This window comes from Terrabacter sp. MAHUQ-38, from assembly GCF_014518425.1.
In the GTDB taxonomy this organism is placed as follows: domain Bacteria; phylum Actinomycetota; class Actinomycetes; order Actinomycetales; family Dermatophilaceae; genus Terrabacter.
On sequence record NZ_JACVCU010000005.1, the window covers coordinates 173691 to 230115 of the forward strand.

The 56425-nt window shown below is 70.6% G+C and carries 57 protein-coding genes (2 of these 57 only partly in view); 31 read left to right on the forward strand and 26 right to left on the reverse strand.

Annotation, left to right across the window (positions count from 1 at the left end; all coding sequences use genetic code 11):
* Positions 1 to 621: the start of a transketolase gene (tkt, locus tag H9I49_RS18805; RefSeq protein WP_188031924.1), read on the reverse strand. Its footprint begins 1734 nt before the window's first position; 621 of the gene's 2355 nt are visible here — the first part of the coding sequence; the start codon lies at positions 619 to 621; its stop codon lies off the left edge, out of view.
* 189 nt (positions 622 to 810) lie between these two features.
* On the opposite strand from tkt, the gene H9I49_RS18810 reads away from it, so the two are divergent.
* Complete coding sequence (locus H9I49_RS18810; protein ID WP_188031925.1) at positions 811 to 1785, forward strand: heme o synthase; 975 nt, start codon at positions 811 to 813, stop codon at positions 1783 to 1785.
* A gap of 51 nt (positions 1786 to 1836) precedes the next feature.
* Here the strand turns inward: H9I49_RS18810 and H9I49_RS18815 are convergent, their stop codons facing one another.
* The 7 genes from H9I49_RS18815 to H9I49_RS18845 form a co-directional block, all read right to left on the reverse strand.
* The gene (locus H9I49_RS18815) at positions 1837 to 2853 is read right to left on the reverse strand and encodes an NUDIX hydrolase (RefSeq protein ID WP_188031926.1); all 1017 of its coding nucleotides are present in this window, start codon (positions 2851 to 2853) and stop codon (positions 1837 to 1839) included.
* A 9-nt stretch (positions 2854 to 2862) separates the two neighbouring features.
* Positions 2863 to 3882: a HAMP domain-containing sensor histidine kinase gene (locus H9I49_RS18820; RefSeq protein ID WP_188031927.1), complete on the reverse strand. Its 1020-nt coding sequence runs from the start codon at positions 3880 to 3882 to the stop codon at positions 2863 to 2865.
* Positions 3879 to 4568: a response regulator transcription factor gene (locus H9I49_RS18825; RefSeq protein ID WP_188031928.1), complete on the reverse strand. Its 690-nt coding sequence runs from the start codon at positions 4566 to 4568 to the stop codon at positions 3879 to 3881. Before H9I49_RS18825 ends, H9I49_RS18820 begins: the two co-directional genes overlap by 4 nt.
* 73 nt (positions 4569 to 4641) lie before the next feature.
* Positions 4642 to 5607, reverse strand: a complete 966-nt coding sequence (locus H9I49_RS18830; RefSeq protein WP_370587656.1) for a heme A synthase — start codon at positions 5605 to 5607, stop codon at positions 4642 to 4644.
* A gap of 93 nt (positions 5608 to 5700) precedes the next feature.
* On the reverse strand, positions 5701 to 6183 hold the full coding sequence (locus H9I49_RS18835) for a DUF2231 domain-containing protein (protein ID WP_188031929.1): 483 nt from the start codon (positions 6181 to 6183) through the stop codon (positions 5701 to 5703).
* A 53-nt stretch (positions 6184 to 6236) separates the two neighbouring features.
* Positions 6237 to 7007, reverse strand: a complete 771-nt coding sequence (locus tag H9I49_RS18840; protein ID WP_370587657.1) for an ABC transporter permease — start codon at positions 7005 to 7007, stop codon at positions 6237 to 6239.
* Positions 7004 to 7714, reverse strand: coding sequence for an ABC transporter ATP-binding protein (locus tag H9I49_RS18845; protein WP_188031930.1), 711 nt, complete (start codon positions 7712 to 7714; stop codon positions 7004 to 7006). The genes H9I49_RS18840 and H9I49_RS18845 overlap by 4 nt, the downstream gene beginning before the upstream one ends.
* Before the next feature lie 96 nt (positions 7715 to 7810).
* On the opposite strand from H9I49_RS18845, the gene H9I49_RS18850 reads away from it, so the two are divergent.
* Genes H9I49_RS18850 through H9I49_RS18895 form a run of 10 tightly spaced genes read left to right on the forward strand, consistent with a single transcriptional unit; the run spans position 7811 to position 16733 of the window.
* Positions 7811 to 8476: a phosphatidylserine decarboxylase gene (locus H9I49_RS18850; protein ID WP_188031931.1), complete on the forward strand. Its 666-nt coding sequence runs from the start codon at positions 7811 to 7813 to the stop codon at positions 8474 to 8476.
* Positions 8473 to 9504, forward strand: coding sequence for a phosphatidylcholine/phosphatidylserine synthase (locus H9I49_RS18855; protein ID WP_188031932.1), 1032 nt, complete (start codon positions 8473 to 8475; stop codon positions 9502 to 9504). Before H9I49_RS18850 ends, H9I49_RS18855 begins: the two co-directional genes overlap by 4 nt.
* A gap of 48 nt (positions 9505 to 9552) precedes the next feature.
* Positions 9553 to 10398, forward strand: a complete 846-nt coding sequence (locus tag H9I49_RS18860; RefSeq protein ID WP_370587658.1) for a helix-turn-helix transcriptional regulator — start codon at positions 9553 to 9555, stop codon at positions 10396 to 10398.
* A complete protein-coding gene (gene sufB / locus H9I49_RS18865) occupies positions 10395 to 11816 on the forward strand; it encodes a Fe-S cluster assembly protein SufB (RefSeq protein ID WP_188031934.1) in 1422 nt (473 codons plus the stop codon). The genes H9I49_RS18860 and sufB overlap by 4 nt, the downstream gene beginning before the upstream one ends.
* Positions 11816 to 13111 (forward strand): Fe-S cluster assembly protein SufD, encoded by a 1296-nt coding sequence (sufD, locus tag H9I49_RS18870; RefSeq protein WP_370587659.1) that lies wholly within the window; start codon positions 11816 to 11818, stop codon positions 13109 to 13111. The genes sufB and sufD overlap by 1 nt, the downstream gene beginning before the upstream one ends.
* 5 nt (positions 13112 to 13116) lie before the next feature.
* Positions 13117 to 13890 (forward strand): Fe-S cluster assembly ATPase SufC, encoded by a 774-nt coding sequence (sufC, locus tag H9I49_RS18875; protein ID WP_188031935.1) that lies wholly within the window; start codon positions 13117 to 13119, stop codon positions 13888 to 13890.
* Between the two features lie 5 nt (positions 13891 to 13895).
* The gene (locus tag H9I49_RS18880; protein WP_255524102.1) at positions 13896 to 15287 is read left to right on the forward strand and encodes a SufS family cysteine desulfurase; all 1392 of its coding nucleotides are present in this window, start codon (positions 13896 to 13898) and stop codon (positions 15285 to 15287) included.
* A complete protein-coding gene (gene sufU, locus H9I49_RS18885; RefSeq protein WP_188031936.1) occupies positions 15287 to 15769 on the forward strand; it encodes a Fe-S cluster assembly sulfur transfer protein SufU in 483 nt (160 codons plus the stop codon). Before H9I49_RS18880 ends, sufU begins: the two co-directional genes overlap by 1 nt.
* On the forward strand, positions 15766 to 16092 hold the full coding sequence (locus tag H9I49_RS18890) for a metal-sulfur cluster assembly factor (RefSeq protein ID WP_188031937.1): 327 nt from the start codon (positions 15766 to 15768) through the stop codon (positions 16090 to 16092). Before sufU ends, H9I49_RS18890 begins: the two co-directional genes overlap by 4 nt.
* A 26-nt stretch (positions 16093 to 16118) precedes the next feature.
* Positions 16119 to 16733 carry an acVLRF1 family peptidyl-tRNA hydrolase gene (locus tag H9I49_RS18895; protein WP_188031938.1) on the forward strand — a complete coding sequence of 205 codons (615 nt, stop codon included), beginning with the start codon at positions 16119 to 16121 and terminating at the stop codon, positions 16731 to 16733.
* Here H9I49_RS18895 and H9I49_RS18900 read toward each other — a convergent pair.
* The 3 genes from H9I49_RS18900 to H9I49_RS18910 all read right to left on the reverse strand — a co-directional run bounded on the left by H9I49_RS18900 (position 16726) and on the right by H9I49_RS18910 (position 19383).
* The gene (locus H9I49_RS18900; protein ID WP_188031939.1) at positions 16726 to 17688 is read right to left on the reverse strand and encodes a neutral zinc metallopeptidase; all 963 of its coding nucleotides are present in this window, start codon (positions 17686 to 17688) and stop codon (positions 16726 to 16728) included. The genes H9I49_RS18895 and H9I49_RS18900 overlap by 8 nt on opposite strands.
* 105 nt (positions 17689 to 17793) lie before the next feature.
* Complete coding sequence (locus H9I49_RS18905; RefSeq protein WP_188031940.1) at positions 17794 to 18786, reverse strand: YafY family protein; 993 nt, start codon at positions 18784 to 18786, stop codon at positions 17794 to 17796.
* Positions 18787 to 19101: 315 nt separating this feature from the next.
* The gene (locus H9I49_RS18910) at positions 19102 to 19383 is read right to left on the reverse strand and encodes a hypothetical protein (RefSeq protein WP_188031941.1); all 282 of its coding nucleotides are present in this window, start codon (positions 19381 to 19383) and stop codon (positions 19102 to 19104) included.
* Positions 19384 to 19606: 223 nt separating this feature from the next.
* Here H9I49_RS18910 and H9I49_RS18915 point away from each other — a divergent pair, with 223 nt between their 5' ends.
* From H9I49_RS18915 to H9I49_RS18935, 5 genes are all read left to right on the forward strand, one after another.
* Positions 19607 to 20179, forward strand: a complete 573-nt coding sequence (locus tag H9I49_RS18915; RefSeq protein WP_223128920.1) for an RNA polymerase sigma factor — start codon at positions 19607 to 19609, stop codon at positions 20177 to 20179.
* 1 nt (position 20180) lies between these two features.
* A complete protein-coding gene (locus H9I49_RS18920; protein WP_188031942.1) occupies positions 20181 to 21077 on the forward strand; it encodes a hypothetical protein in 897 nt (298 codons plus the stop codon).
* A gap of 83 nt (positions 21078 to 21160) precedes the next feature.
* Complete coding sequence (locus tag H9I49_RS18925; protein WP_188031943.1) at positions 21161 to 21511, forward strand: VOC family protein; 351 nt, start codon at positions 21161 to 21163, stop codon at positions 21509 to 21511.
* Between the two features lie 68 nt (positions 21512 to 21579).
* Positions 21580 to 22761, forward strand: a complete 1182-nt coding sequence (locus H9I49_RS18930) for a flavohemoglobin expression-modulating QEGLA motif protein (protein WP_370587660.1) — start codon at positions 21580 to 21582, stop codon at positions 22759 to 22761.
* Positions 22758 to 23756: a glutathione synthase gene (locus H9I49_RS18935; protein WP_188031944.1), complete on the forward strand. Its 999-nt coding sequence runs from the start codon at positions 22758 to 22760 to the stop codon at positions 23754 to 23756. Before H9I49_RS18930 ends, H9I49_RS18935 begins: the two co-directional genes overlap by 4 nt.
* A 34-nt stretch (positions 23757 to 23790) precedes the next feature.
* Here the strand turns inward: H9I49_RS18935 and H9I49_RS18940 are convergent, their stop codons facing one another.
* The 4 genes from H9I49_RS18940 to H9I49_RS18955 form a co-directional block, all read right to left on the reverse strand.
* Positions 23791 to 24324, reverse strand: a complete 534-nt coding sequence (locus tag H9I49_RS18940) for a DinB family protein (protein WP_188031945.1) — start codon at positions 24322 to 24324, stop codon at positions 23791 to 23793.
* 144 nt (positions 24325 to 24468) lie between these two features.
* Positions 24469 to 25485 carry an alanine racemase gene (locus H9I49_RS18945; protein ID WP_188031946.1) on the reverse strand — a complete coding sequence of 339 codons (1017 nt, stop codon included), beginning with the start codon at positions 25483 to 25485 and terminating at the stop codon, positions 24469 to 24471.
* A 6-nt stretch (positions 25486 to 25491) separates the two neighbouring features.
* Positions 25492 to 26610 carry a peptidoglycan bridge formation glycyltransferase FemA/FemB family protein gene (locus tag H9I49_RS18950; RefSeq protein ID WP_188031947.1) on the reverse strand — a complete coding sequence of 373 codons (1119 nt, stop codon included), beginning with the start codon at positions 26608 to 26610 and terminating at the stop codon, positions 25492 to 25494.
* 103 nt (positions 26611 to 26713) lie between these two features.
* A complete protein-coding gene (locus H9I49_RS18955) occupies positions 26714 to 29407 on the reverse strand; it encodes a glucosidase (protein ID WP_188031948.1) in 2694 nt (897 codons plus the stop codon).
* 157 nt (positions 29408 to 29564) lie between these two features.
* Between H9I49_RS18955 and H9I49_RS18960 the strand changes: the two genes are divergently transcribed.
* The 4 genes from H9I49_RS18960 to H9I49_RS18975 all read left to right on the forward strand — a co-directional run bounded on the left by H9I49_RS18960 (position 29565) and on the right by H9I49_RS18975 (position 34328).
* Entirely contained in the window at positions 29565 to 31163 is a 1599-nt protein-coding gene (locus tag H9I49_RS18960; RefSeq protein WP_188031949.1) for an ABC-F family ATP-binding cassette domain-containing protein, read from the forward strand.
* Between the two features lie 97 nt (positions 31164 to 31260).
* Complete coding sequence (locus H9I49_RS18965) at positions 31261 to 31455, forward strand: hypothetical protein (protein ID WP_188031950.1); 195 nt, start codon at positions 31261 to 31263, stop codon at positions 31453 to 31455.
* A 26-nt stretch (positions 31456 to 31481) separates the two neighbouring features.
* Positions 31482 to 32255 carry an enoyl-CoA hydratase/isomerase family protein gene (locus H9I49_RS18970; RefSeq protein ID WP_188031951.1) on the forward strand — a complete coding sequence of 258 codons (774 nt, stop codon included), beginning with the start codon at positions 31482 to 31484 and terminating at the stop codon, positions 32253 to 32255.
* A 123-nt stretch (positions 32256 to 32378) separates the two neighbouring features.
* On the forward strand, positions 32379 to 34328 hold the full coding sequence (locus tag H9I49_RS18975; protein ID WP_255524103.1) for an ABC transporter ATP-binding protein: 1950 nt from the start codon (positions 32379 to 32381) through the stop codon (positions 34326 to 34328).
* 42 nt (positions 34329 to 34370) lie between these two features.
* Here H9I49_RS18975 and H9I49_RS18980 read toward each other — a convergent pair whose 3' ends face one another.
* On the reverse strand, positions 34371 to 35165 hold the full coding sequence (locus tag H9I49_RS18980; RefSeq protein ID WP_188031952.1) for an SURF1 family protein: 795 nt from the start codon (positions 35163 to 35165) through the stop codon (positions 34371 to 34373).
* A 32-nt stretch (positions 35166 to 35197) separates the two neighbouring features.
* Here H9I49_RS18980 and moaA point away from each other — a divergent pair, with 32 nt between their 5' ends.
* Positions 35198 to 36220 carry a GTP 3',8-cyclase MoaA gene (gene moaA / locus H9I49_RS18985; RefSeq protein ID WP_188031953.1) on the forward strand — a complete coding sequence of 341 codons (1023 nt, stop codon included), beginning with the start codon at positions 35198 to 35200 and terminating at the stop codon, positions 36218 to 36220.
* A 22-nt stretch (positions 36221 to 36242) separates the two neighbouring features.
* Here moaA and H9I49_RS18990 read toward each other — a convergent pair whose 3' ends face one another.
* Together H9I49_RS18990 and H9I49_RS18995 are read right to left on the reverse strand one after the other, a co-directional pair.
* Complete coding sequence (locus tag H9I49_RS18990) at positions 36243 to 36473, reverse strand: hypothetical protein (RefSeq protein WP_188031954.1); 231 nt, start codon at positions 36471 to 36473, stop codon at positions 36243 to 36245.
* Entirely contained in the window at positions 36470 to 36763 is a 294-nt protein-coding gene (locus H9I49_RS18995) for a DUF3099 domain-containing protein (protein ID WP_188031955.1), read from the reverse strand. Before H9I49_RS18995 ends, H9I49_RS18990 begins: the two co-directional genes overlap by 4 nt.
* Positions 36764 to 36922: 159 nt before the next feature.
* Here H9I49_RS18995 and H9I49_RS19000 point away from each other — a divergent pair, with 159 nt between their 5' ends.
* From H9I49_RS19000 to H9I49_RS19010, 3 genes are all read left to right on the forward strand, one after another.
* Positions 36923 to 37657: a beta-ketoacyl-ACP reductase gene (locus tag H9I49_RS19000; RefSeq protein ID WP_188031956.1), complete on the forward strand. Its 735-nt coding sequence runs from the start codon at positions 36923 to 36925 to the stop codon at positions 37655 to 37657.
* An 80-nt stretch (positions 37658 to 37737) separates the two neighbouring features.
* Entirely contained in the window at positions 37738 to 38499 is a 762-nt protein-coding gene (fabI, locus tag H9I49_RS19005) for an enoyl-ACP reductase FabI (protein WP_188031957.1), read from the forward strand.
* A gap of 40 nt (positions 38500 to 38539) precedes the next feature.
* Positions 38540 to 40789, forward strand: a complete 2250-nt coding sequence (locus H9I49_RS19010) for a tetratricopeptide repeat protein (RefSeq protein WP_188031958.1) — start codon at positions 38540 to 38542, stop codon at positions 40787 to 40789.
* 98 nt (positions 40790 to 40887) lie between these two features.
* On the opposite strand, the gene cphA is transcribed toward H9I49_RS19010, so the two are convergent.
* The 6 genes from cphA to glgC form a co-directional block, all read right to left on the reverse strand.
* Positions 40888 to 43779: a cyanophycin synthetase gene (gene cphA / locus H9I49_RS19015; RefSeq protein ID WP_188031959.1), complete on the reverse strand. Its 2892-nt coding sequence runs from the start codon at positions 43777 to 43779 to the stop codon at positions 40888 to 40890.
* Between the two features lie 83 nt (positions 43780 to 43862).
* Positions 43863 to 44783: a cyanophycinase gene (locus H9I49_RS19020; RefSeq protein ID WP_188031960.1), complete on the reverse strand. Its 921-nt coding sequence runs from the start codon at positions 44781 to 44783 to the stop codon at positions 43863 to 43865.
* A 9-nt stretch (positions 44784 to 44792) separates the two neighbouring features.
* Positions 44793 to 46040 carry a phosphoserine phosphatase SerB gene (serB, locus tag H9I49_RS19025; protein WP_188031961.1) on the reverse strand — a complete coding sequence of 416 codons (1248 nt, stop codon included), beginning with the start codon at positions 46038 to 46040 and terminating at the stop codon, positions 44793 to 44795.
* Between the two features lie 79 nt (positions 46041 to 46119).
* Positions 46120 to 47004, reverse strand: a complete 885-nt coding sequence (locus tag H9I49_RS19030; RefSeq protein WP_188031962.1) for an LLM class F420-dependent oxidoreductase — start codon at positions 47002 to 47004, stop codon at positions 46120 to 46122.
* A gap of 27 nt (positions 47005 to 47031) precedes the next feature.
* A complete protein-coding gene (locus H9I49_RS19035; protein ID WP_188031963.1) occupies positions 47032 to 47685 on the reverse strand; it encodes a methyltransferase domain-containing protein in 654 nt (217 codons plus the stop codon).
* Between the two features lie 12 nt (positions 47686 to 47697).
* Positions 47698 to 48954, reverse strand: coding sequence for a glucose-1-phosphate adenylyltransferase (gene glgC / locus H9I49_RS19040; protein ID WP_188031964.1), 1257 nt, complete (start codon positions 48952 to 48954; stop codon positions 47698 to 47700).
* 110 nt (positions 48955 to 49064) lie between these two features.
* Here glgC and glgA point away from each other — a divergent pair, with 110 nt between their 5' ends.
* Positions 49065 to 50267 carry a glycogen synthase gene (glgA, locus tag H9I49_RS19045; protein ID WP_188031965.1) on the forward strand — a complete coding sequence of 401 codons (1203 nt, stop codon included), beginning with the start codon at positions 49065 to 49067 and terminating at the stop codon, positions 50265 to 50267.
* Positions 50267 to 51193, forward strand: a complete 927-nt coding sequence (locus H9I49_RS19050) for a hypothetical protein (RefSeq protein ID WP_188031966.1) — start codon at positions 50267 to 50269, stop codon at positions 51191 to 51193. The genes glgA and H9I49_RS19050 overlap by 1 nt, the downstream gene beginning before the upstream one ends.
* Here H9I49_RS19050 and H9I49_RS19055 read toward each other — a convergent pair.
* Positions 51183 to 51911, reverse strand: a complete 729-nt coding sequence (locus H9I49_RS19055; protein WP_188031967.1) for a PIG-L deacetylase family protein — start codon at positions 51909 to 51911, stop codon at positions 51183 to 51185. The two genes, H9I49_RS19050 and H9I49_RS19055, sit on opposite strands and share 11 nt — an antisense overlap.
* A 53-nt stretch (positions 51912 to 51964) precedes the next feature.
* On the opposite strand from H9I49_RS19055, the gene H9I49_RS19060 reads away from it, so the two are divergent.
* Positions 51965 to 52393 carry a pilus assembly protein CpaE gene (locus tag H9I49_RS19060; RefSeq protein WP_188031968.1) on the forward strand — a complete coding sequence of 143 codons (429 nt, stop codon included), beginning with the start codon at positions 51965 to 51967 and terminating at the stop codon, positions 52391 to 52393.
* Between the two features lie 16 nt (positions 52394 to 52409).
* On the opposite strand, the gene H9I49_RS19065 is transcribed toward H9I49_RS19060, so the two are convergent.
* Positions 52410 to 53174: a hypothetical protein gene (locus H9I49_RS19065; RefSeq protein WP_188031969.1), complete on the reverse strand. Its 765-nt coding sequence runs from the start codon at positions 53172 to 53174 to the stop codon at positions 52410 to 52412.
* A gap of 59 nt (positions 53175 to 53233) precedes the next feature.
* Here H9I49_RS19065 and H9I49_RS19070 point away from each other — a divergent pair, with 59 nt between their 5' ends.
* The 4 genes from H9I49_RS19070 to H9I49_RS19085 all read left to right on the forward strand — a co-directional run.
* Positions 53234 to 54019, forward strand: coding sequence for an ABC transporter ATP-binding protein (locus H9I49_RS19070; RefSeq protein WP_188031970.1), 786 nt, complete (start codon positions 53234 to 53236; stop codon positions 54017 to 54019).
* A 126-nt stretch (positions 54020 to 54145) separates the two neighbouring features.
* Positions 54146 to 54598: an NfeD family protein gene (locus H9I49_RS19075; protein ID WP_188031971.1), complete on the forward strand. Its 453-nt coding sequence runs from the start codon at positions 54146 to 54148 to the stop codon at positions 54596 to 54598.
* 78 nt (positions 54599 to 54676) lie between these two features.
* Complete coding sequence (locus H9I49_RS19080; protein ID WP_188031972.1) at positions 54677 to 55834, forward strand: SPFH domain-containing protein; 1158 nt, start codon at positions 54677 to 54679, stop codon at positions 55832 to 55834.
* Between the two features lie 73 nt (positions 55835 to 55907).
* A protein-coding gene (locus H9I49_RS19085; RefSeq protein ID WP_188031973.1) for a sulfite exporter TauE/SafE family protein crosses the window boundary here: on the forward strand, positions 55908 to 56425 show its 5' portion. 253 nt of this gene lie beyond the right edge of the window; the window shows 518 of its 771 coding nt (coding positions 1-518); it begins with the start codon at positions 55908 to 55910; the stop codon falls past the right edge of the window.

The window sequence follows — 56425 nt, forward strand, 5'->3', positions numbered from 1 at the left end:
GTCGCCGTCGGACGCGATGACGTACACGTTGTGGTCGAACGGGCTCGTGCCCGGCTTGGCGTCGGGGTCGAAGAGGCCGCGCTGGCGACGTTGCGCCATGGCCATGCCGACGGCGGAGGCCAGGCCCGAGCCGAGCGGCCCGGTGGTGATCTCGACGCCGGGTGTGTGGTGGACCTCGGGGTGGCCCGGGGTCAGCGACCCCCAGGTGCGCAGCGACTTGAGGTCGTCGAGGGAGAGGCCGTAGCCGGAGAGGTAGAGCTGGATGTACTGGGTGAGGCTCGAGTGGCCGCAGGAGAGCACGAAGCGGTCACGACCGAGCCACGTCGGGTCGGAGGGGTCGTGCGTCATGACGTTCTGGTAGAGCAGGTACGCGAGGGGTGCGAGCGACATCGCGGTGCCGGGGTGGCCGTTGCCGACCTTCTGCACGGCGTCTGCGGCGAGCAGGCGCGTCGTGTCGACCGCACGGACGTCGAGGTCGTTCCATCCGGCCTTCTTCGCGACGGGCAGCGGCAGACCCGGGTCGCGCTGTGCCAGCTGGCCCTTCGTCTTCGCCGTCCTCGTGCTGCTGGATCGGGTGGGCTTCTTCGCCTTGACGGCGGTGCTGGAAGCAGCGGTGGGCACGGAACGGGTCTCCTTCGGAAAACGTGGATCGCGTACGGGCACGAGCCTAGACCGTGGTTTGTGACCGATGACACCTCGCCCGAGGAGCGGTACGTACGTCGGGCCGGTGCGGTCCCGAGCGCTGTCGGCGACGGTCTAGACTTGCGTCGCAATGCTCCGTACCCAGCGGGCCGGAGCGACGTACCAGCGATGAGGATCTCAGTGACAACGGTGGACCCCCGCGCCGACCTCTCGGCGCTGCACGGTCCGGACGGCAGTGGGCTGAAGTTCCTCGTCGGACAGTACGTCTCGCTGATGAAGCCGCGGATCATCGAGCTGCTCCTCATCACGACGATCCCCGTCATGTTCCTGGCCGAGCAGGGTGTGCCGGACCTCTGGCTCGTCGTCGCGACCGTCGTCGGCGGCACGCTGTCGGCGGGAGCCGCCAACACCCTCAACTGCTACATCGACCGCGACATCGACGCGGTCATGCACCGCACGAGCCGACGCCCGCTCGTGACCGGGACGGTCACCCCCCGCGGGGCGCTGGTGTTCGGTGTCGCGCTGGCCGTCGGCTCCACGGCCTGGCTCGGCCTGCTCGTCAACTGGCTGAGCGCCTGGCTCGCCCTCGGTGCGCTGCTCTTCTACGTCTTCGGCTACACGCTGCTGCTCAAGCGCCGCACGCGCCAGAACATCGTCTGGGGCGGCGCGGCCGGTTGCATGCCGGTCCTCATCGGGTGGTCGGCCGTCACCGACACGCTGTCGTGGTCGGCGTTCATCCTCTTCATGGTGATCTTCTTCTGGACGCCGCCGCACTACTGGCCGCTCTCGATGCGCTACAAGGACGACTACGCCACGGCCCACGTGCCGATGCTTCCCGTCGTCGAACGCTTCGTCGTCGTGGCGAAGCAGGTCGTCGCCTACTCGTGGGCCATGGTCCTGACGTCGCTCGCGCTCATCCCGGTCCAGCAGGTCGGCTGGGTCTACTCCGTCGCGGCGCTCGTCTCGGGTGCGCTCTTCCTCACCGAGGCCCACCGCCTCCTCGCCCGTGCCAACGCCGGTGCTGCAGAGGACGTGCTCAAGCCGATGCGGCTCTTCCACTTCTCCATCACCTACCTGACGATCCTGTTCGTCGGCGTCGCGCTCGACCCGATCTGGCACCTGCCCCTGCCCGTCTTCTCCTGAGGGGTTGCGGGCGCAATCCGCGGGGCTCTCCCGAGGCTCAGACTTGCGAGCTCACGCGAGCGGCGCGCCGTCCTCCAGGTAGAGGGTGGTGGCGCCGGGGTGGCCGTCCAGCACCGTGAGCAGCCGCTCGTTGTACGGGGCGACCTGCCCGGCCCAGTCGTTCGGTCCCGTCCAGTGGAGGTCGCGGATCTCCCGCTGCTGCAGGTGCGCCCGCTCGACGATGCGGTCATCGACGGTGCCGAGGTCGAAGACGAAGACGGTCGCGTCGGTCCACCCGTGCAGTGACGGCAGCCAGTTGACGGCGAGGAGCCGGCCGGCGGTGACGGTGAGGTCGAGCTCCTCCCGCAGCTCGCGGACGACGCACGCGGCCGGCGACTCGTTGCGGTCGACGACCCCTCCCGGCAGGTCCCACTCGCGTTTGTAGACGAGCTCGCACAGCAGCACCTGCCCGCTCGTCGACCGGATGACGCCCTGTGCGATGGCTCGCTTGGTCGGCAGGGCCGAGTCGAGCATCGCGGTGAAGCCCTCGCGGGTGTCGGGGTGGGCGTCGTCGCGGCGGCGGCCGAGGACGACGGTGTCCTGCCGTATGCCGCCGAGCGTGGCGTTGCCACGCAACAGCCCTTCGCGCCTCAGGCCCGCGCGCAGGGCCGTCCGGACGGCGGCCCGGTTGTCCGGGTTGACGTGCGCCTCGACGCGTTCGAGCCCGAGCGCGTCGAAGGCCCACTCGACGAGCAGGCGCACGGAGCGCCAGGTGAGCCCCTGACCCCGGAAGGGCGCGAAGACGGCCCAGGACAGCAGCCCGACACCAGGGTCCTGCACGCGTACGTCGACCGTGCCGGCGGCGCGGCCGCGCCACTCGACCAGGAAGGTGACCTTCGAGCGTTCCGCCCACCCGGCGGCGGTCCGCGTGATCCAGTCGCGGTGCTGCTCAGCGAGCGGCTCGACGGCGGCGAAGTCGAACCAGTGGGCGATCTCCGCGTCGTGCAGGCCGCGTGTGGGCTCGCTGTCATCGAGGCTCCACGGCCGCAGCACCAGCTCGCCGTCGCGCAGGGTCGGCTGGTCGGTCACCGCACCAGCCTAGGGACGGCCGTCCGCGAGGAGAGGCAGGGTCAGCTCGAAGCGGCAGCCGGTCCCGGCGTTGGCGACGGTGACCTCGCCGCCATGGGCGCGGGCGATGCCCCGGGCCACGGCGAGGCCGAGCCCGGCGCCGACACCCGCGGCCGGCGTCCGGGCGCTCGTGCCGCGCCATCCCGGCTCGAAGAGCCGGTCGAGCTCGTCGGCCGGGATGCCGCCGCAGCCGTCGGCGACGGCGATGCGGGCGACGTCGCTGCCCGCCGTGAGGGAGATGTCGACGGTCCCGCCGGCGTCGGTGTGCGTCAACGCGTTCGTCACGAGGTTGGCCAGGGCGCGCGACACCTCCCCTGCATCCACGGGGGCGGTGACGGCCTCGTCGGGGGCGGCCCCCTCGACCCGGACGCCGCGCCGGTCGGCGAGGACACGCGCGGACGCGAGCGCGTCGGACACCAGGTCACCGAGGTCGACGGGCATCCGGTCGAGGCGCAGGGTGCCCGACTGGAGACGGGACAGGGCCAGCAGTCCACCGACCATGTCGGACATGCGGTCGGCCTCGGCACGGATCCGCGCCGGGTAGGAGTCGTCGGCGGGTGCGTGCCCGTCCTCGAGGGCCTCGGCCATGGCCCGGATGCCGGCGAGCGGAGTACGCAGGTCGTGCGAGACCCAGGCCACGAGCTCGCGCCGGTTCTCCTCGACCTGCCGGTCGCGCTCGCGCTCGGCTGCCTGCTCCGCGGCACGGCGCATGAGCTGTTGGACACGTCTGGCGATGAGCCAGCCGAAGACGGCCGCGATGGGCAGCGAGGTGGCGGTGACGACGAGCACCACGCCCTGGTCGTGCTCGTTGATGAACATCGCGCGCGTGGTGACCACGACCCCTGCCGCGACACTGAGGATGACGACGAGGGGCGCGACGACTGCGGCTGCGACCAGCGAACGCGCGGCGATGGCCCGCACCGCGACCGCTCCGACAGCCCCGACCGCGACGGCGGTCCCCGCGGCCAGGAGCGCGGCCTCGACGATCACGGCACGCCGTCCCAGCGGTATCCGACACCCCACACGGTGGCGAGGCGGACCGGCTTCGCCGGGTCCGCCTCGACCTTCTCGCGAAGGCGCCGCACGTGGACGGTCACGGTCGACTCGTCGCCGTACTCCCAGCCCCACACCTGCTCCATGAGCTCACGCCGGGAGAACGCCGTGCCCGGATGGGTCATCAGGTGCGCCAGGAGGTCGAACTCCCGGCTCGTGAGGTTCAGTGGCTCTTCGCCGATCCACGCCTGGTGCCGCCGCACGTCGACGCGCAGGTCGCCGTCGACGAGCGGGCCGGTCTGGGGAGCGGCCGGGGTCGGCGCCGAGCGGCGCAGGATGGACTGGATCCGCAGGACGAGCTCACGGCTGCTGAACGGCTTGGTCACGTAGTCGTCGGCACCGATCTCCAGGCCGAGCACTCGGTCGGACTCCTCGCCCCGCGCCGTCAGCATGACGACGGGCAGGTCGCCGCGCTCGGACCGCATCCGACGGAAGACCTCCAGCCCGTCGAGACCGGGCAGGGTCAGGTCGAGGACGACGAGGTCGGGGGACCGGTCGCGTGCGGTGTCGACCGCGGCCAGCCCGTCACCCGCCAGGACGACCTCGAGCCCAGCGCGCTCGAGGTAGCCCGCGACGACCTCGCGGACCGTGGGGTCGTCGTCGACGACGAGGACGGTGGGCACGCCTCCAGCCTAGGCAGGCCGCACGCAGCGCGTACCGCGAAACTCCTTGCGATCCGGTGACGTCGGATGACGCTCAGACCGGGTGCCGACGGGTTGCGAGGACGCCGAAGGCCAGGACGACGACGAGCAGGCTGGCGCCGAGCATGTGGACGAGCACGAGCACCTCGGGCAGGTGCGTGAAGTACTGCACGTAGCCGACGAGGCCCTGCGCGACCGTGACGACGAGGACCATGTCCCAGGCTCGTCGGGCCTCGTCCGTGGTGGCGGTGATGCGCACCGCGACGAGGGTCGCGATGACGAGGCCGCAGAAGAGCATGACGGCGTCGGCGTGCATCCATGACACGAAGCGAGGGTCGAAGCCCGTCCGGGCCGGCGTGTCCGCGTCGCCCGAATGGGGGCCCGACCCGGTGACGACGGTGCCGAGCAGCAGGACGACGCCGCCGACGCCCGCCGTGCCCAGAGCCAGCCGCCGCGCAAGGGGGTGGACGACGAGCTCGCCCGGCCCGGACGCGTCGTCGCGCGCGCCGCGGACGAGAGCCGTCGAGAGGGCGACGAGGACCATCGACATGAGGAAGTGGAACATGACGGTCCACGGGTTGAGGCCCGTGCGCACCGTGATGCCGCCGACGACGGCCTGCGCCGCGACGCCGCCGAGGACGGCGAGCGCCAGACGGTGCAGCCGTGGACGCGACGGCCAACGCAGGAGGACGACCAGGAGCGAGGCCACGGCGAGCAGGCCGACGACGCCGGTCAACGTGCGGTTCCCGAACTCCACGAGGTCGTGGTAGCTGCTCTCCGCGGTGCGCACCGGCGTGAACGAGCCGGGCTGGCACTCCGGCCACGTGCTGCAGCCCAGTCCGCTGCCGGTCAGGCGCACGATGCCTCCGGTGACGACGATCCCGACCTCGCCGACGAGGTTGGCGACGAGCAGCGGACGGGCCCAACGGGCGAGCGGGGCGGGCAGGTGGCTCGCGACGCGCGGAAGCACGCCCACGGCGGCTCCCCGGTCGGGGTCGGTCACGGATGGCGTGGAGGACACCCCGCAAGGGTATGCCGCGAGGTCGCGGCGTCCCGCATCGCCTCGGGTCGTGGGCTGCCGCACCTCCCGGCGCGTCGGAGAGGTCCGTGACCGTCAGCCCAGGCCGTCCCAGACCACGGCCGAACCAGCGTGGCCGGCCAGGACGACGGTGATGGTCGCGGCCAGTGCGGACAGCACGACGAGGGTGCCCACGAGCACGTCCATGGCGTGGCCGCGAGGCGACTCCTCCTGCGGCGGGCGCGCGAACCAGAGCGCGACGAGGGTCAGCACCATGAACGCGAGGCAGAAGAGCTTCGCCCGGTCGCCCCAGTCGGTGTGCTCCGCGAGCAGGTCGAAGTTCGTCGTGTCCGGCCGACCCGCGTTGATGCGACGCTCGAGCGCCTCACCGCTCTCGGCGGCCACGAACGCGGAGGCGCCCGAGACGACCGCGCCGAGGGCCGTCGGCCAGCGCAGGAGACGTCGCCACCCCGGCCGCACGGCGTACGCGATGGCGGCGAGCGCTGACAGGGGCACGAGCACGACCACGGCGTGGATCACGAGGGCGTGCATCGGAAGACCGAGGATGTAGTCGAACACGTCGCCTCCAGGCCGGGTCGGGGTGGTCGGATGGTGCGGTCAGGGTGCTCGAGTCAGTCGTCGAACCGGAACAGGCGCGCCGCGAGGGCGCTGGCCACCGCTCCCCACGCGAGGACGACGCCGAGGGCGAGAAGGTTCAGGCTGCCGTCGACGAAGGCCGACCGGAGCCCGTCGGCGAGGCCCGCCGACGGGAGGTACGCGGCCACCGCACCCAGACCTCCCGGCAGCTCGGTGCGCGGCACCACCACCCCGCCGAGGGCGAGCAGCAGCACCCACACGAGGTTGGCGATCGCGAGCACCGCCTCGGCCCGGAGCGTCCCGGCGAGCAGGAGGGCGAGCGCCACGAAGGCCCACGTGCCCGCGACGAGGAAGAGGACGGCATACGCCGTGCCCGCCAGGAGGGGCTCCCACCCCAGCGCCAGACCGAGACCCGCGATGACGACGACCTGGACCAGCTCGACGGCCAGCGTCGCGAGGACCTTCGCTGCGACGAGACCGCCGCGACCGAGCGGCGTGACGCCCAGGTAGCGCAGAACCGCGTACCGCCGGTCGAAGCCGGTGGCGATGGCCTGGGCGGTGAAGGCCGCCGAGATGACGCAGAGGGCGACGACACCCGGCGTCGCCACGTCGAGGCGCTCACCTGGTCCGAGTGACGGCGAAGACGTGACGCTGAGGCCGAAGAGCGCGAGGGCGGGCAGCACGAGCGAGACCAGCAGCTGCTCGCCGTTGCGCAGGAGGCTGCCCATCTCGAACCCGGCTTGCGCGAGCACGCGTCGGCGTGGCGACGCCGCCCGTGGGGTCGTGGAGGTGGCGGCGGTGCTCACGCGGCTCCCTTGCGGGTCAGGCTGAAGTAGACGTCCTCGAGCGACCGTCCCTGCGTCACGGCATCGGGCGAGCCCTCGGCCACCGTGCGCCCGGCGTTCATGATGACGAGGTGGTCGCCGAGCCGCTCGGCCTCCTCGAAGGAGTGGGTCGTGACGACGACGGTCGCACCGGCGTCGCGCTGCTCGATGACGAGGTCCCACACGTCGAGGCGGCCGTGGGGGTCGAGCCCGGCGGCAGGCTCGTCGAGGAAGAGGACCTCCGGGCGTCCCAGCAGGGCCGCCGCGAGCGCGAGGCGCTGCTTCTGCCCACCCGAGAGGCGGCGCACGGTCGTCGCCGCGAAGTCCGTCACACCCAGCCGCGCGGCGACCACGTCGGCGTCGACCGGGTCGGCGTAGAGGCGGGCGAGGTGGTGCAGGAGCCGCAGCGGCTTCGTGCCGTTGGGCAGCCCGCCGGACTGGAGCATGACCCCGACGCGGGCCCGGTGGTCGGCGCCCGCATGCCACGGGTCGGTGCCGAGGACGCGCACCGTCCCGCCGTCGGGGCGCCCGAGCCCGACCGCGCACTCGACCGCCGTGGTCTTGCCGGCGCCGTTCGGGCCGAGGACGGCAGTGATGCGGCCCGCGGGGGCCGACCACGTCAGTCCGTCGAGCGCCGTGACGGGACCGAACGCGCGGTGAAGGCCGGACAGTGTCACCGCTGCGGTCATGGCCCATGAGTCTAGGCTCGGTCCCGACGACATCGACCGCGACCTCCACGTGGCGGTCGGACCTGCCCCGCCTCGACCCTGACGGAGACCACACCCGTGAAGATCGACCCAGCCGCCAAGCCCTTCACAGCGCTGGCCGCCGTTCCCACGGTGATCGCCGCGCTGGCCCGCCGACCGCGCACGACCGCCGCCCTCGGCCTGCTCACCGCCGGGGTGACCCTCTTCTTCCGCGACCCCGACCGCACACCGGACCACACCCCCGTCACCGACCCCGACGTCGTCCTCGCGCCGGCCGACGGCATCGTCATGCACGTCGGAGAGCCGCAGCGCGGCATCGCGCCGCCGGGGGAGTGGCAACAGGTCAGCATCTTCCTGTCACTGCTCGACGTCCACATGAACCGCTCGCCCTACGGCGGCCGGGTCATCGACGTGACGCACACTCCCGGCCGCTTCCTGGCCGCCTACCGCGCCGAGAGCGCGACCAAGAACGAGCGCAGCGAGATCATCGTCGAGCGGGTCGTCGGCGGGCAGGCGCGTCGCGTGATCTACCGCCAGCTCGTCGGTCAGCTCGCGCGCCGCATCGTGACCCGCATCCAGCCCGGCGACGAGATCGCCACGGGCGGGCGCATGGGGCTGATGAAGTTCGGCTCCCGCATGGACGTCTTCGTGCCGCCGGAGGTGCAGCTCGAGGTGACGAAGGGCAAACGGGCCATCGGGGGAGAGACGGTGCTGGGTCGCTTCCCGGCGACGGACCCGTCGTGAGCGGCGAGCCGGCGTCCGAGCGAGGCAGGCGGGGCGTCGACCCCGACTCCGACGCGGAACGACCTCGTCGCCGCGACCGGGTGACGCGGCGCATCAGGCTCGTCTCGGCGACCGGCGCGCGGGTCATCCCGTTCGACCGGCTCAACCCGCGGGTGCGCGCGCGCGCGACGCTGCCCAGCCTCTTCACGCTCGGCAACATGCTGTGCGGCTTCTCGGCCGTGCTGCTGTCGTTCCAGGGCCAGTTCCGCGCCGCCGCCGTGCTCATCGGCATCTCGATCGTGCTCGACATCTGTGACGGTGCGGTGGCCCGTGCGGTGGGGGCCATCACCCCGTTCGGCCTGCAGTTCGACTCGCTCGCCGACCTCATCTCCTTCGGCATCGCCCCCGCTGTGCTCGTCTACACCTGGGCGCTACCGGCGTACCCCGTGTGGGCGTGGGCCGGGGCCATGTTCTGGCTCGCCTGCGCGGCGTACCGCCTCGCCCGGTTCAACGTGACGATCGACCCGCTCGCCGACAAGCGGTACTTCGTCGGGCTGGCGAGCCCCGGTGCGGCGGGCGTCGTCATCGCCACGGTGATGGCGATCGGCGAGCCGCTCCTCGACTGGGACCCGCTCCTGCCGATCGTGGCCGGGGTGCTGCCGGCCGCGCTGATGGCGTCGTCGTTCCGCTTCCGGTCCTTCCGTGACCTGCTGTCACCACGGCACCTCCGGATCAGCGTGCCGCTCGCGGTCCTCGTCCTGCTCGGGCTCGTCCTCGTCCCGGGCCCGACCGGCCTGGCGCTCGCGTACGGCTACGTCCTCACGAGCCCGCTCGGGTGGCTCACCGCGCCGCTACGACGTCGGTGGTTCGGGCCTGATGCCGTCGCGCCGCCGCGCACGAGGCTGCCGTCGGTGATCATGCCGCCACAGCCCGACGGGCAGGCGGACGAGGATGCCGACGATGCCGACGTCGACGACGAGGACGCATTCGAGGTCGACGACCCGGACGACGACTGTGCCGCGGGTCCGGAGGACCTGCCGAGCCGGTAAGGCGTACCTAACTGGAACTCTCGCGGGTAATTACGTCACAATGGTGTGGTGTTTATCGGAGAGCACGCCCAGCGTGAGACGAAGGACGGCGAGCACGTCTCGCCGCTCGAGTCGCGCACGCGCTCGCGGGTGCTCCACATGGTCTCCGCAGACGGCCCCATCACGGCCGCCGAGCTCGGCCGTCACCTCGACCTGACCCCGGCCGCGGTCCGCCGCCACCTCGACGCGCTCGTCGAGCAGGGCGCGGTCGTCCCGCACGAGCCCACGAGCGGCCGCCGGGGCCGCGGTCGTCCGGCCCGCGCCTACGTCGTCTCCGACGCCGGGCACAACTCCCTCGAGGCCGACTACGACTCGCTGGCCGTCGAGGTCCTGCGCTACCTCGAGACCAACGCGGGTGCCGACGCGGTCAGCGACTTCGCCCGCACCCGGGTCGCGGCGCTCGAGGAGCGGTATGCCGCCCGGCTCGAGGCCGCCGGCGACGACCCCGCCGCTCGCACCGAGGCCCTCGTCGAGGCGCTCAGTGAGGACGGCTTCGCCGCCACGGCCCGCCCCGTCGGTGCCGGGGGCCTGACCGGCGTCCAGCTGTGCCAGGGACACTGCCCGGTGCAGCACGTCGCCACCGAGTTCCCGGCCTTCTGCGAGGCCGAGACCGACGCGTTCTCCCGGCTCCTCGGGGTCCACGTCCAGCGACTGGCGACCCTCGCGGGCGGGCACCACGTCTGCACCACCTTCGTCCCGACCGGTGGGATCACCGCCCGCACCCGGAAGACCCCGCCCACCCCGGGTGTTGTCGCCGACGACGACTCGACCCAGATCACGCCGGACCCGACCGCCGGCACGCCCACGACCGCACGGACCGACACGCTCACGCACGTCAAGGAAGGTTCCTCATGACCACCCACATCGAAGAGCTGAACCCCGGCCTCAAGGGCATCGGCACCTATGAGTACGGCTGGGCCGACAGCGACGTGGCCGGCTCGTCAGCGCGCCGTGGACTCAACGAGGACGTCGTGCGAGACATCTCAGCCCGCAAGAACGAGCCCGAGTGGATGACGAAGCTGCGGCTCAAGAGCCTCAGCCTCTTCGGCAAGAAGCCGATGCCCTCCTGGGGCTCGGACCTGACCGGCATCGACTTCCAGAACATCAAGTACTTCGTGAAGTCCACCGAGAAGCAGGCGGCCACGTGGGACGACCTGCCCGAGGACATCAAGAACACCTACGACCGCCTGGGCATCCCGGAGGCCGAGAAGCAGCGCCTCGTCTCCGGCGTCGCCGCGCAGTACGAGTCCGAGGTCGTCTACCACCAGATCCGTGAGGACCTCGAGCAGCAGGGTGTCATCTTCCTCGACACCGACACCGCCCTCAAGGAGCACGAGGACATCTTCCGCGAGCACTTCGCGACGGTGATCCCCGCCGGCGACAACAAGTTCGCCGCCCTCAACACCGCGGTCTGGTCCGGTGGCTCGTTCATCTACGTGCCCAAGGGCGTCCACGTCGACATCCCGCTCCAGGCGTACTTCCGGATCAACACCGAGAACATGGGCCAGTTCGAGCGGACGCTGATCATCGCCGACGAGGGCTCCTACGTGCACTACGTCGAGGGCTGCACCGCCCCGATCTACAAGTCGGACTCGCTGCACTCGGCCGTTGTCGAGATCATCGTCAAGAAGAACGCCCGCGTGCGCTACACGACCATCCAGAACTGGTCCAACAACGTGTACAACCTCGTCACGAAGCGCGCCACCTGCGAGGAGGGCGCGACCATGGAGTGGATCGACGGCAACATCGGCTCCAAGGTGACGATGAAGTACCCGGCGGTCTTCCTCATGGGTGAGCACGCCAAGGGCGAGACGCTCTCGATCGCGTTCGCCGGCGAGGGCCAGCACCAGGACACCGGCTCCAAGATGGTTCACTGCGCTCCCAACACGAAGAGCTCGATCATCAGCAAGTCGGTCGCCCGCGGTGGCGGTCGCGCCTCCTACCGCGGTCTCGTGCAGGTCCTCGAGGGCGCCTCGCACTCGGCTTCGACCGTGCGCTGTGACGCCCTGCTCGTCGACACGATCAGCCGCTCCGACACCTACCCGTACGTCGACATCCGCGAGGACGACGTGTCGATGGGTCACGAGGCCACGGTCTCGAAGGTGTCCGAGGACCAGCTCTTCTACCTCATGTCCCGCGGTATGGCCGAGGACGAGGCGATGGCGATGATCGTGCGCGGCTTCATCGAGCCGATCGCGCGCGAGCTGCCCATGGAGTACGCCCTCGAGCTCAACCGACTCATCGAACTGCAGATGGAAGGAGCCGTCGGCTGATGAGCCTTCTGGCTGACACGACCACCGACACCCCCGACACCCAGCAGAGCGAGACCACGGTGCACGACGCCGCCACGACCACCGCCGTCCCCGGTTCCACGGCGCACACCGACTCCGCCGCGGCCTTCGTGCCGAGCCAGTCGCGTGCCGAGCGCACGGCGTCCTTCGACGTCGCTGCCTTCCCGCTGCCATCGGGTCGCGAGGAGGACTGGCGCTTCACGCCGGTCAAGAAGCTCGCCCGCCTGCTCGCCGAGGGTGCGACGGGCCGCCTCGACGTGCGCAGCCTGCTGCCCGAAGGGGTCACGACGTCGACGATCACGGCCGAGCAGGCCCAGGGCCTCGGCATCCTCCCGCCCCAGGACCGTGCCGCGGTCGTCGCGGGCGCGGCTGACGGCGCGCTGCTGCTCGACATCCCGGCGGAGGCCGAGCTCGACGCGCCGGTGCGCCTCTCGCTGGTCGGCACGGGCGGGGAGCCCGTGCACGGCCACCTGGTCGTGCGCACCGGGCGCTTCTCGAAGGCGACCGTCGTCGTCGAGCACACGGGCTCGGCCCGCTACTCACAGCTCGTGTCCGTCGTCACCGGCGACGGGTCCGACCTCACTCTCGTGTCCGTGCAGCGCTGGGACGACGACGCCCAGCACCTGGCTCAGCACGACGCCCTCGTCGGGCGCGACGCCCGCTACAAGCACCTGGCGGTGTCGTTGGGCGGCCAGGTCGTCCGCGTCAACGCCAACGTGCGCTACGCCGGTCCCGGCGGTGACGCGACCCTGCTCGGTGTGTACTTCGCCGACGCCGGTCAGCATCTCGAGCACCGCTCGTACATCGACCACAACACGGCACACTGCAAGAGCAGGGCCACCTACAAGGGCGCCCTCCAGGGCGAGACGGCCCGCACCGTGTGGGTCGGCGACGTGCTCATCCGCGCCGCGGCCGAGGGCACCGACACCTACGAGCTCAACCGCAACCTCGTGCTCACCGACGGCGCGCGCGCCGACTCGGTGCCGAACCTCGAGATCGAGACGGGCGAGATCGAGGGCGCCGGGCACGCTTCTGCCACGGGCCGTTTCGACGACCTGCAGCTGTTCTACCTGCAGTCGCGCGGCATCAACGAGGACGAGGCCAAGCGTCTCGTCGTGCGCGGCTTCTTCGCCGACATCATCCGTGAGATCCCGCTCGGAGACCTCCGCGACGAGATCACCGCGGCCATCGAGGAGGAGCTCGCGTCGACGGCATACGCCGCTCCCACCCAGCAGACCCCCAGCACTGTCACCCCCAGCACGAACAAGGAGAACTGACCCACATGAGCACGCTCGAGATCAAGGGACTGACGGTCTCGGTCGAGACCGAGGACGGCCCCAAGGAGATCCTGCGCGGGGTCGACCTCACCGTGAAGTCGGGGGAGACCCACGCCATCATGGGGCCCAACGGCTCCGGCAAGTCGACGCTCGCCTACAGCATCGCCGGCCACCCGAAGTACACCATCACCGGCGGCACCGTCTCGCTGGACGGCGAGGACGTCCTCGCCATGACCGTCGACGAACGCGCCCGCGCCGGCCTCTTCCTCGCGATGCAGTACCCCGTCGAGGTCCCCGGCGTCACGGTGAGCAACTTTCTGCGCACCGCCAAGACCGCGATCGACGGTGAGGCCCCCAAGCTGCGCACCTGGGTCAAGGACGTGAAGGAGGCCATGGGCAACCTGCGCATGGACCCCGCGTTCGCCGAGCGCAACGTCAACGAGGGCTTCTCCGGTGGCGAGAAGAAGCGCCACGAGATCCTCCAGATGGAGCTGCTGAAGCCGAAGGTGGCCATCCTCGACGAGACCGACTCCGGCCTCGACGTCGACGCGCTCAAGATCGTCTCCGAGGGCGTCAACCGGGCCAAGGAGGCGAGCGACCTCGGCGTCCTGCTCATCACGCACTACACGCGGATCCTGCGCTACATCAAGCCGGACTTCGTCCACGTGTTCGTCGAGGGCAAGATCGTCGAGGAGGGTGGCCCCGAGCTGGCCGACCGCCTCGAGGACGAGGGCTACGACCGCTACCTCACCGCGGCTCCCGCGGTGGTGGAGGCCTGAGCCGGATGACTGAGGTCCTGCCGTTCACGGGTGGGGAGCTCGCCGCGATCCGCGGCGACTTCCCGATCCTTGCGCGCACGGTGCGCGACGGCAGGCAGCTCGTCTACCTCGACTCGGGGGCGACGTCGCACAAGCCGAGCGCCGTCCTCGACGCCGAGCGTGCGTTCTACGAGCAGCGCAACGCCGCCGTGCACCGGGGCGCGCACCAGCTCGCCGAGGAGGCGACCGACGACTTCGAGTCCGCCCGCGCGACCGTCGCGTCGTTCATCGGTGCACCGTCCGACGAGGTGGTCTTCACGAAGAACGCCACCGAGGCGCTCAACCTCGTCGCCTACGCGTTCTCCAACGCGGGACCGACCGACGACCCCAAGGACGAACGCTTCGTGCTCGGTGCCGGCGACGAGATCCTGGTCACCGAGATGGAGCACCACGCCAACCTCGTCCCCTGGCAGGAGCTCGCCCGTCGTACGGGCGCGACCCTGCGTTGGGTGCCGGTTGGCGAGGACGGCGCGCTCGACCTCGACGGTCTGGACGACCTGCTGACCGAGCGCACCAAGGTCTTCGCCTTCACGCACGTGTCCAACGTGCTCGGCACGGTCAACCCGGTTGGCGAGCTCGCGCAGCGCGCCCGTGCCGTCGGAGCCCTGGTCGTCGTCGACGCGTGCCAGTCGGTGCCACACCTGCCCGTTGACGTCGCGACGCTCGGCGCCGACTTCATCGCCTTCAGCGGCCACAAGATGTACGGACCGATGGGAGTCGGCGTCCTCTGGGGTCGCGGTGAGCTGCTCGACGTCATGCCGCCGTTCCTCACGGGTGGCTCGATGATCGAGCTCGTGACGATGGAGCGCTCGACGTACGCGCCTGCGCCGCAGAAGTTCGAGGCGGGGGTGCCCAACGCCGCACAGGCCGTCGGGCTCGCCGCGGCCGTGCGCTGGATCGAGGCCATCGGCGTCGACCGTGTCCATGCGCACGAGGCCGCTCTCGTCGACCTGCTCCAGCGCGGGCTAGCCGAGCGCCCATGGGTACGCGTCGTCGGCCCCGCCGTCGGCACGCCCCGCGGCGGCGCCGTGGCCTTCGTCGTCGACGGTGTCCACGCGCACGACGTCGGCCAGGTGCTCGACGACGCGGGTGTGGCCGTCCGCGTGGGGCACCACTGCGCGTGGCCGCTCCACCGGGCGCTCGGGGCCACCGCCACCACGCGTGCGTCGTTCGCCGTGCACAACACGGTCGCCGACGTTGAGACGCTCCTCGCCGCGCTCGACCGCGTGCCCGAGATCTTCGGCATCGACGTGGACGACACCGACCCCGACGCCGAGCTCGAGACCCGCCACGACGCGCGCGCCCTGCGCGGCGAGCACAGTGGCCAGCCCGACGAGAGCGAGAGGGCGGCAAGCTGATGGACCTCTACCAAGAGCTCATCCTCGAGCACTCCAAGCGCCCGCACCACGCCGGGCTGCGTGAGCCGTTCGACGCCGAGGTGCACCACATCAACCCGACCTGCGGCGACGAGGTGACCCTCCGCGTCGACGTGTCGGGGACCGGCCCCGACGCCGTCGTCACCGACGTGTCCTACCAGGCGCAGGGCTGCTCCATCTCGGTCGCCAGCTCGTCGGTGCTCGCCGAGGAGGTCATCGGCCGCCCCGTCGGCGAGGCCCTCGAGACGTTCGAGGCCATGCGTGCGATGCTCACCTCCAAGGGCGCCGTCAAGGGCGACGAGGAGCTCATCGGAGACGGCGTCGCCTTCGCCGGCGTCTCGAAGTACCCGGCGCGCGTCAAGTGCGCGCTGCTCGGCTGGACCGCGTTCACCGATGCCCTCGCCCGTGCCGGCGTCGACATCTCCACCACGAGTTCCGCCTCCCCGCAAGGAGTTTCGCCATGACCCAGACCACGACCCCGCCCAACGTCGCTGACGTCGAGGAAGCGCTGCGCGACGTCGTCGACCCCGAGCTCGGGATCAACGTCGTCGACCTCGGCCTCGTCTACGGCATCACCGTCGACGCGCAGTCCCACGCCGTCATCGACATGACGCTGACGTCGGCGGCGTGCCCGCTCACCGACGTGATCGAGGACCAGACCGCGCAGGCCCTGGAGGGCCTGGTCACCACGCACCGCATCAACTGGGTGTGGATGCCGCCGTGGGGTCCCGACAAGATCACGGAGGACGGCCGCGAACAGCTGCGCGCCCTCGGGTTCAACCTCTGAGCCCGATCCCGCACTCCGGCCCGCCCATGACAACGCGCGTCATCGAGGTCGACCCCGAGCGGTTCGACCGCTGGATGGCCGGGTTCGCCGAGCGCCATGGCCTCTACGACGCCATCGAGGAGATCACTCCCGGTGGCGTCGTCGTGTCAGCATGTGCTGCGGACGGATCCACTGTGGTGGCAACGCCTTTCACCTTCGACCCCCTCGGCGTCGTCCTCGTGAGGCGAGGCGGGTATGCCGTCGGGCTCGCGCGCGCCGGCGCGTTCACCGACTCGAAGGTCGGCACCCGGCACGTGCAGTCGCGCACGGCCGCGGGCGGGTGGTCGCAGCAGCGGTTCGCCCGGAGACGAGGCAAGCAGGCGGACGAGCTCGTCGACGCCGTCGTGGCCCATGCCCGGCGGGTGCTCCTCGGGGGCGACGAGTCGCCGCGGGCGGCGGACGGCATACCCCGGGGGCTGGTCGTCGGTGGTGACCGCGCGCTCGTGCGCGAGGTGCTCGCCGCCGGTGCGCTGCGCGCGCTGTCGGGGGCGGCGACGCGCGAGCTCTATGACCTGCCGGACCCCAGGCGCGACGTGCTCGAGACCGCCCTACGGCGCGGCCGCGCCGTGCGCATCGAGCTCGACGAGGCCGCCGTCAGCTGACGGTGTCGACCCCGAAGGTGTTGCACTGGTTGATGTCACCGGTGCGGTAGCCCTGGGTGAACCAGTTCATGCGCGCCTCGGCCGAGCCGTGCGTCCAGCTCTCGGGCGTGACCCGACCCTGCATCTTCTCCTGGATGCGGTCGTCGCCCACGGCGGCCGCAGCCGAGAGGGCGGACCGGATGTCGTCCTCGGTGATCTGCTTGAGCAGGGGCGTGCCGCTCGCGTCGGTCGTCTCCGTCGCGTGCTTGACCCACGTGCCGGCGAGGCAGTCGGCCATCAGCTCGATGCGGACGGCGCCGGAGTTGGGTCCCTGCGGGTCCTGCTGCGCGCGGTTCAGGACGCCGAGGAGGTTCTGGATGTGGTGCCCGTACTCGTGCGCGATGACGTACTCCTTGGCCAGCTGGCCGCCGTCAGCACCGAACTTGCTCTGGAGCTCCTGGAAGAAGCTCGCGTCGACGTAGACCTTGGAGTCCAGCGGGCAGTAGAACGGGCCGACCTGCGAGTTGGCCGTGCCGCAGCCGGACTGGGTCTGGCCCTGGTAGACGACCGTCTTGGCCATCTCGTAGTTCATCTGGTACTTCGGCAGCGTCTTCTCCCAGTAGTCCTGGACGCTGTTGACCGTGGCGATGACGAGGCACACGTCGTTCTTGTTGGCGTCGGCGCCGGTCTTGCACTGGGAGAAGTCGCCCTGGTCCACCTGACCGGCCGCACCGACCTGGTCGGGCTCGAGCTGCTGCGACGGCAGGCCGCCGCTCGAGCTGCCTGAGTCTCCGCCGCCGAGGATGTTCCCGCCACCGAAGATGAGCATGAGCACGAGCAGGATGAGGCCTCCGATCCCGCCGCCGACCTGGATGCCGCCGGGGAAGCCACCGCCGCCGCCCCCACCGCCGAAGCCGCCGCTGCCACCGCTCTCGACCTGGGAGGTGTCGAGCTGGGCATTGTCGTTGAAGCTCATGTCACCGCTCCTGGGACTCGGGGCCGGGAACGCCCCGGTCCGGTGTGGTCAGCCTAGTGCGCGGGACCGCGTGGCCGGCTGCTGCCCGGTGCGGCAGCGTCGGTGTCATACCCGTTCGAGCGCGCGTGTCCCGCGCCGTGTCGTGGAGGTGGGATGGGCGGCATCGAGCAGTCGGTGGCCCTGCTCAGCCACTGCCTCGCGCAGCTCGTCCGAGCCGAGGACCTCGAACGGGAGCGGCGAGGACGCGAGCTGTCGGGCGTACCACTCCGGGTTGTCGGTGGTAGCCCGCAGCCGTATGCCGCCCGGGACCTCCTCGAGGTGGCCGAGGCTGCGCGGCAGCCAGCGTTGCGCGTCCTCGAGTTCGGTGCGGATCATGACGTCGACGTCGTGCCGCCACCCCTGCGAGAGGTGGTCCTCGAGCACGCGCAGGGCGTCGAGGTCGGCCTGAGGAGTGAACGTCGCCGACGAGGTGAAGACGGAGACGACGCGGTCGACGCGGAGGGCCCGCACGGCCTGACTGCGGTGCGACCAGCACAGCAGGTACCAGCGGCTGTGCCGGAGCACCACGGCCCACGGGTCGACCTCCATCGGGCGCTCCGTGTCGGGGCCGCGCCGGTAGACGAGGTGGACGCGGCGCGTCGCCGTGCAGGCCTCGACGAGCTGCGCCGTCACCGACGGGTCGACGCGGCGGCTCTCCTGAGGCGGCAGTCCTGAGGTCCGGCGGACCCTGCGCACCGGCTCGGCGACCGGTTGCGGCAGAACCCTCAGGATCTTCGACAGTGCCGCGCCGACGAGCTCGGTCGGGTCGGCCGCGTCGCGGTGCCCCTCGAGCACGGCCATGACGAGACCGAGCGCCTCGGCAGCCGTGAACATCAGGGGAGGGAGGCGCAGCCCGCGCCCGACCCGGTAGCCGCCCTGGGGTCCGGTCATCGAGTCGATGGGGAGGTCGGCCTCGCGGAGGATCGCGACGTAGCGTCGCGCGGCCCGCTCGGTCACGCCGAGGTGCTCGCCGAGTCGTTGGGCCGTGATGCCGGGACTGGCCTGGATCGCCTCGAGCGCGAGGAGCGCTCGCGCTGTGGGGCTAGTGTCGTGCCGCATGCAGTTGCCCATCCCTCCCGGACGTGGATCGTCCGCAACGACCGTAGCGCGGCCCGGATGCTGGCGGGCCGGACTACTCGGGAGCGACCTCGAGCAAGGCACCGTGGCCCGACACGAAGAGCAACGATCCAGCCTGGGTGGCCGGCACCTACGAGCCGGCCGGCACCTTCGGCGTCGGTAGACAGGTCCGAGCCGGACCACAGCAGCCTCGGCAGCCATCCTCGACAGCCTCGAAGGCCGCGTCCGGTCGCCCGTCGGCGAGAAACGTTGCGGGCTGGACCTACTCCGAGAATGCGCCCAGCCCGCACCGCGTCGCTAGCAGTTCGTCGCAGGGTTGTCGTCCACGGACGCCAGAACCTGACCGAGCTCTCCGGGACCGGAGAGCCCGAAGAGCCGGGCGACGTTGCCGATGCCCAGCCGGGGCTCGTCGAAAGAGCTCGCGTGGGAACCGAGCCCACCTTCGGTGGTGGCTGCCTGGGACGAGACGACGCCCCAGCAGTTGCTCCCGCTCGAGGCCGAGGCCTGGGCGGGGGACGTGAGGGCCATGGTGGCTGCCATGGCCAGGGCGCCGGCAATGCTGACCGTTCGGATTCGCATGTGAACCTCCTGAGGGACGGCGGTCGAGGTGGCCGCCATCTGGGTGTTCGAGACCAGCACCAGATCGGATGCCTCAGCTGGTGCACGTCCTCGGACCCACGCTACGGCGGTCCACCTGATGGCGACTGAGCTTTGGACGACGCGTGGGGCCGCATCGCCGCCGGAGCTGCAAGAAAGACGCAAGTCGGTCACACGCGGGACACGGCAGGTCCACACTGAACCCGTGATCGGCGCGGAGTTCGACATCGTCCTCGCTGGCGCACGAAAAGGGGACGAGGTCGCGTTCGCACGGTTGTGGCGCGACCTCAACCCGTCATTGCTGCGCTACCTGGGTCTTGGGGGAGACGCCGCTGAGGAGGTGGCCGCGGAGACGTGGCTGACCGTAGTCAGGGGACTGGGCACCTTCCGGGGTGACGAGTCTGCTTGGCGTGCCTGGGTTTTCACGACCGCTCGTCGCCGTGCCGTCGACGCGGCGAGACGCCGGAACCGCGATGTGAGGTTCGGCATTCGGTCGGCCGAGTGGGTGATACAAGTGGCACCCGACTGCGCCGACCTGGTCGTCGACGCCGACACCACGGAGGCCGCGATCCAGGTCGTGCGGCGGCTACCTCCGCTGCAAGCCGAGGTCGTGCTCCTGCGCGTGGTTGCCGGGCTGTCGGTCCACGAGGTCGCCGACGTGCTCGGTCGTACGCCGGGTGCCGTCCGTGTCGCCGCACACCGCGGGCTGCGCGGGCTCGCGGCGCTGGTGGCCGAGACGGGTGTAACGCCGGGCGACGCCCGAGCGCTTCGTCACTGACATGAGCAGACTCTGGCCGAACGACTGGAACCGGTGGCGCGCGGGTGACGCCGGCCGGCCCCTATCGGGCACGCACCCGGGCGAGCCGGGGAGCGACCCGATGCTCAGCCCCGCGATCGCCCAGGTGATCGGGCAGCTGACCGCCGGGCCGACGGACCACGAGCTCGACGGTCTCGCAGCTGCACTGGCGGCGTTCCGCGCCCATGTCGTGCCCAGCCCAACACCACCCCGGAGGCGCACGATGTTCTCGATGCTCGCAGGCGCAAAGATCGGAGCGACCCTCGGCGGAGTTGCCGCCGGGCTCGGCGGTGTCGCCACTGTGGTGCTCATCTCGGCCAACGTGCCCAGTGGAACCGAGCCGCCCACGGCTCCCGCGCAGTCCCGCCCCGCCGTCGTCGGCACGTCGACGGCCGGCACGCCCCAGGGACCAGACGCGAACGGGCCGGCCAAGCACGGACTGTGCACGGCTTGGAAGGCGAGGGCCGGCGGCCCCGGCAACTCGGAGAAGTCCGTCGCCTTCACGAACCTCGCCAAGGCGGCCGGGGGCGCGAGCAAGATCGCCGCCTTCTGCGCCGACGTTGCGGCGCCGGGAGCCAAGGGCGGGTCAGCTGGTCAGGGCAACGGCAAGGCTGGGGACAAGCAGACCGGCAAACCCACCGGCAAGCCGACCGACAAGCCCACGGGGAAACCGACCGGCAAGGCCACTCAGAAGCCGGATGACGAAGACTCCGCCAAGCCCACGGTAAAGCCCACGGTCACGCCTACCGTCAAGCCGACCGAAGAGCCCACCGGCAAGCCTTCGGTCACCTCCCAGGCCACGCCGTCCCTTCCTGCGACCGGGACGCCCACGCCCACCGTCACCGGGTCGACCGGGCCGAGCTCGTCAAGCACGAGCTGACGCGACCACGAGAAAGCTGCCGCCATGGCCGGTATGCCATCCGTCCCCGCCCACGTAGCGCCGGTGGAGACGAGAATGGTCGGGTGCGGATCGAGCTCACCCTGGACTGTTGTGACCTGGAACGAACTGCAACGTTCTGGCGGGCCGCCCTCGCCCTCGATGTCGACGGTGAGTTCGACGGGCGCTTCATCGCGTTGAGTGGTCAGGGCGTCACTCTCACCCTGCAGCGCGTCCCCGAGGGCAAGACGGTGAAGAACCGCATGCATCTCGACCTGCTCGTCGACCACCTTCTCGAGGAGGTCCATCGCCTGGAACAGCTCGGGGCGACACGTGTCACCCCGGTCGCCCGTGAGGAGTTCGGTCAGGCGTGGTTCGTGCTCGCGGACCCCGACGGGAACGAGTTCTGTGTCGCGCGAGAACCGACTCGGACCTGACTGGTCGGGGACGTTCGGGCGCACAGAGACAGGAAGGCTTCTCGAGGGCGGCTGGGTATGTCCCACGCGTGCCATCACCAACCGAGCAGCTCGCGCCCGCGCTGAGTGTCGATGCCCGGCTGACCGAGATCGAGCGCAGCGTCGACCTGCTGCTCAACCTCACGCCGGTCAACGCAGCAGAGGCCTGGACGGACTTCGAACGCAGTGACTTCGGGACGGCCCCCACGCTGCGGCTGAGACCGCTGGAGTTCGAGCCGGACCTGGTGCGACGTGAGCTCTACAGCCTCGAGATCGAGAACGTCACCGACCCAGCGCTGCACACCCTCTTCCGGGCGAAGCGCGACGAGATAGCGCGACAGGTGACCGCGTTGGAGGATCGCGACACGTCACGGTTCGTGTACGGGTCGCTGCAGCTCTACGGAGGGATCACCCCGTCCCTGTCGTCCGCTGCGGAGGACCTGCTCTCGACCATCCCCGCCAGAGCACCCAGCACCCAGAGCGTCACGGCCGGGGCATTCGCGGAGGCGGCCCGTGGGGAGTTCGATCGCTACCGTGCCGTGTATCGAGACTTCCCGGTTCACATCGAGGTGCGCGACGACATCTCCGACCTCATGGTGTCGTTCGGCCGGCTGCTCATCCCCGAAGCCGCTGCTTTCAGGGCGGACCGCGTCGAGCCCCTGCTGCATCACGAGATCGGCACCCACGTCGTCACCTACCAGAACGGCGCCCGACAACCACTGTCGTTGCTGACGATCGGACTGCCCGGCTACGACGAGACCCAGGAGGGCCTTGCCGTGCTCGCCGAGTACCTGACCGGTGGGTTGGACCCGCGGCGTCTGCGAGTCCTCGCGGCAAGGGTCGTCGCCATTCGCAAGATGCTCGACGGCGCCGAGTTCCGGGAGATCTTCGAGTCGTTGCGGGGCGACTACGGGATGCCGACGAGGACCGCATGGTCCATCACCATCCGGGTCGTCGTCGGGGGCGGGTCCGTGAAGGACGCGATCTACCTCCGCGGCATCACGCACCTGCTCGAAGCCCTCGCTGAGGGCAGCAGTCTCGACGTCCTCTTCGTCGGCAAGCTCGCGTTGGACCACGTCCCGCTGATCCAGGATCTCCTCGAGCGCGGGGTGCTCGAAGCGCCGTGGGTCCGGCCACGCTGGCTGGACGTGCCCGGAGCCCAGGAACGCCTGGACAGGCTGCGCGCGGGCGCGGCTGTCACGGACCTGTACGACGGGGCTGTGTCGCCATGAGGCTTGCCTTCTTCGTCAACGACGTCGCCACCGAGGTGGACGAGTACACGACGACGCGCCTGGCGAGGGCCGCGGCCCAGGCCGGACATGAGGTCTGGTACGTCGGGGTCGGAGACGTCGAGCTCGGCGAGAGCGATGGGCAGCTCGTGGCCCGGGCTCGTGCCGCAGAGCTCGACAGGGACGACACGCTCGAGGGCTTCATGGAGCGCATCAAGGCGCGCGACGTCGAACGGATCGTCATGGACGACCTCGATGCCCTGTTCCTGCGAAACGACTCGATCGAGGACCTGCAGCAGCGGCCGTGGGCAAGTCCACTGGGTGTGGTCTGCGGCCAGATGCTCAAGGCGAGAGGCGTCGTGGTGGTGAACGACCCCATGTCCCTCATCCGCGCCACGAGCAAGCTCTACCTGGAGGAGTTTCCCGAGAAGATCCGGCCGCGGTCGCTCGTGACGCGCGACCCGGAAGCCATCGAGGAGTTCGTGGGCAAGGTCGGCCACTCCGTCGTCAAGCCGCTGTACGGCGCCAAGGGTCGGAACGTCTTCATGATCGAGGGCGAGGAGGAGACGAACCTTCCGCAGATCACCGAGGCGGTGCTGCAGGACGGCTATGCGATCGTCCAGGAGTTCGTCGACGGCGGTGAGGACGGTGATGCCCGGATCTTCCTGCTCGAGGGACAGATCCTCGAGCGGGATGGGAAGCTGGCCGCCTTCCGGCGCGTGCCCACGGGCAACGACCCTCGGGCCAACATCAGCACGGGCGGTCGCTCGGTTCCTCTCGACATCGGCGACCTGGAGCTGGGCGTCATCGAAGCGATGCGCGAGAAGCTCGTGGCCGACGGCATGTTCTTCGTCGGCATCGACGTCATCGGCGGCAAGGTCGTGGAGATCAACGCGGAGAGCCCGGGCGGGATGCAGAGCGTCGAGAGGCTCTACGGCATCGATGTCTGCCCAACCGTCATCGAGGCCCTGGAGCGCCGCACGGTTGCGACGTCCTGAGCCACAGCGGCGCTCCGGCAGGTCGCCGAGGGTTTCAGGTCGTGAGGGTGCGGACCCCGTCGACCCCGTAGTCCCAGACCCCGCCGTCGGTGAGCTCGCGGACGATGCCCAGCTGTCCGACGTGGGCAGCGTTGTCGGCGAACAGGTGCATGAGGACGCCCCGCACGGTGTCCTGGCGATATCCGCCCCAGGCGCCGTCGGGCCACCAGCCCGGCTCCGCGTCGGCGCGCAGGGCTCGGGCGCCGGCGACCGCGGCCTGGTGGGAGGCCACGAACCCGACCACCACCTCGTGCCCCGGAGCGTCGGGGTCGTTGTCCCATGGGGCTCCCTCGTCGAGCTCGGTCGGATGCCCGAGGAGCACGTGGTGCAGCCAGAACTCGGTGCTGTCTCGGACGTGGCCGAGCAGGCCGAGCATCGACCAGCCTGAGGGCAGGGGGGTGGCCCGGAGCTGGGCGTCGTCCAAGCCGCCGACGAGAGCCTCCATCTTGTGGCACTGCCCTTCGAGCCAGGCGAGCACCTCGGCGGTCACCGGGTCGACGTGGCAGGGGACTGCGTGTGGGGTGTTCATGTCGGATACGTCGGAGCCGCGGGAACGTTCTCGACGCGTACCGTCGCCGGCCAGAAGGCAGCTGCGGCCGGCGAGTGCTGCGCGCACGCTCGCGTGCCGCAGGATCAGGCGCGAGCGGTCGGTGGCGGACGGCGGTTCTGGCACTCAGGAGACGACGACGGCGTCCGGGGTCGTCGTCGTGAGGCGCATCCGCACCGTGACCTGCTCGCCGATCTGCGGGGGAGTCACGCCCGAGGGCAGAACCAGCAGGCTGCACTGCATGTGCGGCGGCTCCGCGAACCGGGGCATGACGCCCGACACCGTGAACGGGGACCGTACCCTGTGCGCCGCCTCCAGCACGCCTTCCGCCACGGCGATCGCACGCGAGCGCGTCGTTGCCGCGGACGAGGGGCTCTCCATCGCGACACCGTGCGACGTGCCGCCGCTGACGACGACGAGGTGTCCGGGGGCCACGGCCCGTTGGCGGTAGCCGACGCGGGCACCCCTCGAGACCGGGCGCACGTCGAGCACGTGTGCGCGTACCTCGTAGGACCCCTTGTCGGCGTACCAGAGGTCGGTGCCGATGCGCGGGCGGAACTCGTGCTCCGGGTAACGCTCTCCGAGGGTCGCCAGCTCGGCGGCCGACACGTGCGACACGAACCACGTCCGCACCCCGGGCACGGCGGCGATGAACGTCGAGATCTCCTCGACGTGGCCTGTCCCCAACGGAAGGTGCAGGGTCACGCCGACTGCGTCCGCGGCCCCCGCGAGTGCGGCCACGTCGATGGCGGGCGTGCCGTACCGGTTCATCGACGTCAGGCCCTCGACGACCACCGTGGCCGACGCGTTGACCGAGCGCAGTGCCTCCAGGTCGGCGGTCGTCGTGACCGTGTGCACGACCCGCTGGTTCGCGAGGTCCGGCAGGTCGGCGTGGATCACCGATCGGAACGGCTCCATGACGAGCACCTCGCCGCCGAAGGCCGCGAGCGCCGTCGGCACCTCGTCGTACGTGCCGACGGCGATCATCGGCACCGACAGCCGCGCCGCCTCGGCACAGAGCAGGTCACGGCCGAAGCCGTAGCCGTTGCCCTTGACGACCGGCACGATCCCCGGGTGCTCGGCGACGAACCGGTCGTGGCCCGCGCGCCACTGCTCGCCGTCGACGTGAAGGACGAAGGACACGAGCTCTCACCGCCGCTTCATGTAGAGGTCGAAAGCCTTGTACAGCAATCGATTCAGGGGCAGGTCCCACTCGCCCGCGAGCCGCACCGCCTCGCCGCCGGTCCCCACCTTGAAGCGGATGAGCCCGATGTGGGGGTTCTCGGCATCGACGGTGTTGGTGATGCCGCGCAGGTCGTACACCGTCGCGCCCGCCGCGAGCGAGTCGCGCATCATCCGCCACTGGATCGCCGTCGAGCCCTGCAGCTCCCGCTTCGCCGCCGTCGACGCGCCGTAGGAGTACCACGCGTGCTCGCCCACCCGGATCCAGATCGTCGCAGCGAGCACGTCGTCGTCGTGCTCGGCGAGGTAGACGCGGATCCGTTCGGGGTCCTCGCCGGAGAGCGCGGCGTACATCTGCTGGAAGTACTCGAGGCCCCGTGGCGTGAACCGGTCGCGCGCCGCGGTCTCGACGTAGACCCGGTGGAATGCCGGCAGGTCCGACGCGTCGCCCACGCGAACCTCGACCCCGTTCTTCGTGGTCTTCTTGATGTTGCGGCGCCACAGCTGGTTCATGCCGGCCAGCACGTCGGCCTCGGTGCGCCCCGCGAGCGGCACCTGGAACACGTACTCCGGCTGTCCCGCGGCGAACCCGTCGTCAGGGCTGAGGTGCCGGAACCCGAGACGTCGCAGCTCGGCGACGACCGCCTGGCCGACCGGTTCCACGACGTCGGGCGTCGCCTCGTCGTAGCGCCGCACCGCAGGATCGCCGATCGCCTCCTTGATCGTCGCGGCGCCCCAGCGGCGCGTCGCGACGGGCGGCCCGAGACGCAGCGCGAAGGCGCCCTTGGCCTTGAGGTGGTCGCGCAGCGCGCGGAGCAGCTCGACGAGCCGCGGCGAGGACCAGTCGATGCACGGCCCCTCGGGCACGTAGGCGAGCGACCGGCGCACGCGCGGCAGCGACCGGTGGAGCACGAGCGCGGCGCCGACCATCTGCTCGCCGTCGAACCAGCCCACCGACTCGGCGCGCCACTCCTTCTTCACGTCGGCCCAGGCCGGCGTCTGCAGGAAGCTCGCCGACGGTTGGGTCCGCAGCCACGCGAGGTGCTCGGCGGCGGTGATGTCACGAACGGAGATGGGCGCGTTCACGGTCGCTCACGCTACCCGAGCGCGAGCCGGCCCCCGGCACGCCGCGCCCCCGCCGGACAGCCCGGGACACGGCATACGCAGGATGACGGCGTATGCCGGTCGCTCAGGCCCAGCCCATGCTGCGCGGGTCTGGCGGCAGCCGCGGGTTGAGCAGGTGTGCGACGAGAGCCGTCCACCCGGTCTGGTGCGTGGCGCCGAGCCCCTCGCCGGTGTCGCCGTCGAAGTACTCCGAGAACGTCGGGTGCTGCGACCACAGCGGGTCCGCGGAGGACTCGATGCGCTTGCCGTCGGACGGCCGCCGCCCGTCCACGGGCCGGAAGAGCGCCGTCAGCCCGCCGTCGATGACGTCGGCGGCCTGGTCGAGCGTGCACCAGTTGCCCGACCCTGTCGGGACCTCGATGGTGAAGTCGTCGCCGAAGTAGCGGCCGTAGGTGCGCAGCTTGTCGGCGAGCAGCACGTTGACGGGGAACCACACGGGGCCACGCCAGTTCGAGTTGCCGCCGAACATGCCGGTGCGGGACTCGCCGGGCTCGTACTCGATCGACACGGTCTCGTGACCGACCCGCGCCGTGACCCCCTGGCGCTGCGCCGCCGACAGCGAGCGGATGCCGTAGGGCGAGAGGAACTCCTCGGTGTCGAACATCCGCTCGAGGATGCGGCGCAGCCGTTTCGGCGGCACCAGCGTCAGCAGCATCTTGCCGTCCGGCCGCGCGAGCAGCGGCTTCACGAGCTCGGGCCGGCGCTCCTGGAGCCAGCGGAAGCGGTGTGTCACGTCGGGGCACTCCTCGACGACCCACGACGGGATCTCCGTCGCCCCGAGGAGCGGCAGCAGACCGACCATCGAGCGCACCCGCATGTGCGGCGCGCGGCCGTCGGGCTGCACGAGCACGTCGTAGTAGAAGCCGTCCTCCTCGTGCCACAGGCTCTTGTCGCTCGAGCCGAAGTGCCGCATCGCCTGCGCGATCGACAGGAAGTGCTCGAGGAACTTCGTCGCGACGTCGTCCCACGCCTTGTCGGTGCGGGCGAGCTCGAGGGCGATCTTCAGCATCTGCTGGCAGTAGAACGCCATCCAGCTCGTCGCGTCGCTCTGCTCGAGCCGGAACCCTGGGGGCAGGGGAGCGGACCGGTTGAACAGCCCGATGTTGTCCATGCCGAGGAAGCCGCCCTCGAAGAGGTTCGAGCCGTTGGCGTCCTTGCGGTTGACCCACCAGGCGAAGTTGAGCAGGAGCTTGGTGAAGACGCGTACGAGGAACTCGCGGTCGCGGTAGCCGTCGATCCGGTAGACGTGCCACGCCGCCCACGCGTGGACGGGAGGGTTGACGTCCCCGAACTCCCACTCGTACGCCGGCAGCTGGCCGTTCGGGGCCATGGCCCACTCGCGGCACATGAGGAGCAGCTGCTCCTTGGCGAACTCCGGGTCGACGTGCGCCAGCGGCAGGCAGTGGAAGGCGAGGTCCCACGCCGCGAACCACGGGTACTCCCACTCGTCGGGCATCGAGATGACGTCGGCGAGCGCGAGGTGCTTCCAGTGCTCGTTGCGGCCCTTCTTCCGGGACTCCGGCGTCTCCGGGCCCACCGGGTCGCCCTCGAGCCACTGGCGCACGTCATAGCGGTAGAGCTGCTTGCCCCAGAGGAGGCCTGCGTAGGCGCGGCGTGCGACATGCCGGTCGGCCTCCCCGATCGAGGCGTCGATGACGTGGCCGTAGAACTCGTCCGCCTCTGCGGCGCGCGTCGCGAGCAGCTCCTCGAACGCGTCTCCGAACCATGTCAGGTGCGGGTCGCCGGTGGCCAGCCGGAGGTCGACGGTGACGGTCTCGCCGGGTTGGACGGCGTCCCAGCGGTACCAGAACGAGCACTTGCTGCCGTATCCGCCGGGGTTGACCGCCTTCGTGCGGCCGTTGACGACACGCTCGTTGATGGAGTCCTTCGGGTAGAGCGACTTGTTGGCGAGGGCCTGTTCGCCGAAGAGGTGCTTCGCGTTGGTCTCGTTGTCGCAGAAGAGCGCCGTCGGCGAGCCGGACGCCGCCAGCACGTAGCGCCCGAGGAAGCCGTGGGTCACCTCGGCGGCCCGGAAGCCACGCGGCGGGCGCCCGTTGCGGCGGATCTCCCGCAGCTCCGTCACCCGCGGGTCGACGCCCCACGACCATGTGTTGCGCAGCCAGATCGTCGGCAGCAGGTGAAGCGGCGCAGCCTCGGCCCCGTGGTTCGTCGCGGTGACCCGGATGCACATGTCGTCGGGCCCGGCCTTGGCGTAGGTGACCAGGACGTCGAAGAACTCGTTGCGGTCGAGGACGCCGGTGTCAGCGAGCTCGAACTCCCGCTCGTCGCGGGTGCGCTCACGGTTCTCGCGGCGCAGCTGCTCGTAGGGGAACTCGGCCTGCGGGTAGCGGTAGAGCCACTGCATCCACGAGTGCGTCGGAGTGCCGTCGAGGGTCCACCAGTACTCCTTGGCGTCCTCTCCGTGGTTGCCCTCCTCGTTCGTCAGCCCGAAGAGGCGTTCCTTGAGGATCGGGTCCTTGCCGTTCCACAGCGCGACCGAGAAGTTGAGGAAGCCGAACCGGTCGCTGATGCCGCCGAGGCCGTCCTCGCCCCAGCGGTACGCGCGAGAGACCGCTTGGTCGAACGGGAACTCCGACCACGCGTTGCCCTGCGCCGAGTAGTCCTCGCGCACCGTGCCCCACTGGCGGCCCGACAGGTAGGGGCCCCAGAGGCGCCACGGTGCGTCGTGGCCGGAGGACTCGGCGAGCCGCGCGTGCTCCGCGCTGAGCGGCTCACCCGGCGGGAGGGGGCTGTTCATGGGCCAATGCTGGGGCATCGATGTGTCGGTGTCGTTACGCATCTTGCCCCTCGACCCGTCGAGGCCGCTTGACGCGTCGAGAGCACCCCTCCGCGGCTCCTAGACTGGAGGGGTCGTCCGGCCGCTGACGTAGTGCGGCACCGAAGGAGGAAATGCCGTGATCGTCGCCACCGGGATCGAGCTGCGCGCTGGAGCGCGCCTGCTCGTCGAGGACGCAAGCTTCCGCATCGACTCCGGCGACCGCATCGGTCTCGTCGGGCGCAACGGCGCCGGCAAGACCACCCTGACGAAGGTGCTCGCCGGCGAGGGCATCCCGGCAGCTGGCACGGTCACGCGTACGGGGGCCGTCGGTTACCTGCCCCAGGACCCGCGCACCGGCGACCTCGAGATGCTCGCCCGGGACCGCATCCTCTCGGCCCGCGGCCTCGACACGATCGTCCGCGAGCGCTCCGAGGCCGAGGCGCGCATGGGCAGCGACGACGAGAAGGTCCGCGACAAGGCCATGCGCAAGTACGCGCGGCTGGAGGTCGAGTTCGAGGCGCAGGGCGGGTATGCCGCCGAGTCCGAGGCCGCGTCGATCGCGAGCGCCCTGGGGCTCGACGAGCGCATCCTGTCGCAGCCGCTGGGCACGCTGTCCGGTGGTCAGCGCCGCCGGGTCGAGCTGTCGCGGATCCTCTTCTCCGGCAACGAGACCCTGCTGCTCGACGAGCCGACCAACCACCTGGACGCCGACTCGATCGTCTGGCTGCGCGAGTACCTCCGCTCCTACAAGGGCGGGCTCATCGTCATCAGCCACGACGCCGAGATGCTCGACGCCGTCGTCAACAAGGTCTACCACCTCGACGCGAACCGGTCGGCCCTCGACGTCTACAACGTGAACTGGAAGACGTACCTCCAGTCGCGCGAGACCGACGAGCGTCGGCGCCGCCGCGAGCTGCAGAACGCGCAGAAGAAGGCGAGCGCACTGCTGGCCCAGGCCGACAAGATGCGCGCCAAGGCGACCAAGGCCACCGCGGCACAGAACATGGCCAAGCGCGCCGAGCGACTTCTCGCCGGCGTCGAGGGCGAGCGGGTCCAGGACAAGGTGGCCAGGCTTCGGTTCCCGAAGCCCGCGGCGTGCGGCAAGACGCCACTGCGCGCCTCGGGGCTGTCCCGCTCGTACGGCTCGCTCGAGGTCTTCACCGACGTCGACCTCGCGATCGACCGCGGGAGCAAGGTCGTCGTCCTCGGGCTCAACGGCGCCGGCAAGACGACGCTGCTGCGGATGCTCGCGGGCGTCGACGCCCCCGACACGGGTGAGGTCGAGCCGGGCCATGGCCTGCGGCTCGGCTACTACGCCCAGGAGCACGAGAACCTCGATGTCGGGCGCACGGTCCTCGAGAACATGAAGTCGGCCGCGCCCGACCTCGGTGAGACGGACGTGCGCAAGGTGCTCGGCTCGTTCCTCTTCTCCGGCGACGACGTGCTGAAGCCGGCCGGTGTGCTGTCGGGTGGCGAGAAGACGCGTCTGTCGCTGGCGATGCTCGTCGTGTCCTCGGCCAACGTGCTCCTGCTCGACGAGCCGACCAACAACCTCGACCCGGCCTCACGCGCGGAGATCCTGGGTGCGCTCGCAACGTACGAGGGTGCGGTCGTGCTCGTCACGCACGACGAAGGGGCAGTCGATGCCCTCGAGCCCGAGCGCATCCTGCTCCTGCCCGATGGTGTCGAGGACCTCTGGGGCCCGGACTACAAGGACCTGATCACGCTCGCGTGACGTGGCTACCGGCAGCAGCACTGACATAAGCCCACGTTTTGGGTCACATGATGGAAAGTTATTGAATTTCCCGGTGCGCCTCTGCACACTGGATGTCATGCCGACCGACCACCACCTGCATTGCCCGTTCTGCTCGGGCGATGACGTCACGCCGTTCCCGGACCCGACCTCCGCCTGGTCGTGCCTGGACTGTGCGCGCGTCTTCCGGGTGGAGCTCTCGCAGCCGGCCTCCGTCAGCGGCTGGGGGATTCTTCGTGTCGTCCTCCCGGCACGCACGGCCGCTGCCGCCTGAGGTGACCGGTCGGTAACCTGCGTCCCATGACGCATCCGCACCTGAGGGTCGAGACCGACGGGCCCGTCCGCACCATCACGCTCGACCACCCTGAGAAGCGCAACGCGCAGACTCCCTCCATGTGGGCGGCGCTCGACGACGAGGCGCGCTCGGTGCCCGAGGACGTACGCGTCGTCGTCCTCCGCGGTGAGGGTGACGCCTTCTCGGCCGGCATCGACACGGCGATGTTCACGCCCGACGGCGTGCCGGGGGAGGAGAGCATGGCCCAGCTCGCCGTCGGTGGCCCGGAGGCGATCCAGCGCGCCATCGCGGCCTACCAGGAGGGGTTCACCGCCTGGGGTCGGTGTCACGCGGTCGTCGTCGCCGAGGTGCACGGGTACGCCATCGGCGCGGGCTTCCAGCTGGCGCTCGCGGCCGACCTGCGCATCGCTGCGCTCGATACGTGGTTCGCGATGCGCGAGACCGGGCTCGGGCTCGTGCCGGACCTCGGCGGCACGGGCCCGCTCGTCCACCTCGTCGGCTACGCCCGTGCCCTCGAGATCTGCGCAACCGGCCGCAAGGTGTCCGCGCCGGAGGCGCTCAGCATCGGCCTGGTCGGGTCGCTCGCGCCGGCTGCCGACCTCCGGGAGGCGACGGGTTCGCTGATCGAGGCCATGCTGGCCGCGCCCGCTCCTGCCCTGCGCGCGCTCAAACCGCTCCTGCGAGGCGCCCTCGACGGTGACCGGGAGGCCCAGCTCCGGCGCGAGCGCGAGGCCCAGACCGGCCTGCTCCAGGCGATGCTGGGTGGCTTCGGCGCCTGACGTGCCGCACGGCATACGGCCGCAGCATCGGTGCCTCGACGAGGGCGCCGGGAATCGCTGTCACCACCGCGCGGTTGGATGGAGGGAGGACAGGAGGTCTGTGCAGTGGGTATGCAGCCGTGGATGGCAATGCGGTCGATGTCGCGCGACTCGTCCGTGGCCGAGCAGAGCCTCCGACCGGGCACGCGGCGCCGGGTCCTGGCGTACGCCGCGCCGTACAAGAAGGCGATCATCGTCTTCCTGGCCGTCGTCGTCCTCGACTCGGTCCTCGTGGTCACCGTGCCGCTGCTGCTCAAGAGCCTCGTCGACGACGGCGTCATCCCCAAGGACTCGTCCGTCGTCGTGCGGCTCGCCCTCCTCGTGGCGGGCATCGCCCTGCTCGACGCGCTCCTCACGGTCGTGTCGCGGTGGTACTCGTCGCGCATCGGTGAGGGTCTCATCAACGACCTGCGCACCCAGGTGTTCGCGCACGTCCTGCGCCAGCCGATCGCCTTCTTCACCCGGGCCCAGACCGGTTCACTCGTCTCGCGGCTCAACAGCGACGTCGTCGGCGCCCAGCAGGCGTTCACGTCGGTGCTGTCCAACGTCGTGTCCAACATCGTCTCCGTCGTGCTCGTCGTCGGCGCCATGCTCGCCCTGTCCTGGCAGCTGACCCTCGGCTCGCTGCTGCTCGTGCCGCTCTTCCTCGTCCCGGCCAAGCTCATGGGCAAGCGCCTCGCCGGTCTCGCGCACCGTCAGATGACGCTCAACGCCGACATGGGCACCCGGATGACCGAGCGCTTCAACGTCGCGGGCGCCCTGCTGGTCAAGCTCTTCGGCACACCGGCGCGCGAGGAGGCCGAGTACGCCGAGCGCGCCGGCCGCGTCCGCGACATCGGCGTCCAGATCGCGCTCAACCGCACGGTGTTCATGACCGCGCTGACCGTCGTCGCCGCACTCGCCACCGCGATGGTCTACGGCTTCGGTGGGGTCATGGCCGTCAGCGGCAGCCTCTCCGTCGGCACGCTCCTCGCGCTGGCCGCCCTGCTCGCCCGGCTCTACGGCCCGCTGACGTCGCTGTCCAACGTCCGCGTCGACATCATGACCGCCCTCATCTCCTTCGAGCGCGTGTTCGAGGTGCTCGACCTCGAGCCGCTAGTCAAGGAGCGTCCGGGCGCCGTCGCCCTCCCGCCCGGGCCCCTCGGCGTCGAGCTCGAGCACGTCTCGTTCCGCTACCCCTCCGCCGACGAGGTGTCACTCGCGTCGCTCGAGTCCGTGGCCTCGGGCGACCGCCGCGGGAGTGGAGTCGTGCTCCACGACATCTCGGTCACCGTGCCGGCCGGTCATCTGGTCGCGCTCGTCGGCCCCTCAGGCGCCGGCAAGACGACGCTGACCTCGCTCGTGTCGCGGCTCTACGACCCGAGCGAGGGCACCGTGCGCATCGGCGGCCTCGACCTGCGCGACGCGGCCATGACCTCGCTGCGTGACCGCGTCGGCGTCGTCACCCAGGAGGCGCACCTCTTCCACGACACCATCCGCGCCAACCTGCTCTACGCCCGTCCGGACGCCAGCGACGAACGCATCCACGCCGCGTTGCGGGCCGCCCAGATCAGCGACCTCGTCGCCGAGCTGCCGGAGGGCCTCGACACCGTCGTCGGCGACCGTGGCCACCGGCTGAGCGGAGGGGAGAAGCAGCGCCTCGCGATCGCTCGCCTGCTGCTCAAGGCTCCTGACGTCGTCGTGCTCGACGAGGCGACAGCCCACCTCGACTCCGAGTCCGAGGTCGCCGTTCAGCGGGCCCTCGACGCCGCGCTCGAGGGGCGCACCTCCATCGTCATCGCACACCGCCTCTCGACGATCCGGCAGGCCGACCTCATCGTGGTGCTCGACCATGGTCGCGTCGTCGAGACAGGCCGCCATGCCGAGCTGCTCGCTGCAGGCGGGCTCTACGCGGACCTGCACGCGACCCAGTTCGACGAGAAGGCCGTCGAGCGAGGCGGCGGCAACGGGGCTCTCCATGACCGTGGCCACGATGCGGAGCGCCCTGACGATGTGGACCCCGGGGTCACGGCGACGGCGCTCGATCACGTCTAAGCACGCGTACCGCGATCGCGCCGGGCGCTCGCTCATCCGAGCCTAGACGTCCTCCTCGTCCCAGATGCGCACCTTCTTGGCTTTGGTGGGGCCTGCCGAGCCGTCGACCGTGGTCGTCGCCTGCAGCTCGCGCCGCATCGCGATGACCACGAAGACGAGACCCCCCGGCATGAAGAGCCACCACTGGTAGGCGTACGCCTGGTGTGGTCCGAGATCCTCCTCGGGCCGGGGGAGCGTGCGGAGCGGGTGTGCGCCGGCACTGGCGGGGGGCTGCTGCGCACCGAGCACGACGTACGCGTCCACCCCACTGAGCCCCGGCACCTGGGCTCGCGCGTCGGCGACGTTGATGCTCGCCAGCTGCGGACGGGGCAGGTCGCGTCCGAGGCTCACCTCGCCGCTGCGCAGCCAGCCGGTGACCTCGACCTCTCCCTCGGGCGGTGGGTCGACGCCGGGGACGGTCTCGGCGTTCTCGGCGTTCGGCACCCAGCCGCGGTCGACGAGGAGCGTGACGCCGTCCGTCTCGAACGGTGTCAGCACCTCGAAACCGACGGTCTGGTCGAGTGTGCGGTTGCGCACGAGCAGGTCGCGCGCGACCGCATACGTGCCGGTCAGGGTGACACGGGTCCACTGCTGCTCAGGAGCGAGGGGAGCCTCGACGAGTCCCGGGCTGAACGGCGCGGGTGCTGCGTCGTAGTTCCGTGCAATGGCTTCGACCTTCGTGCGCTGCTCGACGTGGCGGTGCCACTGCCACAGGCCGAGGTAGAAGCAGGCCACCGCGAAGAGGACCGCGACCAGGGTCCCGAGCAGCCAGCGCCGCGTCAGCCAGAGTCGAAGCACGGATCGACGGTACCCGGCCTAGAGTGGAGGTCATGACCCGCCTTCCTGACCCGAGCGTGCGACCGGCCGGCCTGGCCGACCAGTTCGGCCGGGTCGCACGTGACCTGCGCGTCTCGGTGACCGACCGCTGCAACCTGCGCTGCACGTACTGCATGCCGGCCGAGGGACTGCCCTGGATGCCCAAGGCGGAGATGCTCACCGACGAGGAGATGCTTCGGCTCATCGGTCTCTTCGTGCGCGACGGGGTGACGCAGGTGCGCCTCACGGGCGGTGAGCCGCTCTTGCGCCGGTCGATCGTCGAGCTCGTGGCGGGCATCGCCTCGCTCGCGCCGCGGCCCAAGATCGCGATGACGACGAACGGCGTCGGGCTCGAGCGGGTTGCCGTCGGTCTCAAGGAGGCCGGCCTCGACCGGGTGAACGTCAGCCTCGACACCATCGACTCCGACACGTTCACGCAGCTGACCCGTCGCGACCGCCTCGCCGACGTCGAGGCGGGCCTCCGGGCCGCTGCCGACGCAGGACTCACCCCCGTCAAGGTCAACGCCGTGGCGATGCGTGGCATCAACGACGAGTCCGTCGCCGACGTCCTCGCCTGGTGCCTCGAGCGCGGCTACGAGCTGCGCTTCATCGAGCAGATGCCGCTCGACGCCCAGCACGCGTGGCACCGCAGCGACATGATCACGGCCGACGAGATCCGCGAGCGGCTGTCCAGGCGCTGGGAGCTGACGCCGCTCCCCGCAGCCGAGCGGGGGAGTGCGCCTGCCGAGCGGTTCCTCGTCGACGGCGGCCCCCAGACCGTCGGCATCATCGCGAGCGTCTCGTCCCCGTTCTGTGCCGCCTGCGACCGCACCCGCCTCACCGCCGACGGCCAGGTGCGCAACTGCCTCTTCTCCAACACGGAGACCGACCTGCGCGGTCCGATGCGAGCCGGCGCCACCGACGACGAGCTGCTCGACCTCATGCGCGGCGAGATGTGGCGCAAGCGTCGCGGACACGGTATCGGCGAGCCTGACTTCGTCCAGCCGGACCGGCCCATGTCCGCCATCGGCGGCTGACGGTTCGTCGGTCGAGTGGCTGTCAGCCGTCGGCGTCGGTGAGCGACTCGACGGGGATGACCTCGATGAGGAAACCGCGCAGGGCGACGAAGTCGGCCAGCGACTTCTCGTGGTCGTCGCAGGCGAGCCACACCTTGCGCCGGTCGGCGGTGTGCAGCTTCGGATTGCGCCAGACCACGGCGTGGGCTGCGTAGCGGCGACAGCCCTTGGCGCTGCAGATGTGCTCGGTATCGACCCTGCTCGCGTCGCTCACTGGTCGATGCGGTGGGTCTCGTCGGGCGCAGGTGTGACGGCCTGGATGGTCCCGACCTGGCTGGGCCGCACCGCGTTGGCGATGACCACGGCGAAGTACGGGATCACGACGGCGCCGATGATCGCCGCCCACCGCAGCCAGCCGGAGGTCACGAAGACCAGGCCGAAGCACACGACGCGGATGCCCATCATGGTCAGGTAGCGCCTGACGCGCTGGTCCTGGTCGTCCGTCGTCGACGTCGCCGCCGAGGTGACGCTGTACACGACGGGTTGGTTCTTCGGTCTTGCCACACATCCACCTTAGGCCTGCGTCGGCCTGGCCAGTACAGCGTTGTCCAGCCTTGGGTCGGGAGAGGAGGGGCACTCGACGAGGGCGACACGGTTCTGTGTACCCCTCGGTAGTCCGTTAGGTTTCGGGGCAGGCATCGACAGCCCGGCACCGCCGGAGGGATGGAGGAACGCAAGGTGGCAACGAGCGAGCAGCGCAACGTGCTGGTCACAGGTGGCAACCGCGGCATCGGCCTCGCGATCGCCCGGGCCTTTGCCGAGGCCGGCGACAACGTCGTCATCACCCACCGCTCCGGCGAGCCACCGGAGGGCCTGCGCGGCGTCAAGTGCGAGGTCACCGACTCGGCGTCGGTCGACGCGGCCTTCAAGGAGGCCGAGGAGATCTTCGGCGGGCCGGTGGAGGTGCTCGTCGCCAACGCCGGCATCACCAAGGACACGCTTCTCATGCGGATGAGCGACGACGAGTTCGACTCCGTCATCGACACCAACCTCGCCGGCGCGTTCCGGTGCGCCCGCCGCGCCGCCACCGGCATGATCCGCAAGCGCCGTGGCCGGATCGTCCTCATCTCCAGCGTCGTCGGCCTCTACGGCTCACCGGGCCAGTCCAACTACGCCGCGTCGAAGTCGGGCCTCGTCGGCCTCGCCCGCTCCATCACACGCGAGCTGGGCGGTCGCGGGATCACCGCGAACGTCGTCGCCCCGGGCTTCATCGACACCGAGATGACCGCGGTGCTGCCCGAGGACCAGAAGAAGTCGTACCTCGCGAACATCCCGGCGGGCCGCTTCGCCACGCCCGAGGAGGTCGCATCGGTCGTGCGGTTCGTCGCGAGCGACGACGCGGGCTACATCACCGGCGCGGTGATCCCCGTCGACGGCGGGCTCGGCATGGGCCACTGAGCCACCGGACGGCATACGACCGTATGCCGTCAACCTCCTTGCGCAGCAAGCATCCCCACCCACACGAGAAAGTCGCAGGCATGGGAATCCTCGAAGGCAAGAAGCTCCTCATCACCGGCGTCCTCATGGACAGCTCCATCGCGTTCCACGTCGCGAAGATCGCACAGCAGGAGGGCGCCACGGTCGTGCTCACCTCGTTCGGCCGGACGATGAAGATCACCCAGACCATCGCCAAGCGCCTGCCCGAGACGCCCGCGGTCATCGAGCTCGACGTCGCGAACCAGGAGCACCTCGACACGCTCGCCGAGCGACTGCGTGAGCACGTCGACGGCCTCGACGGCGTGCTGCACTCGATCGGCTTCGCGCCGCAGGGTGCCTTCAACTTCATGGAGGGCACCTGGGAGGACGTGTCGACGGCGCTGCAGATCTCGGCTTACAGCCTCAAGTCCCTCACCGCCGCGACACTGCCCCTCATGCCCGAGGGCGGCAGCGTCGTCGGGCTCACCTTCGACGCGAAGTTCGCGTGGCCGGTCTACGACTGGATGGGCGTTGCCAAGGCCGCCTTCGAGTCGACGAACCGCTACCTCGCCCGCGACCTCGGGTCCAAGGACGTGCGGTGCAACCTCGTTGCGGCCGGCCCGATCCGCACCACGGCCGCGAAGTCGATCCCGGGCTTCGAGCAGTTCGAGAAGATCTGGGACGAGCGGGCCCCGCTGGGCTGGGACGTCAACGACCCCGTGCCGGCGGCCAAGGCCTGCGCGGCGCTGCTCTCGGACTGGTTCCCCGCCACGACGGGCGAGATCGTGCACGTCGACGGTGGCGTCCACGCGATGGGGCAGTGACCGCACGCGGACCCCTGCTCGTCTCGCTAGAGTCCTGCCCATGCCTGACGCCGGGACCGAGTCCAGCACGCTGACGACGACCGACATCGAGACGGTGCCGCCGGTCCGGGTCGACGAGGTCCGGGTGCTCGACGGGCCCAACCTCTACTTCTCGCGCCCGGCGATCAAGGTGATCCTCCACCTGCCCGGCTACCTCGACCTCAAGCGCACCGACGCCGAGGCGCTGGCTCGCCGGCTCGGCATGCGTTCCGCGCGTCCCGGGCGTCGCGGCACCGCGCTGCGGCAGCGCTTCGTCATGCGCCTCATCCGCAACGTGGCCCGCCGGGTCGGCACCGAGATCGGTGCCGGTCGCCTGGGCGTACGCGTTCGGGCGGGTCAGACGGTCGAGGACGTCGTGCTCGCCTTCCCCTGGGTGCACCGCACGCGCGGGCGGGTCGCCGGAGAGCAGTTCGGAGCGGTCATGGCCGGCCTGCTCGACAGGTCGCGGCGCCCCGACGACGTGATCGAGGAGGCCGCCGCCGTCATCCTGGCCGCGCCGGACGGCCCGGGCCCGAGCGTCATCACGCCGAGCGTGCCGGTCGCCTCGGTCACCGGCACCAACGGCAAGACGACGACGACCCGGCTCATGGCCCACATGTGCATGACGGCCGGCCTGACGACTGCATGGAGCTCGACCGACGGCGTCGTCGTCATGGGCGAGACCACGGAGGAAGGCGACTTCTCGGGGCCGGCCGGTGCCCGTGCAGTCCTCGAGACCCCCAGCCTCGACATCGGCATCCTCGAGACCGCCCGCGGCGGCATGCTCCTCAAGGGCATGGGCGTCACCGCCAACGACGTCAGCGTCGTCACGAACGTCAGTGCCGACCACCTCGGCCTCCAAGGCATCGACACGCTCGACCAGCTCGCCGAGGTCAAGGCGATCGTCACGACGGTGACCAAGCCGCAGGGTTGGGTCGTGCTCAACGGCGACGACCCGCGCGTCTGGGCCATGCGCTTCGGGATCAAGGCCAAGCCGTGGGCCTTCAGCCTCGACCCCGCGTCGCCCGCACTCTGGGAGTCGATCAACGCGGGTGGTCGCGGCATCACCGTTCTGGACGGCGAGATCGTCGTCCTGTCGCCCAACGGCGATCCCGACCGGCTCGTCAAGATCGTCGACGTCCCGATGACGCTGAGTGGCCTGTCCCGCAACAACATCGCGAACGCCCTCGCCGGTGCCGCAGCCGCGCTCGGGCTCGGCGTGCCGCGCTCGGCCGTGGTCGAGGGCCTACGGACGTTCGCTCCCGACCCGGAGCACAACTGGGGCCGCCTCAACACGTACTCCCTGCCCCTCGCCGGCGGCGGCAAGGCGACCGTCATCATGGACATGGCCCACAACGAGGCCGGCCTAGAGGCACTCCTCGAGGTGTCTCGAGGCCTGGCCGCGCCCGGTGGGGCCGTTCGCCTGAGCCTTGGCTGCGCCGGTGACCGGGCCGACGAGGCCATCGTGGCGATGGGTGAGATCGCCGGCCGGGACGCCGACGAGGTCGTCCTCAAGCTCGCGCGACACTACCTTCGCGGACGTCAGCCGGAGGAGCTGCTCGGCCTCTTCCGCCAGGGCCTCGCCAAGGTCGGCGTGCTCGACGTCCCGGACTTCGACACCGAGCTCGAGTCCTTCGAGGTCATCGTGCCGCACGCCCACGACGGCGACGTCATCGCGCTCATGTGCCACGCCGAGCGCACCGAGGTCGACGCTTGGATCCGCGAGCACGGCGGCAAGGTCGACGATGCGCGAGCGATCAGGCGCAAGGTTGTCGCGGCTCGGGGTGAACACGAGCTCGAGCCGGAGATCGCCGCGCTGTGGGACATGGACGACGAGTCGGCCCGCCTCTCCGCTGCCCAGAGGCTCGCCGACGACCACCCGGGCGACGCCCGCCTCCTCTTCGAGCTGGCGGGGGCCAAGGACGCGATGGGCGACGAGCAGGGTGCGATCGGCCTCTACGAGGAGGCTCTCGCGGCCGGCCTGCGCGAGCCTCACCGCCACCGGGCTCAGCTCCAGCTGGCCTCGAGCCTGCGCGTCGTGGGCCGGGCCGCGGAGGCCCGGCAGCTCATCGCCGACGTGCTCGAGACGCGCCCACACAACACCGCCGCGCTCATGCTGCGTGCTTTGGTGCAGGCCGACCTCGGTCAGGAGCGTCAGGCCGTTGCCGACCTGATCCGCGCGACCCTCGAGGCGACCACCGACGTGGACACGCAGTCCTACCGTCGAGCACTGCGCGCGTACGCCGACCAGCTGGCTCCCACAACCGACTGACCCACACGGGCCGCGCGAGTCTCGCCGGGGCGGAGTTGGCGCGCTGGTTCGGTCGGGTCGGGCCGCGCGAGCCTCGCCCGTGCGGAGTCGGCGGGCGCTCAGATGGCGGTGTCGTCGGGGCGCCCGGACTGGACATCCGAAGGCACGGCACCGAGAGCCTCACCCTCGGCCTCGTCGCCCTCGGCCTCGGCCGTCTCCGTCAGGGTGCTGGGGTCGAGATCGGGGTCGCTCGTCGCCGCCGCGGGTGCACCGATGCGGGCCCCGGCCTGCGCGTGCTTCGTGCGCTCCTCGAGCTCGGCGACGACCATCGAGTGCTGGTCGACGCACATGACGACGAGGTCACCCGGGTTGGTCCGGGCGAGGACGTGCCGCGTCGCCTCGAGCTCGTCCAGGACGATCTCGACCTGGCGGCAGCGCGCACCTTGCTGCATGGCCTCTCGCGCGCCCTCGGCGACCAGCTCGGCCGTCTCTCCTGGCTTTCGGCCACGCAGGCGCTCGTCCTCGCGCACGACGATGACGTCGAAGTGCTGGGCCGCCACGGCCCCCAGCTCTCGCATGTCGTCGTCACGGCGGTCGCCCGCGGCCCCGATCATGCCGATGCGCGAGGTCTTGGCGAGATCGGACTGGCCCTGCTTCTGCGCGGCATAACGGTCGACGAACGCGCCGAGCTCCTTCATGCCGGCAGCGTTGTGGCAGTAGTCGACGAAGACGTCGGCATTGCCCACGTGGACGAGGTTGAGGCGTCCGGGGGACAGGTAGTAGGTGGTCGCGAAGGTCCGCAGGCCCTGGCGGATGTCGTGCAGGGGCGCACCGGCCGCGAACGCTGCCCCGGCGGCCGCGAGCGCGTTGGCGACGTTGAAGCGGGCGGCACCGCCGAAGGTCGACGGCAGCAGGTGGGTCCACGCGAGCTGCATGCTGCGTCGGCCGTGCTTGATGACGATCATCTCGCCGCGGTCGCTCGGCTCGAGCACGACCGCGCGACCGCCACGACGGCAGTAGTCGTCGACGAACTCGCGCACCTCGCTGCCGGGCTCGGACATCGAGAACCAGACGATGCCGCCGGAGCAGCGGCGGCGCATGTTGCGCACATGGGGGTCGTCGGCGTTGAGGACCGCAAAGCCGTCGCGCGGCACGGCCTCGACGATGACCGCCTTGACGTCGGCGAGCTGGCGCAGCGTGTCGATTCCCTTGAGGCCCAAGTGATCGGGCGCGACATTGGTCACGACCGCGATGTCGTTGCGGTCGTAGCCGAGCCCTTCGCGCAGGATGCCGCCGCGAGCGACCTCCATGACGGCGAAGTCGACGCGCGGGTTCTGCAGCACCATGCGTGCCGAACGGGGCCCCGACGCGTCCGCCTTGATGACGAGGCGTTCGTCGATGACGACGCCGTCGGTCGAGGTCATGCCGACCTTGCGGCCGAGGCCCTTGAAGATGTGGGCGATCATGCGCGACGTCGTGGTCTTGCCGTTCGTGCCCGTGACGGCGACGATCGGCACCCGCGACTGAGCACCCGGCGGGAAGAGCAGGTCGACGACCGGCTTGGCGATGAACTGCGGCTCGCCGACCGTGGGGTGGGTGTGCATGCGGAAGCCCGGCGCTGCGTTGACCTCGCAGATCGCGCCCCCGGTCTCACGGACGGGGTAGGTGATGTCGGGACAGATGAAGTCGATGCCCGCGACGTCGAGTCCGACGATGCGTGCGGCCTCCTCGGCGATCTCGACGTTGTCGGGATGTGCGTCGAAGGTGCGGTCGATCGAGATGCCGCCGGTCGACATGTTGCCGGTGAGCGCCAGCTTGACCATCTCGCCCTCGACCGGCACCGACTCGAGCGTGTGCCCCTGGCCTGCAAGGATCTCGAGCGCGTTGGCGTCGATCTTGATCTTCGTCAGCACCTTCTCGTGCCCCACGCCACGCCGGGGGTCGGCGTTGGTGATCTCGACGAGCTCGCCGACGGTGTGGGTGCCGTCACCCACGACGTGGGCGGGCACGCGCTCGGCGATGGCCTGCATGCGGCCACCGACGATGAGGCAGCGGTAGTCGCGGCCGGTGACGAAGGACTCGACGATGATCGTGCCGCGGCGCGACTCGGCCTTGGCGATGTCGTACGCCTTCTCGACCTCCTCGTCGCTCTGCAGGTTGAGGCAGACACCGCGACCGTGGTTGCCGTCGAGCGGCTTGACGACGACGGGAAACCCGATCCGGCGGGCCGCCTCGAGCGTGCCGCGCAGCGTGCGCACCGCCTCCTGCTTCGGCACGGGAAGGCCCGCCGAGCCGAGCAGCTTGGTGGTGAGGTCCTTGTCGCTCGCGATGTCGACGGCGAGCGCTCCGGTCCTGGACGTCATCGTGGCGCGGATGCGCTGCGCGTGGACTCCCTGCCCGAGTTGCACGAGGGACGCGGAGTTGAGGCGGATGAAGGGGATGTCGCGTGAGGCCGCCTCCTCGAGGATCGCCGCGGTCGACGGGCCGAACGCGACGCGGTCGGCCTGCCGGAGGAAGCCGTTGAACTCCGTCTCGAAGTCGAAGCCGTCCTCCGGCTCGACGAGGTGGTTGATGAGGCGTACCGCGAGCTTGCCGGCCGCGACGCCGACGGTCTCGTCGGTGTAGCTGTAGATGACGTTGTACTGCCCCGTCATGCCCTTGACGGCGCGCGTCTTGCCCCGACGCGAGTCGTGACCGGCGAGGGTCTGGAGCTGCAGCGCGACGTGCTCGGTGACGTGGCCGAGCCAGGTGCCCTCGCGCAGGCGCTCGATGAAGCCGCCCCGTCGGCCGAGCGAGCACGTGTGGCGCTCGAGCCCCGGGACGAGCTCGACGAGCCGGTCGGTGAAGCCCGCCAGCGACACCGTCGGGTACTCCTCGAGGCTGCCGAGGTCGACGACGAGGTGGATGGCCTGCTGGTACGACCAGATGTTTGGTCCACGGTAGATCCGGGTCTCGAGGATCTTCAGGTCCGGTCGGGCCGGGCCTGTGGGTGTGGGTACCTCGACGGCCATGGATCTCCTCCTCGGGGTCGCGGGGGACGTGCCGTGACGGCATGCCCGGGACCACCTGGCTTCTGGGTGGGAACGAACGGGACTCAGTGAGCGGCGCTGCTCGTCGAGGAGCGCGCCGCCCGGACCTTCGCCGGGACGACCGCACCCTCGATGTCGGGGTGACGTTCGACGAACGCGGTCAGCTCGACGTGGTCCAGGTCGAACGTACTGCCCGTGGGCAGCGAGTGCACGACCGCGCCAGAAACGAGCAGCGGCGCCCCACGCCGGGCGTCGGGTGCGTCGGTGATCGCGTTGCGGGCGTTGACGAGGAAGATCGCGCCGGCCCCGATGACCGACATGACCCGGCCGTTCCGGATCTCGGCCGCGGTGTTCTCGTCGATGCCCATGCCGAGCAGGTTCGGCGACGCGGCGACCATCGACATGAGGCGGCCGTAGCGGCCGCGCTGGTCGAAGTGCTGGTCGATGATGACGTCCGCGACCAGACCGAGCCCGGCGGAGATCTGGCTCGCGCGTTGGCGGGGCGTCAGGCCCTCCTCGCCGAGCGAGATCATGTAGCGGCTCATGATCGACGCACCGGCCGACGTGCCGGCGATGACGGCGCCACGCTCGTAGGCCCGCACGATCGCGTCGCCGACCGGGGTCCCCACGATGTTCTGCGAGAGCTTGACCTGGCTGCCGCCCGTGATGAAGACGCCTGTGGCCGTGTCGAGCGTCTCGACCATCGCCGGGTCGTTGGCATCGCGACGCGTGAGCGGGTGCACGATGGAGACGTCGCCGCCACGCAGGCGCGTGAAGACGTCGCGGTAGGCCTCGGAGACCTCCTCGGCGAACGACGACGCGGTGGGGACCACGACGATGTGCGAGCGACGGCCGCCGGCGAGCTTGACGAAGCGCTTGAGGACGACCGATCGCCCGATCCGGTCCTCGGCGCCGCCGATGATGAGCAGCGTGCGACGGACGCCGTCCGGGTTCGGGGCTGCGGACGCAGTGGCCACGGTCTGCATCGCGCCAGCCTAGTGACCGGCGTGCGGGACGGGAGGAGCGTGGGTCGGCGTGCCGTCACCCAGATCGGCCTCCTCGATCTCCTCGCGCGAGATCCCGAGCAGGTAGAGCACGGCGTCGAGGTAGGGCACGTTGACCGACGTCTGGGCCTTCTCCTGCACGAGCGGTTTGGCGTTGAAGGCGACCCCGAGCCCGGCGGCGTCGAGCATGTCGAGGTCGTTGGCGCCGTCGCCGATCGCGACGGTGCGGCTGAGCGGCAGCCCCTCCTGCTCGGCGAACTCTCGGAGCGCACGCGCCTTGCCGGCGCGGTCGACGACCTCGCCGACGACGCGCCCCGTGAGCACACCGTCGACGATCTCGAGGCGGTTGGCGCGGGCGTGGTCGATCCCGAGTTCCTCGGCGAGCTCGCCAACGATCTCGATGAACCCGCCGCTGACAAGGCCCACCGTGAAACCGAGCCGCTTGAGGGTGCGCACGAGCGTGCGCGCTCCCGGGGTCAGCTGGACGGCCTCGCGCACCTCGTCGAGGACGGATGCCGGCAGGCCGGCGAGCGTGGTCACGCGGGCTCGCAGGGACTCCTCGAAGTCCAGCTCACCCGCCATGGCGCGGGCCGTGACCTCGGCGACCTCGGCCTCACGACCACAGTGGCCGGCGAGCAGCTCGATGACCTCCTGCTGGATGAGGGTCGAGTCGACGTCGAGGACGACGAGTCGCCGTCCCCGGCGGGCGAGGCCCCCCGGGGCGACGGCGATGTCGATGCCCTCGGAGGTGGCGACGAGCGCCAGCTCGGTGCGCAGCGACGGAACGTCGGCACCGGAGATGTCGAACTCGACGGTCGTGACCGGGTAGTGCGAGAGCCGTCGGATGCGGTCGATGTTGGCACCGTGGTCGGCGATCCGGGTCGTGACGAGTGAGACGGCGTCGGCGCTGAGCGGCGCCCCGAGGACGACGACGGCGGCGCGGCCCTGGCGCGGGCGGGCGTTGACGCCAGTGCCCTCGACGACCGTGAGGGTGAGACCGAGGCGGTGGGCGGCGACCGCCGCCGCGTCACGCAGCTGGTCGACGTGAGGGCCGGGCCGAAGCAGGATCGTCAGGGTGAGGTGCCCGTGCACGGCGACCTGCTGGATGTCGAGCACCTCGGCGTCGACGCCGGAGAGGGCGCCGAGCAGCGTTCCGGTGACTCCCGGACGGTCGCGACCCGTCACCGTCACGCTGAGGGTCTGGATGTCCGTTCCGTCGGTGCTGCTCGCTGCGGTCACCCGTGTCAGGGTAGTGAGCACGCGCTCGTGGACGCGGTGCCTTCCGGCATCCGGCCCGTGACGTCTGTCAAGGGCTCCGTCAAGGGCGGGCCGGTACCGACGCCGCGTTGACCTCGTCGCGCCACTGGACCAGGTCACGGACGCGCGCGAGGTCGGGTCTTGCGGCAGCGACACTCGCCGTGAACAGTCGCGTCCCGATCTCGTGCAGCTCCTGCGCGTTGCTGGCGTAGTCGCCGCTCTGGTCGGGGTTGCGTCCGGGCACGAAGGCGACGCCGGCCGAGCGCTCGATCTCCAGCGGGTCGCGTCCTCGCCGCGCGCACCACTCGTCGAGGACGCGGTGCTTGTGCGCGATCTCCGCCGGGCCACCGAAGCCGTGCCAGATGTTCGCGTGCTCGGCGACGATCCGGAGCGTCTTCTTCTCGCCACCCCCGCCGATGAGGATCGGGATGTCCCGGGTCGGGGGCGGGTTCAGCCGGGTCCACCGGTCGCGGATGATCGGCAGGTCGCGGGCCAGGTCGTCGAGTCGGCCACCGGCGGTGCCGAACTCGTAGCCGTACTCGTCGTAGTCGAGCTGCTTCCAGCCGGAGCCGATGCCGAGGACGAGGCGTCCGCCGCTGATGTGGTCGACGGTGCGCGCCATGTCGGCGAGGAGGCTGGGGTTGCGGTAGCTGTTGCACGTCACCAGGGCGCCGATCTCGACCTGCTCGGTGGACTCGGCCCACGCACCGAGCATCGTCCAGCACTCGAAGTGCAGGCCGGCCGGGTCGCCGCTGAGCGGGAAGAAGTGGTCCCAGTTGAGCAACAGGTCGACGCCCATCTCCTCGAGCGTCGCGGCCGTCTGCCGGATCTGGGCCCACGTCGCGTGCTGCGGCGGGACCTGGATGCCGACGCGCGCCGGTCGCGGGTCGGAGGCGCTCGCCGGTGCGGGCAGCGCGTCGGTTGCGGTTGCGGGGTCAGCCGTCATGTCGTTCTCCAGCAGTCAATGTCTCGGTCATGCGGAAGGTCTGTCCCCGAGCATGTCACGAGGCGTGGCGAGCACGATGAGCCAGTCCCACGTGGCGCCCGCCTCGGTCGTCAGCTCACGTACGTCGAACCCGGCGCCCGCGACCGCGTGACGGAGTGGTTCGGCTTGCCAGTACTGGAAGAAGCGCGGAAGGCCGAGCTTCTGCGTGCTCCACTCGCTTCCGTCGCCGACCTTGACGGTGAAGCCGAGCACGCCACCCGGCACGAGCGCCCCACGGACCTTCACGAGGATCTCGTGCACCTGCACCGGGGTGAAGTGCAGCAGCACCGCATTGGCCAGCACGGCGGCATACGGCCCCGCGTGGTCGGTCGTCAGCGGGTCGGTGAGGACGTCGAGGACTTCCGCCTCGTGCCCGTCGGCGCGCTGCATGTCGACGAAGGCGCGTGTGGCATCCGTGCGTCGAACGCGCCGCCCGAGCCGTTCCAGGGCGTCGGCGTCCCGGCCGTACGCGCTGCCGATCTCGAGCACCTCACCGGGCGGCGCGAGCGCGTCCAGCCGCTCCAGGAACGGGTCGCCGGACGCGGCCACACGGCCGGTCTGCTCGCGATAGGTCGCAGCGCGTTGTTCGTATGCCGCGAGCGTCCTTGCGTTGTCCTGCTGCCCGGCTGCCACCTTCGTCACGAGCTCACCTCGTCACCGGGTGACGGTCTGCCCCTTGCCGACGACGACGATGCCCGTGTCGGTGACGTGGAAGCCACGCGCCCGGTCGTGTTCGTGGTCGATACCGATCTGGCAGCCCTCGGGGATGACGACGTTCTTGTCGATGATCGCGCGGCGGATCTGTGCGTGGCGACCCACCTCGACGCCGTCGAGCAGCACGGAGCCCTGGATGCTGGCGTACGAGTGGACGTGCACGAGCGGCGAGAGCACCGAGGAGTAGATGTGGGCGCCTGACACGACGACGCCGGGGGACACCGCGGAGTTGAGCGCCTCACCGATGCGGTCACCGCTGCCGTGGACGAACTTCGCCGGGGGGTAGGGGCTGTGCTGGGTGTAGATCGGCCACTCGTAGTTGTAGAGGTTGAAGATGGGGTGGATCGAGATGAGGTCCATGTGGGAGTCGTAGTACGACTCGATCGTCCCGACGTCGCGCCAGTAGCCGCGGTCGCGCTCGGTCGCCCCCGGGACCTCGTTGTCCTTGAAGTCGTAGACGCCGGCCTCACCGCGACCGACGAAGTAGGGCACGATGTCGCCGCCCATGTCGTGGTTCGAGGACGTCTCGTGGTCGGCCGTGACGGCCTCCTCGAGGGCCGATGCCGTGAAGACGTAGTTGCCCATCGAGGCGAGGATCTCGTCGGGGTTGTCGGGCAGGCCCTTGGGGTCGCTCGGCTTCTCGAGGAAGGCCGCGATCTTGGACGGGTCGGAGTCGTCGACCTCGATGACGCCGAACTGGTTGGCGTACGAGATGGGCTGTCGGATCGCCGCGACGGTGCAGGCGGCACCGGACTCGATGTGCTGCTCGACCATGTCGCTGAAGTCCATGCGGTACACGTGGTCGGCCCCCACGACGACGACGATGTCGGGCCGTTCGTCGTGCATGAGGTTGAGGCTCTGGTAGATCGCGTCGGCGCTGCCGAGGTACCAGTTCTTGTCGACGCGCTGCTGCGCCGGGACCGTCGTCACGTAGTTGCCGAGCAACGTCGACATGCGCCACGTCTTCGTCACGTGCGCGTCGAGGCTGTGCGACTTGTACTGCGTCAGGACGACGACCTGGAGATATCCCGAGTTGACGACGTTGGACAGCGCGAGGTCGATGAGCCGGTAGATGCCCGCGAAGGGGACGGCCGGTTTGGCCCTGTCGGCGGTGAGCGGCATCAACCGCTTGCCCTCACCGCCCGCGAGCACGATCGCAAGGACTTTCGGACCAGCGGCTGGGCTTCGTCGGGCCATGGACGTCACCCTAGGGCCAACGTCTGCGGATTCGACAGGTCTGCCCGCATGGTGTCGGAATGTCGCGGTCGTGACTGCAGCGAACCGCGTTGCACCACTAGGGTCGGAACGTGCGCGTCGACATCCTCAGCAAGGAGTACCCGCCAGCCATCTACGGAGGCGCCGGCGTCCACGTCGCCGAGCTCGTGCGGGCTCTCAGATCGCGCGGTGACCTCGACGTGCAGGTGCGGTGCTTCGGCGCGGCGCGCGACGAGCCCGGCACCACGGCGTATGCAGACCTTCCTGAGCTCGCCGGTGGCAATGCGGCGCTCCAGACCCTCGGTGTCGACGTCGCCATGGCCGGTGACTGCGTGGGAGCCGAGCTCGTCCACTCCCACACGTGGTATGCCAACATGGCCGGCCACCTCGCCTCCTTGCTCGGCGGTATGCCGCACGTCGTGACCGCGCACTCGCTCGAGCCGATGCGCCCATGGAAGTCCGAGCAGCTCGGTGGTGGCTACCGCGTGTCGTCGTGGGCCGAGCGCACGGCGTACGAGTCTGCGGCGGCGGTGGTGGCCGTCAGTGCCGGCATGCGCGAGGACATCCTCAAGAGCTACCCCTCCCTCGACCCGTCTCGAGTTCACGTGGTGCACAACGGAATCGACTCACAGCTGTGGCAGGCCGACCGTTCGCCGGAGGCCACCGAGATCGTCCGGCGCCACGGGGTCGACCCCGACAAGCGCTCCGTCGTCTTCGTCGGACGCATCACCCGTCAGAAGGGCCTGCCCTACCTGCTGCGCGCGTGCGCGCAGCTGCCGCCCGATGTGCAGCTCGTCCTCTGCGCCGGTGCACCCGACACCCCGGAGATCCTGGCCGAGGTCGAGGGCCTGATGAACGACCTGCGCGCGCAGCGCGAGGGCGTCGTCTGGATCCCCGACATGTTGCCCCGCAACGAGGTCGTCGCCCTGCTCAGCCACGGCACGGTCTTCGCCTGCCCCTCCGTCTACGAGCCCCTGGGCATCGTCAACCTCGAGGCCATGGCCTGCGAGCTCGCCGTCGTCGCGACCGCGACCGGCGGCATCCCCGAGGTCGTCGTCGAGGGCGAGACCGGCTGGCTCGTGCCGATCGACCAGGTCCAGGACGGCACGGGCACGCCCGTCGACCCGGACCGGTTCGTCAGCGACCTGGCGGCAGCGTTGACCGACGCCGTCTCAGACGTCGACCGGGCGCGGGCGTTCGGTCGGGCCGGCCGCGACCGCGCCGTCGATGCGTTCTCGTGGGCGTCCATCGGCGACCGCACGCTCGAGGTCTACCGGGCGGTCCTCGGCAGCTGATGCCGTCCGGCTTCACGACGCGCCCTCCCTTCGAACAGGCGCCGGCCGACCTCCGCGCGGCCATCGAGGCAGCAGTCGGCTCGCGCATCGCCGGCACGGAGTCGATCCACGGCGGCATGTCGCCGGGTCCGGCAGCCCTTCTGACGCTGCGTGACGGACGTCAGGTCTTCGCGAAAGCCGTTGCGGCGTCGATGAGCTCGGAGTCGCACCTGTTGTACCTACGTGAGCTCGAGACGCTCAGGGTGCTGCCACCAACCGTGCCGCGCGCGCCGCTCGTCGCGGGCGTGGAACACGATGGCTGGGTGGTCGTCGTCACCGAGGCGGCCGACGGTCCCGCACTCGGGCCGCCGTGGCGGTCGCAGGACGTCGCGACCGTCGCGGACGCCATCGCCACCTCCGCCGCGCTCGTGGACCTCCCGACCCTTGCGCCCGCCATCGCTCGCATGTCCGACCTCGACGGGTGGCGCACCCTCGCCGACGAGCACCCTGACCGGCTCGACGACTGGGAACGTGCCCGGATCAACGGGCTCGTGGAGATCTCCGACGGTTGGCGCACGTGGACGGCAGGTCGGCACCTCGTGCACCTCGACGTCCGCCGCGAGAACGCCGTGCCGCACGGTGACGCGGTCTGGCTCGTCGACTGGGCGTCGGCGTGCCACGGAGCCGGCTGGATCGACACGGCGTCGCTGGCCGTCGACGTCCTGGCGTCCGGGCACGCAGGCGGGCATCAGGTGTCGCTGAGTGTCGCCCAAGGACTGCTCGCGCAACTTCCTTACGAAGCAACGAGGTTCGTCGTCGCCGTAGCGGGGATGCTTCGCTGCAGCTCGTTTCTGCCCGCGTGGCCGGTGCTGCCCACGGTCCGCGACCGGCAGGGCCACCGGGCCCTGATGCTGCGGCCGCTCGTCGAGAGGCTCGTCAGCCGATGAGCCGGCCCGACAGCGCGTACGTAACCCCCAGCCGCTCGGCCGCGCCGCCGAGCACCATGCCGAGCAGGTCAGCGGGAGCGGGGTAGTCCGGTCCGAGAGCCGAGAGGTACTCGCGGTGCGACGTCAGCGACGCCACGGCCGCGTCGAAGTGGTCCGAGACGTCGACGGCATGCGTCGAGCCCGGATCGGCACAGATGAGCAGCTGCTTCACCTGCCATGGCTCGTAGCCCTCCTCGACGAGCTCAGGGAAGATCCACCGGTTGCCGGCGTCGGCCTTCGCATCGACGACCGCGAGCCCGACGGCGCGGTGGTCCGCCTGGTTGACGATGCCGCCGGGGAAGTGGTCGGCGTACGTCAGGGACACGATCAGGTCGGGCTTGCGCTTGCGGATCTCACGGGCGATGGCCCGGCGCAGCGGCAGGCCGTACTCGACGACGCCGTCATGGAAGTCGAGGAACTCGACGACGTCGACGCCGACCTCCGCGGCCCCGTCGCGCTCTTCCTGCTCGCGGACCGGACCGGCCTTTTCCGGGGGCATCGTGTCGATGCCGGCCTCGCCGCGCGTCGCCAGCAGGTAGGTGACCGTCTTGCCGGCCCTCACCCACTTGTCGACGGCTGCCGCGGTGCCGTACTCGAGGTCGTCGGGATGGGCGGCGACGCACAGTACGGTGTCGAAGGCGGACTCGTCCAGGGGCTTCAGCTCGGGGCTCTCGGTCATGCCCACAAACCTACGGTTCTTGGCGAAGCCGCGGGCGGATGTGACGATGGAGCATGCTGACCATCGACCTGGCGCGACGGCTCTCGGATGCCGGCCTCGCATGGGTGCCCGCGTCCGGGGACCGGTTCCTCGTCCCCGTCGACGGGATGGAGGAGGACGTCTTCGTCATCAGCGACCTCACGGTCGACGTCCACCACTTCAAGACCGGCGACGTCATCGGCTTCAACGGCACGACGGAGTGGGCGCTGGACAGCGTCGAGCAGGCCAAGGTCGTCTGGCTGCCACGCGAGGACCAGCTGCGAGAGGTCCTCGGCGCGAGCTTCGTCACGCTCGAGCGGCTCGAGGGCGGGTATGCCGTGTCCGTCGTGGACGCCGACGGCGAGATCGAGCGGCACGCCGACATCGATGCCGAGCGTGCGTATGCCCGGGCGGTCATCGCCCAGCTGGAGGCCTCTGCGCCGGAGGGGGAGCGCAGCGCCTAGGGTCCGCCGCAGACCGTCACGCAGGGCGCCAGCCGGCGATCGACATGACCGCGACGTTGCTCGCATCGGCGAGGGCCGTGTCGGCATCGGCCGCGAGGTCGCGCAGCAGCATGCCGCGGCTGGTGGCCGTGCCGGCGTCGAGGCCGCCCGAGCCCAGCGAGGTGAGGTCGGCCGTGCGGTGCGCGAGACGGGACAGGTTCGCGGCGAGTGCCATGATCCGAAGGGCACGGGCTGAGGTCGCGGACGGGATGCCCCAGAGCGCCGTGTCCAGGTCGGCGTGCGCCTCGGCCCGGGCCTCGTGGCCCCACGGGTGGCCGCCGACCTGCTCGAAACGCACCGTGTGCTCGCGCACCCGGGTCATCAGCTGACGCTCGATGTCGCGCAGGTCGAGCATCTCCATGCGGTGACGCGGCATCGGATCGGCCTCGTAGGCGGTCCAGTCCGCACGCACCCCGAGGTCGCCCTCCGGGCCGAACTGCGAGAGCGTCGGCACGAGCACGCCACCGATGCCGGCGACGAAGACGCATTCGCCGGAGTCCGCGGCGTGCGCCGTCGCCGCGTACGAACCACGCGGCATACGGCTGACGTCGCCGGGTCGGGGGAGTGCGACGAACAGCGCCCGCTCACCCAGGTCGCGCCAGACGTCGAGACGGGCCAGGTCACCGGCGACGTGGTCGAGGTCGGGGAAGGCTCGCTGCAGCGCGTCGGGGGTGCCGAGGTCGCCGCGCCACGACGCCGTCACCCACAGCGCGAGGCGTACGGAGGCAGGCAGCTCGGACACCACGCCATCGTAGGGTGAGCCGCGTCGGCAGCCAGGGGACCGTGCCATAAGGTCGAGCCATGAGCGACGTCCTCGCCTTCGCCGGAGTCACCGTACGCCGCGGTGTCTCGACGCTCCTCGACGACGTCTCGTGGGAGGTGGAGGAGGGCGAGCGCTGGGTCGTGCTCGGCGCCAACGGTGCCGGCAAGACGACGCTCCTGCAGGTCGCCGCTGCGCGGATGCACCCCACGACAGGGGTCGCCGGCATCCTCGGCGAGGTGCTCGGCGCGGTCGACGTCTTCGAGCTGCGTCCGCGCATCGGGCTCGCGAGCTCCTCGATGGCCGAGCGCATCCCGGGTGACGAGCTCGTGGGCAACGTCGTCGTCACCGCCTCCTACGGCATCATCGGCCGGTGGCGTGAGACATACGACAACATGGACTACGTGCGGGCGATGGAGCTGCTCAAGGCCCTCGGCGCCGACCACCTCGCCGACCGCGCCTTCGGCACCCTCAGCGAGGGCGAGCGCAAGCGCGTGCAGATCGCCCGGGCCCTCATGACCGACCCCGAGCTCATGCTCCTCGACGAGCCCGCCGCCGGTCTCGACCTCGGCGGCCGCGAGGACCTCGTGCGCCGCCTCGGTGACCTCGCGGGCGACACGGAGGCCCCGGCGATGGTCCTCGTCACGCACCACGTGGAGGAGATCCCGCCGTCGTTCACCGACGTGCTCATGATCCGCGACGGCAAGGTCGTCGCCGCCGGCCCGATCCCGCTCACCCTTACTGCCGACAACCTCAGTGCGACGTTCGGGCTCCCGCTCGTCCTCGAGCGGTACGGCGACCGGTGGTCCGCGCGCGCCGAGTCCTGATCGCAATCTCCCGGTGCCCGTGATCCGTAGGTGCTCAAAGGGAACTGAGGCAGAATCGACAACGTCACAGGCGTGACGCACGAGACGTCGGTGTCTTCCCGGCGCCGGCTCGACGAGACGGGGTAGATGGTGTTCGAGGGCTACGCGTGGCTGGTCTGGCTGGGGGTGGCGCTCGTCCTCGTCGCCATCGAGGCCGCCACGGTCGACCTCACCTTCCTCATGCTCGCCGGTGGTGCCGTCGGCGGGTCCGTGGCGGCGGCCTTCGGGGCGCCGCCCGTCGTCCAGGCGATCGTCGCGGCCCTCGTCGCCGTCGCGCTGCTCGCTGTCGTGCGCCCGTGGCTGAAGAAGCGCTTCCAGGCCAACACGCCTCAGCAGCTCATGGGGGCGGCCGCCAACGTCGGGCGGTCAGCCGTCGCGCTCGACCGCGTCACCCCCGCGGGCGGCACGGTCAAGCTCGCCGGCGAGACCTGGTCGGCACGCACCCTCAGGGACAGCATCGAGCCGGGTGAAGAGGTGGTCGTCGACTCCATCGACGGCGCCACCGCCGTCGTCAGCCGCGCTCGCCTCGTCGGCGACTGACGCCGACAACGTCCTGGCCGACCGGTCCGGACCAGACCACACGCGTCCTCGGGGGCGCGCCAGAGCAGGGAGTAGGCCGTGGACCCGGTACTCATCATCCCGATCCTCATCGTTATCGTGGCCATCATCGTGGTGCTCCGCACCGTGCGGATCGTCCCGCAGCAGACGGCCCAGATCGTCGAGCGGCTCGGCAGCTACAACAAGACCCTGACGGCCGGCATCCACTTCCTGGTGCCGTTCGTCGACAAGGTCAGGGCCAACATCGACCTGCGCGAGCAGGTCGTCTCGTTCCCGCCCCAGCCGGTCATCACCTCCGACAACCTCGTCGTGAGCATCGACACCGTCATCTACTACTCCGTCATCGACGCCAAGTCCGCGGTCTACGAGATCGCCAACTTCATCCAGGGCATCGAGCAGCTGACGGTCACGACCCTGCGAAACGTCATCGGTTCGCTCGACCTCGAGCAGACGCTGACGAGCCGCGACCAGATCAACGGTCAGCTGCGCGGCGTCCTCGACGAGGCCACCGGCAAGTGGGGCATCCGCGTAAACCGCGTCGAGCTCAAGGCGATCGACCCGCCACACTCCGTGCAGGACTCGATGGAGAAGCAGATGCGCGCCGAGCGTGACCGTCGCGCCGCGATCCTCACGGCCGAGGGCGTCAAGCAGTCCGCCATCCTCACGGCCGAGGGCGAGAAGCAGAGCCAGATCCTGCGTGCCGAGGGCTCGGCCCAGGCCCGCATCCTCGAGGCCCAGGGCCAGGCGCGCGCCATCCAGCAGGTCTTCTCCGCGATCCACCGCGGCAAGCCGACGCAGAAGCTCCTCGCCTACCAGTACCTCCAGGTGCTGCCCCAGATCGCGCGGGGCGACGCGAACAAGATGTGGATCGTGCCCTCCGAGCTGACCGACGCACTGAAGGGCATCGGCAACGCCCTCGGCGGCAACGACACCCGTCCCACCGACGACGAGGACGAGACGTGGGTGCAGACGACGGACGCCGAGGAGGACGCCTTCGCAGAGACGATCCTCGAGGACTCCGCCAAGGCCCTCGCCGAGGCGCGGGGTCAGGCGGCGGCCGCCAGCGCCGAGTCCACGGAGCACGCTGCGCCCATCGGACGCCAGCAACCGTCGATCCGGCCCAGTGGCGCCGACGTGCCCCCGCCGCCGGCCGCCGCGCCCCCGGCCGCTCCGGTCGAGCTCCCGGACGCGCCGCCGCAGCCGCCCGAGCATCGCTGACGGAGACGCGCTGACGGACCGGCGCTGACGGACCACAAGAACGACACCCGGTCACCCTCTGTAGGGTGACCGGGTGTCGTTCTGGTCCGCCGTCGCCGTCGCACTGGCCGGGACCGGGGCGGGCATCATCAACACCATCGTCGGGTCCGGCACGCTCATCACGTTCCCGACCTTGCTGTTCTTCGGGGTGAACCCGCTCGCGGCCAACGTCTCGAACAACATCGGCCTCGTGGCCGGCGGCGTGACCGGGTCGTGGGGCTACCGACACGAGCTCGACGGACAGGCCTCGACCCTGCGTCGGCTCATGCCGCTGTCGTTCCTCGGGTCCGTGGTGGGCGCGGCACTGCTGCTGGTCCTGCCGCCGAGCGCCTTCCGGGCGATCGTCCCGGTGCTCATCCTCGTCGCGCTCGTGCTCGTCGTGGCAGGGCCGCGCATCCTGGCCAGAGCCCACCCCGAGGGGGACGACGTGCCCGAGCCGCGGTGGCACGTGCCCGCGATCGCGGTGGGTGTCTTCGTCGCAGGCGTCTACGGCGGCTACTTCGGCGCAGCCCAGGGCGTGCTGCTGATGGGCCTGTTCAGTGCCCTGAGCCT

Bases quoted from the DNA above. Each gene is read 5' to 3' on its own strand.
- H9I49_RS18940 (WP_188031945.1), bottom strand. From the start codon at position 24,324: ATGAACACCCCACACGCAGTCCCCTGCCACGTCGACCCGGTGACCGCC.
- H9I49_RS18965 (WP_188031950.1), top strand. From the start codon at position 31,261: ATGCCGACCGACCACCACCTGCATTGCCCGTTCTGCTCGGGCGATGAC.
- H9I49_RS18905 (WP_188031940.1), bottom strand. From the start codon at position 18,786: ATGCGGCACGACACTAGCCCCACAGCGCGAGCGCTCCTCGCGCTCGAG.
- H9I49_RS19020 (WP_188031960.1), bottom strand. From the start codon at position 44,783: ATGCAGACCGTGGCCACTGCGTCCGCAGCCCCGAACCCGGACGGCGTC.
- H9I49_RS19055 (WP_188031967.1), bottom strand. From the start codon at position 51,911: ATGACCGAGAGCCCCGAGCTGAAGCCCCTGGACGAGTCCGCCTTCGAC.
- H9I49_RS19030 (WP_188031962.1), bottom strand. From the start codon at position 47,004: ATGACGGCTGACCCCGCAACCGCAACCGACGCGCTGCCCGCACCGGCG.
- H9I49_RS19010 (WP_188031958.1), top strand. From the start codon at position 38,540: ATGCCTGACGCCGGGACCGAGTCCAGCACGCTGACGACGACCGACATC.
- sufD (WP_370587659.1), top strand. From the start codon at position 11,816: ATGAGCCTTCTGGCTGACACGACCACCGACACCCCCGACACCCAGCAG.
- H9I49_RS18955 (WP_188031948.1), bottom strand. From the start codon at position 29,407: ATGAACAGCCCCCTCCCGCCGGGTGAGCCGCTCAGCGCGGAGCACGCG.
- fabI (WP_188031957.1), top strand. From the start codon at position 37,738: ATGGGAATCCTCGAAGGCAAGAAGCTCCTCATCACCGGCGTCCTCATG.
- H9I49_RS18890 (WP_188031937.1), top strand. From the start codon at position 15,766: ATGACCCAGACCACGACCCCGCCCAACGTCGCTGACGTCGAGGAAGCG.
- H9I49_RS18880 (WP_255524102.1), top strand. From the start codon at position 13,896: ATGACTGAGGTCCTGCCGTTCACGGGTGGGGAGCTCGCCGCGATCCGC.
- H9I49_RS18845 (WP_188031930.1), bottom strand. From the start codon at position 7,714: ATGACCGCAGCGGTGACACTGTCCGGCCTTCACCGCGCGTTCGGTCCC.
- sufU (WP_188031936.1), top strand. From the start codon at position 15,287: ATGGACCTCTACCAAGAGCTCATCCTCGAGCACTCCAAGCGCCCGCAC.
- H9I49_RS19075 (WP_188031971.1), top strand. From the start codon at position 54,146: ATGGTGTTCGAGGGCTACGCGTGGCTGGTCTGGCTGGGGGTGGCGCTC.
- sufC (WP_188031935.1), top strand. From the start codon at position 13,117: ATGAGCACGCTCGAGATCAAGGGACTGACGGTCTCGGTCGAGACCGAG.
- glgC (WP_188031964.1), bottom strand. From the start codon at position 48,954: ATGGCCCGACGAAGCCCAGCCGCTGGTCCGAAAGTCCTTGCGATCGTG.
- moaA (WP_188031953.1), top strand. From the start codon at position 35,198: ATGACCCGCCTTCCTGACCCGAGCGTGCGACCGGCCGGCCTGGCCGAC.
- H9I49_RS18970 (WP_188031951.1), top strand. From the start codon at position 31,482: ATGACGCATCCGCACCTGAGGGTCGAGACCGACGGGCCCGTCCGCACC.
- H9I49_RS18910 (WP_188031941.1), bottom strand. From the start codon at position 19,383: ATGCGAATCCGAACGGTCAGCATTGCCGGCGCCCTGGCCATGGCAGCC.
- H9I49_RS19000 (WP_188031956.1), top strand. From the start codon at position 36,923: ATGGAGGAACGCAAGGTGGCAACGAGCGAGCAGCGCAACGTGCTGGTC.
- H9I49_RS18810 (WP_188031925.1), top strand. From the start codon at position 811: ATGAGGATCTCAGTGACAACGGTGGACCCCCGCGCCGACCTCTCGGCG.
- H9I49_RS18935 (WP_188031944.1), top strand. From the start codon at position 22,758: ATGAGGCTTGCCTTCTTCGTCAACGACGTCGCCACCGAGGTGGACGAG.
- H9I49_RS18975 (WP_255524103.1), top strand. From the start codon at position 32,379: ATGGCAATGCGGTCGATGTCGCGCGACTCGTCCGTGGCCGAGCAGAGC.
- H9I49_RS19070 (WP_188031970.1), top strand. From the start codon at position 53,234: ATGAGCGACGTCCTCGCCTTCGCCGGAGTCACCGTACGCCGCGGTGTC.
- H9I49_RS18900 (WP_188031939.1), bottom strand. From the start codon at position 17,688: ATGAGCTTCAACGACAATGCCCAGCTCGACACCTCCCAGGTCGAGAGC.
- H9I49_RS19050 (WP_188031966.1), top strand. From the start codon at position 50,267: ATGCCGTCCGGCTTCACGACGCGCCCTCCCTTCGAACAGGCGCCGGCC.
- sufB (WP_188031934.1), top strand. From the start codon at position 10,395: ATGACCACCCACATCGAAGAGCTGAACCCCGGCCTCAAGGGCATCGGC.
- H9I49_RS19060 (WP_188031968.1), top strand. From the start codon at position 51,965: ATGCTGACCATCGACCTGGCGCGACGGCTCTCGGATGCCGGCCTCGCA.
- cphA (WP_188031959.1), bottom strand. From the start codon at position 43,779: ATGGCCGTCGAGGTACCCACACCCACAGGCCCGGCCCGACCGGACCTG.
- H9I49_RS18920 (WP_188031942.1), top strand. From the start codon at position 20,181: ATGAGCAGACTCTGGCCGAACGACTGGAACCGGTGGCGCGCGGGTGAC.
- H9I49_RS18895 (WP_188031938.1), top strand. From the start codon at position 16,119: ATGACAACGCGCGTCATCGAGGTCGACCCCGAGCGGTTCGACCGCTGG.